Origin of the sequence: Blochmannia endosymbiont of Camponotus sp. C-003 (assembly GCF_023585685.1) — a bacterium.
Classification (GTDB): domain Bacteria; phylum Pseudomonadota; class Gammaproteobacteria; order Enterobacterales; family Enterobacteriaceae; genus Blochmanniella.
Window position 1 is genome coordinate 519,042 of record NZ_CP097764.1, and the last position, 57,671, is coordinate 576,712.

A 57,671-nucleotide genomic window follows, 5' to 3' on the forward strand; every position below is an offset into this window, starting at 1 on the left:
AGAAATTTAATTTCCTGATCAATAATACGAGCAGTTTCATCAGACATATGCTTTGCTTTAGCCACTGAACGCCCAAGAAATATTTCTCCTTCTTCTTCCGCATATAATAACGGACCAAGTTTTTCAGAGAAACCCCATTGAGTTACCATATTCCGAGCGATAGAAGTAGCTACTTTAATGTCATTAGAAGCGCCAGTAGATACTCTATGAGGACCATAAATTATTTCTTCGGCAAGTCTACCCCCGTACAATGTAGAAATTTGACTTTCTAATTTCTGTCGACTTGTACTAATTGCATCGCCTTCTGGTAAAAAAAACGTTACGCCTAAAGCGCGGCCCCTAGGAATTATAGTGACTTTATGAACTGGATCATGTTCCGGAACTAATCTACCAATTATAGCATGACCAGCTTCATGATAAGCTGTAGATTCTTTTTGAGCTTCTGTCATCACCATGGAACGACGCTCCGCTCCCATCACAATTTTATCTTTAGCTTTTTCAAACTCCACCATCGATACCATATGTTTATTATCACGAGCAGCAAATAATGCCGCTTCATTCACAAGATTAGCTAAATCCGCTCCTGAGAATCCTGGTGTACCTCGAGCAATTACTAATATATCTACATCTGACGATAACGGTACATGAATGATGTGTACTTTTAATATTTGCTCTCGTCCCCTAATATCTGGTAATCCTACGACTACTTGACGATCGAATCGTCCTGGTCTCAATAAAGCTGGATCCAACACATCTGGACGATTAGTAGCAGCTATGACAATGATACCTTCTTTTCCTTCAAATCCATCCATTTCTACTAACATCTGATTTAAAGTTTGTTCACGTTCATCATGCCCCCCTCCTAATCCCGCTCCCCTTTGACGACCTACTGCATCAATTTCATCGATAAAAATAATACATGGAGCAGCTTTCTTAGCTTGTTCAAACATATCCCGAACGCGAGACGCTCCAACACCAACAAACATCTCTACAAAATCAGAACCCGAAATAGTAAAAAATGGAACTTTCGCCTCTCCCGCAATAGCTTTAGCTAATAATGTTTTCCCAGTGCCAGGCGGTCCTACCATTAATACTCCTTTTGGAATTTTTCCTCCTAGTTTTTGAAATCTTTCAGGCTCACGCAAATAATCTACCAATTCCTTTACTTCTTCTTTGGCTTCATCACATCCCGCCACATCTGCAAAAGTAGTTTTTATTTGATCTTCAGTTAACATACGTGCTTTACTTTTACCAAAAGACATAGCTCCCTTTCCGCCTCCTTGCATTTGCCGCATAAAGAAAACCCAAACCCCAATTAATAATAGCATCGGAAACCAGGATATAAAAATAGATGTAATTAAACTAGGTTCCTCTGGAGGCTCGCCAACAACTTTAACTTTTTTAGTTAAAAGAATGTCAAGTAATTTCGGATCATTTACTGGAATATAAGTGGTATAACGATTACTATCTTTTTTAATGACTACAATTTCACGACCATTAATGCGGGCTTCTTGCACTTGATCTTGGTTTAAATCATGCATAAAAGTGGAATAATCTAATTTGCGACTACTGGAGTCGCTAGGCCCAAAATTCTGGAATAAAGACATCAAGACTACTGCAATGACTAACCAGATACCCAGATTTTTCGCCATGTCACTCAAAAGATTAACCTCGCATTACAACAAAAATTAAATAATTTTAATATATCTACATATAAATTATGTTTACTTACGTTCTTTCGCTACAATATAAACCTCACGAGAATGAGATCTAGAGGAATCTGGTTTACGAATCCTTACTATGTTAAATAAGGAACGCACATCACACAAGTATTTATCTAAATCTTTTCCCTGAAAAACTTTCACTAAAAAAGTTCCTTTATACATTAAAGTGTTACGACATATATTTAATGCCAAATACCCAAGATATATGGACCGACTTACATCGATTGTTGATATACCAGTGGTATTAGGAGACATATCAGACAAAACCACATTAACCTTTTTTTGTCCTACCCATGTGCATAATATTTTGAAAACATTAGGATCAGAACAATCTCCTTTCAAAAAATCCACTCCAGAAATATTACGCATAGACAATCTGTCGCATGCTACAATACGTCCCGTCTTTCCTATTTTATTTTTTACATAAAGCGCCCAACCACCAGGCGCTGATCCCAAATCTATTACCGTCATACCAACATCAAACAATGCGTCCATGCGATTTATTGCATCAAGCTTAAACCAAGCCCGTGATCTCAATTTTTGTCTTTGTGCTTCTTTCGTATACTGATCTTTGAAATGTTTTTTTAACCATCCTGAAGAACGCATACAACGTTTACTATTTACCATATCAGGCGACTTCTCAAATACTTTCTGAATCAACAAACAATATTGATGAAATGGCGATAACTTATGTTTCTTTCAATCCTACTTAAACAAAAAATAAAAATCACACATGAATAAATAAATTTTTGTATGCATTCAATTTTTATATATTTTCCAATACAAAAAATAGCATATATACATAAAACATATTCAATTTTAAACAATAAAAATTTAAAACAAACGAAAATACAAATACAAATTCATTATTAATAACATTAATGGCATCACATATTTATTCTAAAATATTAATTAATATAACGATGCAAATAAAATTTTATTTTTTGGTTGCAAAATCATCATTTTATAAAATTTTATTTAATTACACTAAAACAAAAAATATGTTTAACAATATTTAACTTGAAATATTTTATATCTTACTTGCCCTTGTGGAGTATTAATTCGAACAATATCTCCTTCTTTATGTCCAATTAACCCTCTAGCAATGGGAGAATGGATAGAAATCATACGTTCTTTCAGATTCGCTTCATCATCCCCCACAATACTATACGTTTGTCTATATGTTGTCTCTAAATTTTCAACACCAACTGTCGCTCCAAAAACTACTCTGTCGCCAGTAGAGAGTTTAGCAACATCTATGATATGCGCAGAAGCAAGTTTAGACTCTATTTCTTGAATACGACCCTCACAAAATCCTTGTTGTTCTCTAGCAGCATGATACTCAGCATTTTCTTTTAAGTCTCCATGCTCCCGCGCTTGAGAAATATTTTGTATAATTTCTGGGCGACGAACATTTTTTAAATAATCCAGTTCTTCTCTCAACTTTTCAGATCCACGTAAAGTCATTGGTATACGCTTCATGTTGCACCTTTATCCATATTGCATATGTTTAAACAACCAAGTTACACAGAAAATCATGATCAATTTTAAACATTATATATTTGTATCTTTAAAAAATAAAAATTGTTATGTACTTAATTTCTTTGAAATTTAATTAACAACATCTCTCTTAATATACATCTACTATTTTCGAGGTGGTATATGTTTTATAAAACATCACAAATTACGATACCATGCATGATATTAAAATTTTTTTTAAACTTAGGTGGTACATTATGTATTTTGTTTTAAAATAAAATTAATTAATCTTAGTTCCTACTCATCGTCTTCTGTACGTATAAGAGTTGATTCTTGACTTTGAGTATGATGGACAATAAACCTCATAATATTATTGCATAACGATAATACATTTGTATTATACATAGAAGATATGGAGTAGTAGCGCTCTTTCCATTTTAAGGAACTAATAATATGATGAATCCTTCTTTCCGCCACGTACCGTTCCAACAAATCTATTTTATTAAATATCAACCAACAAGGTTTATTAATTAAACTTTTATTGTAATTGCTTAACTCATTCTTAATAGTAATAATATTTTCTAATGGATCGGAATCATCCGAAGGTGCAATATCAACAAAATGTAATAACATTTGACAGTGTTCTAGATGCTTCAAAAACCGCATTCCTAATCCTAATCCATGAGAAGCACCTTTAATAATACCAGGAATATCCGCAATAACAAATCTATTGTAGTTATTAATTTGTACCACACCTAAATAAGGTATTAATGTAGTAAATGGATAATTTGCCACTTTTGGTTTAGCTGATGATATTATACGAATAAAACTAGATTTTCCAGAATTGGGTAATCCAAACATCCCAACATTTGCTATTAGAAGCAGTTCTAATAGCAAATGTTGGGATTCTCCTGTTGACCCATATGTATTACAAATTTTCTTATGACTCACCACAGAAGATTTAATATGTCCATTTCCCACGCCACGGAGCCCTCCTTTAGCCACCATTAACTGTTTTTGGTGAATACCCATGTATCCCAACAATTTGTTTGTTTTTTTACAACTCACTCTAGTCCCCCACGGGACTTTTACAATAAAATCTTTACCTCTTTTACCAGTACAACCACGACTACGGCCACTTTGTCCATGTCCAGCTCTAAAAACACGATTATAATGAAAATAATTTAAAGTATTAATATTAGGATCTGCTAATAACCAAACATCTCCGCCACTTCCTCCATTACTACCATTAGGTTTCTTCAAAAACGAAGCTCTTCTTCCTGATTTTTGGAAACTAATACACCCATTTCCTCCATTACCAGCAATAACCGTAATATTTGTCATATCGACAAACTTCATACAATATATCCCTAACATATCGTCTATATTTGTGGTATACAAAAATTTTATCACTTAATAAGTGATGTAAATTCACAATAATAGAACCCATTAATGTTATTAAAATAACGTTTTCAGTATTTTTTACTTTTACCGCTATCAAAATGTATAATTATTTTACTCTGTAAATCTGTATAAACACATGAAATGTTTTCAAATGATTTGATGTCCCATTAAACAGCACATACTTCATGTTTACGATACTAGTATGATCATTACTGTAATTATATCAGTGCCGTCTCATCAGGATCTTACCTATATTTTTAAAAATAAGAATTTAATTGTTAAGTAACATTAACTACATTACGTTTTTAATAATGTAGGAACGATACTAATAAATTTTCGACGCAATGCTCCTTTTTGCTCGAATAAAACTTTCCCAGATTTTAAAGCAAAAAGAGTATAATCTCTCCCGCAACCTACATACTTTCCTGGATGAAACCTATTACCACGTTGGCGCACAATAATAGTACCTGACGATACAGATTCACCTCCAAAACATTTAACTCCTAAACGTTTACTACGTGAATCTCGACCATTACGAGTAGAACCTCCAGCTTTTTTATGTGCCATTTTTATTCCCTATTTCTTAATGATTTGGATTGCAATTGCTTATGCTTATTATTTTTATTGTTGTGAAACATTGACGATGTCCTTGAAATTTACGAAAATGTTTACGACGTCTAAATTTAATAATCTTTATCTTCTGATTAAGACTGTGAGCTACAATTTCTGCTATAATTTGTCCATTTTTTACAAAAGGACTCCCTATTTGCAGGTAATCATCACATTCAATAAGCAATATTTGATTAAATTCAACTTGATTACCAATGTCAATACCAATCTGTTCTATATGAATTAATTGGCCTTCAACAACACGATACTGTTTGCCGCCAGTTTGGAAGACTGCATACATAAATAATAATCCATCTCTTGTTTATAATCTGATATTATTCCCATACGTATTCTTATACATTAAAAAAAAATGTTTCTCAACACAATAATAAAATTTACTGCACACTCACAAATATAGTTTAACTTAATACAAATCGACTTGCATACATAAGTAACATATAGATACATCAACATTTTATAGTTATAATAATATTAATGAATATTGATCAAATTTCCAAGCTAACTGAACAAGATATGGAAGATGTGAATTCAGAAATTCACACACGATTAGCATCTGAAATTACTTTAATTAACAAACTTGTTCAATATATTATGAATAGCGGAGGAAAACGAATTAGACCTATGATCACCTTGCTGACTGCAAGGGCATTACATTATAAAAAAACACAGCATATTACTATTGCTACATTAATAGAGTTTATTCATACTGCTACTTTGCTGCATGATGACGTAGTAGATAAATCACACATGAGGCGCGGCAGAACAACTACTAATATAATTTTCGGTAATGCTGCTAGTGTATTAGTAGGGGATTTTATATATACACGAGCCTTTCAAATGATGATTGAACTAGAATCTCTGAAGATACTATCTTTGATGGCAAATGCTGTTAATATAATTGCAGAAGGTGAAATATTACAATTAACACATTGCAATGACCCAACTATTACCATCGATAGTTACATGAAAATTATTTATAGTAAAACTGCTCGTTTATTTGAAGTGGCTTCTCAGTCATCTGCTATTTTAGCAGATGCTAATGCTTGTCAAGAAGAAGCATTACGTAATTATGGACGATATATGGGCATTGCTTTTCAACTAGTTGATGATTTATTAGATTATTCTGGATCAGAAACAGTATTTGGAAAAAATATCGGAAATGATTTAAATGAAGGAAAACTGACTCTTCCTCTTCTACATGCTATTCATCATAGCACCTCAAAACAAGCATCAGTTATAGTTCAAGCTGTTAAACAAGGTAACACACGTCACTTATTAAATATAATTTTAGATACAATGCATCAACATGGATCATTAGAATACACTCGACAATGCGCTGAAACAGAGGTTAATAAAGCTATTTCTTGTCTTGATATTTTACCTCCTTCCCCTTATCGACAAGCATTAGCAAGTTTAGCAGCTTATATAATCCAAAGAATATATTAGATTTTTATCTGTAAAATCATAAATATATACAATACCCAAATTCTACATAAAATATAAAAAGCATAAATCACGACGTTTATACATATATAAATACTTATTTTTTACAAAACATGTAAATATTTTTATTGTTATTAATAATAAAATATAATAATTTCATGTCAATAAACATATTGATTATACAATATATATGACATATGATTTACTTTTAACCTTATTATTTACACAGATAGGAAATATAAATGTATTTCAATCAAGTACCAGCAGGAAAGAATATTCCAGAAGACATATATGTAATTATTGAAATTCCAGCGAATTCTGATCCAATTAAATATGAAATTAACAAAAAAACAGGAATAATATTTGTTGATCGTTTCTTACTAACGCCTATGTTTTATCCTTGTAATTATGGTTATATCAATAAAACTTTATCGCTAGACGGAGATCCAATAGATGTATTAGTACCTACTCCATATCCTTTACGATCAGGTTGTGTAATACATTGCCGTCCTATAGGTATGCTTAACATGATAGATGAATCTGGAGAAGATTCTAAAATCATTGCAGTTCCTCATGATAAAATATCAAAACGATATTCATTAGTTAAAAATATAAGTGATTTTTCAATGTTATTACGCAATCAAATCAGTCATTTTTTCAAAAATTACAAAGAACTAGATTCTGAAAAGTGGGTAAAAATAAAAGGTTGGAGCGATATTAACACTGCTAAAACGGAAATTTTAAACTCTTTTGAACGTTTTAAAAAAAATATGTAATTCTATTACACTTTATATTGGATCTCGCACATTTTATAAAATATTGGTTGCATGTAAATATAAAGTATAAAAAACTAAAAATCAAATTTATATAATAAGTCGATCGCTTGTTGATTACTACCAGACGTAACTTCTAAATACAGTTGCGAACATAGATGATAACGCGCCGTTATCGTTGTCAATAAATCAAAAATACCAATTCCATAGTTAATTTGAAAACCAGGAGCAATATATCCACTTAACGCAACCAACGGTGCAGTACCAATATCTTGAGTATTTAATGTTAAACCTTGAACACCAAATACCTTTCCTATTTTGTTAATAAACTTTTCACTATTCCTGACACTTGCACCAATTAATAACGATGTTACTATATTCGTATCCGTATTAAAAATAATTGCATTTTTACTGTCGCCCAATAAATAAGATGTTATCTCTTTCGAAGAAAGAGATAACGAATTAGATAAAATTTCTATTTTTGGTTGACTAAAAGTCCCGGTGATCCGTGTACCAACTATACTCCCTTCTTTAATACTAGAAGGATCACAAATCGCTTCAATATCAATATATGGTTGATTTATCGCCCCAGAAAATAGTAACTGTCCTTTTTGTATCATTAAATTTTGTCCATATGCTTGAAAGAAACCAGAAGGTATATCAATATGGCCTGTTAATGCTAAGTGATTATTATTATATTCAATTTCTAAATTACCCCTTAATTTCGCACGAAGACCCAATCCGTTAAAATTAACATCGTTACCAAGACACACATTAATATTAGAAGAAAAAGAAATAAATAAATTTTTATCATTATTTAAAATAGGTTGGAAATTATCATCTAGCAAAATTTCTTCTGAAGAAATATTTATTATATTTTTTGAATATTCCTTTACTGCAATATGCGCCCAAGGAATCTCGATATTTCCTGCTATATGAATTTTTTCTGAAGTAATTATACAAGTAATATCAGGAGATATTTTCATTCTTATTTCTGAAGAAATACAAAAATTAATTTGGTGACCTCGTATTTTAAAAAATGCTCGTATATTACTAATAGAATCAAAATTAGTAATGTTCCCATTGACATGCAACCTACATCCGTAATCTGTATCTATTATTCCATTTAATAGAGCATGATCTCCAAAAAATTTTATAAATAGTTGACTATTTTTTACAAAAAATGGTGTATCAGGTTTATTGATATTAAAATTGTGTAATTGAGCTGTACCATAAATTTTTAGGTGATTTTGATATCCGTAAAAATAAATATTTAAGTTTAATAAACCATTAATAGGTTCTTTTAATGAAATCAATGAATTACAGAAAGGTAGTAACGAAGTATTTTCCATATATATATTACCTACTACTTTAGATGTAGTATCTGATTTAGTTATTTTAAATGACCCATGATTTTGATCATCGTGTCCAATATTCATGAACCACTTGCAATACAAAGTAGTTTGTGTTAACACGATTTTCGTGGTTATGTTGTTTATTGTAATCGGAAAATTTGACGGGTCTTCAATAGTACACTTAAAGTTACATTTCTTTACTGACAATGAAATGATACCATTAGGCAATGGTGTTCCTAATATCCAATCACAACACGTACAACATATACGAACGGTGTCCACGTTTATTAATTCTGGTAATAAAATTTTTAAAGAAACTGCATTAAAATCTTTAAATATATCATTCATCTTATTCAATATCTTCGTTTTTAAAACACTGGAAATAGGCATTGTGCAATTAATAATTTCCCAGTCATGCGAATTCAAGATAACTTTTCGAGTCAAATGTTGATAAGTAAGAACCATGTCTTGCATTAGTTTCCATGTTCCTGTTGGAGTAACAATGCTTGTTTTATTAATTTTACTACGCCAAATTTTATGAAAAAGATCTAAATTTCCACAAAGTTTTACTTGACCAGATAACATGTCTCCGTGAGCAATTAAATTCAAATAATGTTCTTTAACATTACCTTGTCCTTGCATAATTAATTGATGTAACGATAAAATTCCACATTTTATCTGATCTGCTTGAAAAAAAATTTTGCTTTGTGTGACAGTATCACAACAAATATCACCATGTACCATTATTTTGTCAACATTAAGGTTCTTATCGCTCCAATACAAAGAACACGCATCAATGCTCAACAATAATCTAGGGGAGTATTTAACAGGACTATATAATTTAAATTTTCCAAATACACTGCCATTTAGACCAGGTACAATCACGTTGCAATCTGGAGCTGAAAACACAATGTTAAAAGTAGAATCTTTTTTTAAGTCTTCTTGTATTTCTAACACGTTAGGGCCCCATTTAATCAATAATGTGGGTATTTTCCATACACCAATTGAATTATTGTATAATACACCTACGCATGAAATACTATTATTTTCCATGCTCCCACTAATATTTAAATCAGATATCATTATATCCCAAGCATTAGGACATACATGTCCTTGCATACTGATATTACCTGACAAATTGACAGGATATTTTAACCACTTTTGAGAAATATTTATTTTGTTTAATACACATACACTATTCCAACTAATCGTATCGTCCCAATTAACGACTCCTTGTATATCCAGATATTCTTCTGATATAGTTATTCTTAGTTTAGAAATAGAACAACTATTAACATCTCCTTGAGCATTCACAACCATATTCACTAATGATGAAAATTTAGAATTACTTAATTGCGATATTATTTGAATACAATAATTTCTTATTTCACCACTTACAGATACATCAATCTCTTCTATTAAATAATCATTCAATCCTAAAAAAGAAAGTGGTATTTTCCTACCTACTACAGATACATTGATAGGTGTACCACATTGCATTATTTTAGTTTTTAATAAAACATGAGCTGTAGAAACAAAACCTAAAAAATCGCAATAAAAACATATTTCATTGTATAATTCTCCTGCTATAACTAATTTTATTTTGCTCACCCCTTTTTTTGCCATATTCATAGACTGATTACTGATCTTAGAATCATACCTCATATAATTGACAGTTATATTTATTGGGTAATGATCTTTGAATATTATGTTACCTATTGCATTAATATATCCATGCGGCAATTCAATGTTCAATTTTATATTTATAGTTTGGTTACATAAATATGTTTGTAAACAAAAATTATTAATAATATAGGAATTATGATTATTAAAAATGTAAAAGTTCTCTCCTGTTATATCCTTCACAATTATATTGACAGGAAGATTAAAAGAAGGTAATTTCATTAATAATTTACTAGACAATGATTTTAATAAATACCTTATATTCCATTGATTGCTATACTTGTATATATCTATCGCATTGGTTGTTATGTTGAATGTCTTGACATTAGAAATATTTAGAACTGCTCCTTTAATATTGATAGGTAAAACTGTCAACAAATTCTTTTGAAATATTAGTCCACCAGTATCTAATTTTATTAGCTCCAATGTAATATTATTTAAATGAACACGAGTATTATTCAATACTATATTCTTCAGTATTATGGGAAACGGGATAGAAAGAATATTATCTAGTTTTATACTTTCATATTTTTTATATAATTTATTTGTTGTGTCATTTTTTTTTATTTTTATGCAAACATCTTCCAAAAAAAGATGATTAATGTATATTTGTTTATTCCATATATATTTTAGATTTAAAATAACATCACATGCATCAACTTTGATTATACCTATCGAGTTTTCATATACTACATGAGTAACATTAAATTTACCCCAGCCACCAGAAACAGAATCAAATTTTAGACCAGGAATACAATATGTAATTCCTGTAAGAGTCAAATATGTTCCTATATTAGTACCTAATAAAAACACAAAAACCCCACATACTATTGACATCCATGCTAAAAAAATAACACAGATTTTTTTTATACAAATCATAAATCCGGCCCCAAACCGACATATAAATATAAAAACTGACGATTTATCTTACCTTTATGCATTAATGGGGTTGCGACATCCAATTTTACAGGACCTATTGGTAATTGCCAACGCGCCCCGATACCTATACCAGATCTAAGATTATCCCATTTGATATTATTAGTAATCTCCCCTGCATCTATAAACATAGCTCCCCACCACTTATTAATCACATTATACTGATATTCAAACGTAGTAGTAATGAGCTTAGCAACGACACTCTTAAAACATTTAGTATTATCATAAGGATATAAAGATTTATATTTATATCCACGAATACCATTGTCTATGTTAGAAAAAAATCGAAACATTAAACCAATAGATGAAAAATTGTTGGTATCTATCCAACTTAAATTGCCACGAGCCAAAATACGATGTTTTTTTAAAAATGTCCGCACCCAAATATTTTGAACTTGCACAGCAACAAAATTAATATCTGATTTCCAACAATTATTAGATATATTTATTGAGTAACGCTGGCTATCTCCCCAATATGGGATTATTTCACCTCTCTTCCGAACACGGGATATGCTTATCCCTGGATAAATGAATATTATATTTTTAGTGATATAACGATTAGAACAATAATTAAAGTGCCAATGCACATTAATTGAACGTTGCCATTTGTGAGAACAATTCCAATAACGAGCCATATTTACAGTCACAGCACTGGATTGAATGTTATCTGTATCTTCGTGTATCAAACCTCCTTGTAATAAATAATATTGTTCTAATGGATTGGAAAATAATGGAATTTTGTAACTTAAATCAAGAACTTGTTCTGGAGTAGATAAACTAAAATTAGTTTCTAAACTATGCCCATATGCATTAATCCATGGTTTTTTCCAAATAATTTTAGTTCTAGGACCCACGTCAATAGTATAACCAGACCCGATTGCAAAATTATTTTTTGCACAAGGATCAAGAAAAATATCTAATATTATTTTTTTTTTTTGTTGAAGATGCATATAATCTGAAGAAATTGATACTGATTCAAACCAATTAGTGTAAGAAAATCGACGATTTAATTCCATAACGGATGCAGCACTGTAATGTTCTCCCAAGCGTATATTAGATATGTTTTTTAAATAATCCTCCTTAATTTGATTACCATGGAATTTAATTCTTTCAAAAACATAACGCTGACCACTATAAAAATCTATATTCCAAACACTTTGATAACGAGAAGGTATAACAATAAGTTGACTATTTTGGAACTTAGCATCAAAATATCCTTTGAATAAAGCTAAATTATACAGTTTATTTTTAAACTGTTCATAATCTTTGTGACTTAATCTTTTTCCAATAAAAGATTTGCTATCTTTTATTATTTTTTGATAATCAACATCCTGTGCACCATCTCCTTGTATAACGACATTTACTTCAGTTACTATAACTGGAATCCCAGGCTCAACTTTAATAACTAATAAACCAGAATTTTCATTCAAAGACTTAAGTGGGGAAAAAATCAATGTGGGCGCATAATAGCCTAATGGGCGCAGTCCAGTTCTAATTGCATTATCTATTTTTTTTTTAAATCTAAATCTACATATTTTACATTAGTATGTATACTCAATAATTTCTGACGCACATTATAATCTAATTCACTATCTAATCCTTCTACTCTTAAACTGATACTGCTATCACATATTAGTGGTATAAAAAAATATATTATTAAATACAACCTTATTATCATATATTTTTTAAAATCCCGAAAAATATATCGAATCATTAACTATATTATATATATATATATATATTAATGTATGAACTCAATCATAATATGATTGTGTCTTTTTTATGTATATTACTAGTATCTTACTGACAATGCTGACAAAATAATACTATAAATTGAAAAATTTAAATACCGACAATAGTTATTGATATTAATTATTTAATTAATATACATACAATCAACAAACCAATTAATACGATGAAACTTGAAAACCAGGATTTAAAAAAGACCGATCAATATTTTTATAGTGCAAAGGCTTGCCGTTCCAATCATTAACTGCAGCGCCAGCGGTTCTAGCTATTACATGTCCAGCAGCTGTATCCCAAATTTTAGTACAAGAAAATCTTGGATAAAATTGAGCGCTACCTTCTGCTATTAAACAAAATTTAAATGAAGATCCAATGTTAACAATTTTATAGTTTTTCAATTTTTTTAAATAATTATATAATTTATATCGATCGCAAGAAAAATCACTACTACGACGACTCATCACTATAATTGGATCACGAACCATACGTACTGTAATGTTTATATATTCTCCTCGATCATTAATCTTCCATACTTGTCCATTGTCTGCAGCATATAATACATTGTACACTGGAACATATACTACTCCCATAATAGGTTGACCATACTCAATGAAAGCAATATTAACAGTGAACTCACCATTGCGTAATAAAAACTCTTGAGTTCCATCTAAAGGATCTATTAACCAAAAACAATTTTTATCTCTACATTCTCTCCATCTAGTAATATCTTCTTCAGATAAAATTGGAATTTTAGGCGTCAAATTTTTCAAATAATACACAATAACCTTATGAGAAAATAAATCAGCATTAGTGATAGGAGATGTATCTAACTTCTTGCACGCATTTAATTTTAAACCTCCGTTATAAATCCTCATAATTTCTATTCCAGCTGTACGAGCAATATAACTTACTTTTTCCACCATTTTATGATAAAAAACCATAACATATATCCTTATTAACTTTTTGAGCGAGCATAAGATAAGCTCAAAACACAACATATTAATCATGTATTTATAAAAATCAACACTTAACTTTAAGTAATCATATAATAATGATTATTAGTTGAAATAAAAGATATACATCTTCATGTTTATATTTTCTTAAAAAAGATGTATCCCTTACTTACATTTCTATTTTGCAATAATTGAAAAGGGTTTATAGAATTTTCTTATACGACTTAAATAATAATAATGAAAATTATTGTATTATTTATGGATTATTTAATTTTCATTATTTAACCAAGAATAATAACGTTTATTTTGGCAAAAATATCGTTATAAATATGAATATTTATATTATATGTACCAATAGTTTTTAATACATCATGGTTAGGTAATCTAATCTGAGATTTAGAAATATTAAAACCAGAAGCGGCTGTGATCGCAGTAGCTATATCACGAGAACCGATAGAACCAAATAATTTCCCTTCAACACCTGATTTAGCTTTAATAGTAATACTACCTAATTTGTTGATAGTTTCTGCGCAAAATTCAGCTTGAGTTTGCGCTGCTATAGTTTTAGATTGTAACTCAAGTTGTTGTGCTTTAAATATTTCAATATTTTTTTTTGTAGATGGTATTGCTTTAGATTTGGGTATTAAAAAATTACGAGCATAACCTGAACGTACGATAACTTCTGATCCTATACTTCCAAGTTTATCGATATTACTTAATAAAATAATCTTCATTGTTATTTCCGTTTATAATATATAAACATTATACTAATTCTCAAGAAACTACAATTACTGATGATGATCAGTATACGGTAGTAAAGAAAGATAACGTGCTCTTTTAATGGCACGTGCTAGCTGTCGTTGATATCTTGCTCGCGTTCCAGTAATTCTGCTTGGAATGATTTTTCCACTGTCTATAATAGAATGCTGTATTGTAATAAGATCTTTATAATCAACATAAATACATTTTTCTGCCGTAAACCTACAAAATTTTCGATGACGTATAAAACGTGCCATAATTAATTAACTCCATACTCTATCATAAAATTCGTACAAATTTAATGAACTTATTTTATAATTAAAAATTATTACTTTTTTAAAATAAAAAGTAATCGAAATATTTCTAGATTTTCAATTATCATTTTCATTGTTAAAATCCACAAACATTTCATTAAAACTAACACAATACTAATAAATATTTATTTAAATAAAACTAATAACTTCCTCCGTACTTGATGTGCATAATATATTTTATTGTACTATGTACTATTTATGTAATACTCTTGATTTTCTTCTCTTTTTTTCATCATAGGAGATGGTTCAACGACCGCATATTTAGTTCGTATTATCATACTACGTATGATTTTTTTGTTAAAATGACAATCATCATTTAATTCTTTAACAATATCTTGAGATACTTCTATGTTCAATAACACATAATAAGCTTTATGCAACTTTTTAACTGGGTACGCTAATTGGCGACGTCCCCAATTTTCTATGCGATGAATTTTTCCTTGACCATTAGTAATAATGGTGGTGTAGTGACCAATTATATTAGATATTTCTTCTTTAAAATCAGGATGTATCATAAAAACTATTTCATAATAACGCATATATTATTTTCCCTTCATTATAATTTTTCCACTTTTATTGAAAGAATAACATTCTTAAAAAAAAATATAAATGTTTATATTTCTTGCGTATTTTATTCTTAAACGATCGTTTATATAAATTTTAAAACTTTATTTTCTTGAAGAAACTATACCCACATAATGACAAGAAGCATTATTTATATTGATTACGTTGTCTCAATGCTTCAAATAAACATATTCCTGTAGCTACTGAAACATTAAGAGATGTTGCAACCCCTAACATTGGAATAGTAATTAGTTCATCGCAATTTTTTTGGGTTAGGTAACGAATACCATCGCCCTCGGAACCCATTACAAAAGCTAATGGCCTAATTAATTTACTGTTAAAAATTAGATGTTGAGATTTTATTACAGTGCCAATAATCCAAATATTATATTTTTGAAGTAATCGTAACGTCCTAATTAAATTAGTTACTTGCATAAAAGGTACATTATCTACAGATCCACTAGCCACTTTTCTAACTGTTCCATTTAAACGCGCTGAACGATTACGTGGTGCAATAACTATATGCGCCCCGGCTGCATCTGCGGATCTTAAACATGCACCCAAATTATGTGGATCAGTCACTCCATCTAATACCACTAATAATGGTGTGGTTTTACATTTCATTAAAAAATTCGGCAAATCATTTTCTTGCATACAACAATTTGTAACTATTTTGGCAATGATACCTTGATGCAACGCACCTCGCGCTTGAATATCTAACTGTCGGCGACTACATTCTTGAATACTAATTTTACATTGTTTTATTTGATCAATTAACAATTTCAAACGCAAATCTTTAGATTTATGCATAATACACACAGACAAAATTCGCTGGGAATAATTGTCTAAAACCGATTTTACAGAATGTATACCATATACTAATTCGCTCATTTCACTTATGAAAATAATTAGTTCCACATAATATTCGAAATAAACTTTGTAAAATACATTGTATACCATGTTATTACTAATGACATGGTATACAATGTATTTAGATATATACCATTATCATGAATTTATTAATTCTAAATATAGTGATATATAATATGTTGAGATATTTTATTTATCGTAACCGTATATTTAATATAAATAAAAATAAATTTAATATTTATTGACCAAATAAATAGTCTTTTATTCAAAATAAGATATCAATTCCCTCATATTGCATTAAGAATCAAACGGATTACGCAATATTATTATTGCAGAACGGTCTAAACCAGTAGAAATAATACTTATAGGAACTCCGATAAGTTTTTCTATGCGTTTTACATATAATTGTGACTCTTTAGGAAGATGATGGAACACCGTGATGCCTACAGTGCTTGTCATCCACCCGGGTAATGTTTCATATATAGGTTCTAAAGCTTCCCATTCTTCCAAAGAAGATGGACATTTATGTATTATTTGTCCATTTTTATTGCGATATGCAATACAAATTTTTAGCTCTTTTAAGCCATCCAAAACATCCAGTTTTGTTAAACAACACGAAGAAAAAGAATTAATTTTTACGGAATACCGTACTGATACCGCATCAAACCACCCAGTACGACGACGGCGTCCAGTAGTAGAACCAAATTCATTCCCATTCATACATAACCAATTACCTATATCATTTGACAATTCCGTAGGAAAAGGACCAAATCCAACACGAGTAGAATACGCTTTTACAATACCTAAAACATAATCAATATAACTAAGCCCAACTCCTGCACCAACGCTTACACTTCCAGAGATAGTATGAGCAGAAGTAACATAAGGATATGTTCCATGATCTACATCTAATAAACTACCCTGAGCTCCTTCAAATATAACTGAATCACCTCGTTTTGCAGCATCATCTAATAACTCGGTTACATCAACAACCATATCTATCAACATGTCAGATACTGACATAACTTCATCTAAAACAATCTGATAATTAATAGGATGTGTTTTATAATAATTAACTAATTGAAAATTATAATAATCTATCACATTTTTCAATTTTTTTTTAAAACTCTTTATGTTATATAAATCGCTTATTCGTAAAGCGCGTCGCGCAACTTTATCTTCGTGTGCTGGCCCAATACCACACCCTGTCGTGCCAATGGTTTTAGAGATGCGATCATTTTCTCTAGCCAAATCCATTGCTACATGATAAGGCAGCAACATAGGGCAAGACGCAGAAACAAATATGCGTTTACATGTTGAAAGACCTGATTTTAATAAGATTTTTATTTCTTTTATTAAAGAAACTGGCGATAATACAACTCCATTAGTAATAACAGTAGTAACATGATTATGTAAAATTCCAGAAGGAATTAAATGCAAAGTTATTTTTTTACGGTCTACCACAATAGTATGACCAGCGTTATCTCCTCCTTGATAACGCACTACATATTGAGCTCGTGAAGCTAACCAATCAACTATTTTGCCTTTACCTTCATCACCCCATTGAGCTCCTATTACAACAATGCTTCTAGCCATTTCTTAAAGTCACCTATTAATTCAAATAACTATTTTATTAATAATACATTGTGGGTACATGATGCTTTCTATTCCATCAGGTCATATATAATCTATTTAATCGAACAGCATAAATAATGATTATCCAAGAATCTACAAATATCTTGAATTATATAATTAATTATTAAGCCCAGTAGTACTTTTTGGTGATTTCATAAAACGTAAAAAATCAGTTTCCGCGCTTAATACCATAAGATCATTGTTATTTTTCTTAAAACTATTTTCATACGCACGTAAAGTGCGTACTAACGCATAAAATGAAGGATCTTCATTGAAAGTAGTAGCATATAGTTTAGCAGTTTCTGCATCAGCTTCACCCCGAATAATTAACGACTGACGTTTAGCCTCAGCTAAAGTACGTGTTACTTCATAATCTGCTGTAGCACGTAATTTTTCCGCTTCTTCTCGTCCCTGTGATCTATGCCGCCTAGCAACAGCATCACGTTCTGCGCGCATACGCTGATAAATTGCATCAGATACCTCTGTCGGTAAATTTATTTGCTTAATTCGTACATCCACAATCTCAATACCCAATGCAGCCATACTGTTTGGATGAACCAAATCAGAAACACGATATTGTTCTTGTTTTGAAATATCATAATTTTTCAAATAGAAATTAGATTTTTTAATATTATTAAAATGAAACTCTGGCTCTTCTTCTCCTGAAGTACCATTATTTAACGACGCACGTACATCTGTCATTAATTTATTGCGAGAATCTGTCACAATGCCTTGAACATTTAATCTCCCTAATTCTGAACGTAAACGATCGGAAAATTTTCGTTTTATTAACACTTCCGCTTGAGAAATATCACCCCCTCCTGTTGCTAAATAATATCGACTCAAATCACTAATACGCCATTTTATATAAGAATCAATAATCAAATCCTTTTTTTCCATAGTAACAAACCGATCTGCTTGGTTATCCATGGTTTGAATACGTGAATCTAAAATTTTAATTGTCTCAATAAATGGAATTTTTATATGCAATCCAGGATTGTAGATCAATGGATTATTATTTGTATCACGTAATACTTTACCAAAACGCAATATAATACCTTTATGCCCCTCTTCTATTGTAAACAAAGAAAAAAATAATATTATTATTATACACATAACAAATGAAAAAAAATTTCGTATCATCTACGACTCTCTCCCTTTACGTGCAATATCAATACGTTGTATATTAGCCTGTCTTTGATCTAATACTTTTTCTTTAGGTATAGAACTCGTATGATGAGACAGCTGAGTACTTTTTGATATTAACTGTGAATCATTCATGTCAGTATCACTAGTGGCGCATATTTGATTTAAATTAAGCGCATCATCAGTGTTATCAATACTATCAGAATACGCGATTTTATTATTATTTTTAATTTTATCTACTTGACCTGAAGGTAGTAATAATACGTTCTGTGTATTTTTTGAATTTACAAATATTTTTCTAGTATTGCTTAACACACGTTCCATGGAATTAATATATAATCGCTCACGAGTAATTTCAGGAGCTGCTCTATACTCCGGTAAAATTTTAGAAAATCTTTGTACTTCTCCTTGTGCTTCCAAGATAGTGCGTGCTTTATATGCACGACCTTCTTCTAAAATACGTTGCGCGTGTCCATTAGCACGTGGCTGCACTTCATTGGCATAAGCTTCAGCTTCACGAATGTATTGCTGTTCATTTTCTCGAGCGGCAATAGCATCATCAAATGCTGCTTTTACCTCTTCTGGAGGACGTGCTGTTTGAAAGTTTACGTCTAATAAAGTAATACCCATGTTATAAGGACGTATTGTTTGCTCTAAAACTCTTCGCGTATCACTACGTACTACCGTGCGTCCTTCTGTTAAAATACGATCCATATTATATTTTCCAATAACTCCACGCAAAGCGCTATCAGTGGCTTGACGCAAGCTATCATCAGCATCAATAACGTTAAATAAATAGTTTTTTGGATTAGTTACACGATACTGTACATTCATCTCTACTCGAACTACATTTTCATCTGAAGTTAACATCATACCAGAGGCTGCTAGTTCACGTACTGATTCTACATTTACTGGAATTACAATATCAAAAAAAGTAGGTTTCCAATTTAGCCCTGGTTGTACTAAATGATGATATTTTCCAAATCTTAAAACTACTCCACGTTCCGCTTCTTTAATCGTATATAAACCGCTCATAATCCACACAAAAGCAACAATAATCAATATTAATATGATAAAAAAATTTTTATTTCTAGGAAATTTTTCTGAATCTTTATTGTGATTGCTAAATATATTTAATTTATCGGTTATTTTATCTAAATACTTATCTGTATCTAATATATTAAATTCAGATTTATTATTATCTTCAAGAAAAGCATGATCTACATCATTTCTAGAATGATGTATCCATGGATCATAAATATACCTATAGTTATTAAGATGATTACAAACCATATTTTTCCTCACACACTATATGAGTGATCTAACTATTTCTATTGTTTTAAAAATATTAAACAATATAATTTATCAATAATTTATTATTTTTTAACAAACGACCCCAATTTACAGCAGATAAATATATTTTTAACCTAACATAATTATCATCTTCAACCCAATATTGTTTAACAACTTGTAGTCTATACAACTTCTCGCATAAATCATTATTCATAGGTATTCTCAATTCATAAGAAATCATATTGTTTGATAGTAACTCATTAACAGCTTGTAGCACCAAAGAAATACCTAAATTATTTTGAGCTGATATCCAAACTTGACTTGGATAACCATGATTATCGCGGTCAATATGTGGCACTATTTCTTTTAATCGATCTATCTTGTTCATCACTAACAGCATTGGAATATTATGAACGTTCAAATTACTCAACATACAATGTACCGTGTTAATATTTTGTTCAAACTTTTCGTCAGAAACATCTACAACATGTAATAATAGCGTTGCTTCTACCGTTTCTTGTAAGGTTGCTTTAAAAGAAGATACTAAATCATTTGGTAAATTCTGAATAAAACCCACCGTATCTGTTAATATAATGTCATGTATTCCCTTATATACAATACGTCTACTTGTAGGATCAAGAGTAGCAAAAAGTTTTGATGACGTATATGCATGTGATGCAGTCATTACGTTAAATAAAGTAGATTTTCCAGCATTTGTATATCCTACTAAAGAAACAGTAGGTACCCCAATTCTAACACGATGTCGTCTGCCCTGTTCTCGTTGATTTTCTATTTTTTTTAAACGCAATAAAATCTGGGTCATTTCCTTACGCAATAAACGACGATCACTTTCTAATTGCATTTCTCCTGACCCTCCTCGTAAACCAATACCTCCTTTTTGACGCTCAAGATGACTCCATTCATGCACTAAACGAGAGTTCAAATGCTTCAGTTGAGCTAATCTTACTTGCAACTTACCTTCGTACGTACGTGCACGTTGCGCAAAGATATTAAGAATGAGTTGATTTCTGTCAATTATCTTACATTTTAATAGACACATAAGATTTCGTTCTTGATGAGGAGATAAAATACAATTAAACAACACAATAGATACAGAATTATTTTGAATCATGCGTTCAAGCTCTAATACTTTTCCGATTCCAATAAAATATTTAGCATTACAAGTTTTTCCATTACTCGTAAGAATTTCCAATATCTCCATGCCTGCTGTGGATGCCAAAGACAAACATTCCTGTAAATTGAAACTTTTATTTTGTTTTTTTTTATCAAAAAAAGTAATATTAACTAAAATAGATTGATTATTCAAATAACCTAAATCATACAATAAAATCTACTCCACAAATAAATTATATATATTCAATCGTATACAATGAAAGTTATCAATATATTCATTATACTATATTTAATAATATTTGGTAATACCACATATTAATATATAATTATACTTAAAAAAAGATCACACAGCCTCTTAAATACACGATCAGAATGCAGTTTGATTGATAGCATGACTAGCATAGTATGAAACAAAACGGGAAGGAACAATAGTAGATATAGCATGCTTATAAATCATTTGATTCACTGTATTTCTTAACAAAATCACAAATTTATCAAACGACTCGATTTCTCCTTGCAATTTAATGCCGTTTACCAAATAAATAAAAACCGGAACGCGTTCCCGTCGCAACACGTTTAAAAATGGATCTTGTAATAATTGAACTTTATGCATTTTCAATATCCTTAAAATTAATTTTATATTATTTTAAACGGTCTAAATAAATCAAAAAAATAATTCCAAATTTTAATTTTTTAAAATTTTTATATGTCAGATGAATTTTTGATTAATATCTTCGATATATTATCAGTTGCTTCAGATAAATTATCACTATTTAACCAACATAAATTCGGCCATCTACGTAGCCAGGTTAATTGTCGTTTCGCAAGTTGCCGAGTAGCACAAATTCCTTTGACTACCATCTGACTATAATTAATTTCACCAGATAAATATTCCCACATTTGACGATAACCTACACAAGAAATGGACGGCTTGACTTCTTTTGTATGCAAATCAGATCGATCAAACAATCTGATAACCTCATTTTCAAATCCGATCTCTAACATTCTATGAAACCGTTCTTCAATTCGTTTATATAATATATCACGACTTGATGGAACAATGGCAAATTGGTAAAATCGATATTTCAATCGTTGATTGGTCATCAATTTTAATTCTGTCCACGTTTTACCAGAAATAAAGAAGATTTCTAATGCTCGAATTATTCTCTTGTGATCATTTAAATGAATTTTTGAAGCTGAAATCGGATCAATATGTTTTAATAAACCGTGTATATTTATCCATCCTGTTCTCTGCGCTTCATATTCCAGATCATCACGAATTTTTTGATTACTTGATGGTAAAAAAAACAACCCCTCTAACAGAGTTTTAAAATACAACATCGTTCCACCAACCAAAAAGGGTGTGTATTCAGATCGTATGATGTTTTGTATTTCATTATCTGCATCATGACAAAAATCTCCTGCTGAATAGCATTCAACTGGATCACGGATATCTATCAATTTATGGGGGGCTATTTTTAATTCTTCAGCAACAGGCTTAGCTGTACCGATATTCATATCGCGATATATCAAAGCTGAATCAACACTGATGATATCTATTTTTTCTTTTCTTTTTTTTAAAGCAATAGATAAACTTGTTTTCCCAGAAGCTGTAGGACCCATTAAAAATATGACTAACGGTTTATGTTTAATAAAATTCTCCTTTGATGCATATATAGTCAAAAATGTTAATTACCTGAAATTATTTCTATAATTTATCAAAAAAATTCAATTATTTAGGGACACATACTAACTCTTATATGTATAAGTATATGCAATAAATATCAATAATTATTGCTGAAAAACAGACCAAATTTATAATAACTTATTTAATATAATAATTGTTGCTTTTTTATTTATTAATTTATAGTAAATATATATTTTTGAGCTTATGAATGATCTAATAATTTTTGCTGTGGCATTATGAAATAAGAACGTAAACCTTTATGCAAAGCATTAGCTATTTTGTCTTGATATCCACTGCTAGCCAGAAGACATTCTTCTTTTACATTACTAATAAATCCAGTCTCTACTAAAATCGATGGAATATCAGGGGATCGTAATATCCCAAAACTAGAGTACTCAGGTATATCCTTATGCAAAGGAGTAATATTTTTTAATTGATGTAACACATGTGCTGCAATATCATACCCTGCTCTTTGGGCGTAACCAAATTGTAAATCTAAAACTAAATGATTAAAATACGGATCATTATGATAACTGGTTAATATATCTCCCAACCCTCCCAATAATTCTGAATGTTTTTCACTACGTTGTAACCAATGTATCATTTCACTTTTAGCTCGACGATTAGACAAAACCCAAACAGACGCTCCTCTAACTTTAGTGTTTAAGGCAGAATCTGCATGAATAGACACCAATACATTGGCTTCTCTTTTCCGAGCCAAATTAGAGCGTTCCATGACCGATAGAAAATAGTCTCCATCGCGAATCATAACGGCTTTAAAATTAGGATCTAAATCCAATAATTTTTTTAGTTTCTTAGCTATATTAATAGTAATATTTTTTTCATATATTCCACAGCGACCTGTAGCTCCTGGGTCCTGTCCTCCATGTCCAGCATCAATAGCTACAACAACAGGAGCAAATGTATTGGTGTGATTTTGATTTTTTATAAATTGCGTATCTATTATTTTCTTTTGATTATTTATCGATTGACCTGAATTAACATAAATTTTACGATTTATAATAGGGGGTGTTTTTCGAGTACTTATATCAGGGACAGTAAATGCTGTTTTTTTTAAAATTGTTAACATAATACGATAATTTTCTTTGATTTGTTGTTGCGTTATTGTTCCTATAATTGAAGGAGAAGTGAGATCTAATACTATACGTATACTTTGGTAACTAAGAGATGTATTTGTTCGAACACGTTTAACTAAATTAATGCCATTAAAATTTATTGGAAATATATTTTTTTGAACTTTAGATGTTTTTAAAAGATCTATTACAATTCTTTCCGGGTTATGCAAAGAAAATATCATATATACGGGAACAACAGCGCTCTCTAATGTTACTGTAGCTTGATCAACATTATTGGTAACAGAGATTGAGTTAAGGGTTGATGCTATAACTGATTCAACACATAAATATTTTGAAAATATTGTCATTACGAAAATTATTTCGTATTTCAACTTCATATATCTAGTTTCCAACATGCTAACAAATCATCGCACATTTTGTGACCCACATTACTAGAAGATTCTATAATGACTTGCCTAAAATTTTTTCGATCATGATAATTTATTGTTATCGAAATATCTTCTTTTGGTAAAATTCCCATTCCTTGTTTTGGCCACTCTACTAAACATATAGTATGATCATCAAAATAATCTCTAATTCCCATACACTCCAATTCTTCCGAAGAAATTAACCTATAAAAATCAAAATGATACACACGCCAATGTGTCAACATATAAGATTCAACTAAAGTATAGGTAGGACTATTAATATGCCCAATATGTCCTAATGCATGCAAAAATCCCTTACAAAAAACAGATTTTCCTGACCCTATATAGCCATTTAAATAAATTAAACAACCTTGAACGCAAACAGAAGCTAAAGTAGCACCTAATGACAAGGTTTGTAATTCATCAGATAATACTAATACATATTTTTTCATCATTAATACAAATTTAATATCTTATACGCCACAATATTGTTATAAACAAAATAATATAAGCAATCCCTCGCATGATCACTTCTTATGCAGTCAATTTTGTAGATACATTTAGATACATTTAAATATATATAAAACTTATATAAAAATATAAAAAATATACCAACACTCATTACATTTCTCTACACTAAATAAAATTTCAAGTTAAAATTAAAAAATTATAATCTATATACATATTCAAAAATTGATTTGCATGATGTACTCTGTATATCAATATAAACATATTGATATACAGAGTACGAGTAATAAGCATCGAATCAATATATTGAAAAAGCAATTGTATATTACATACACTTATGAAAGAAAACTGAAAATATTTTATTATATTTAAACTTCTACTACTTATAGAGCTCACTACCATATTAATAAATACATATGTTTAATTTATCCGTCAGCTAAAAATAATTCAATGGTTTTATGCATAATTTAAGATTCTAAGATATATTAAAAATAATACACTTATTTCAAATGCAGTTTGGAATTAATATATAATGATATCAATCAATGATATAAAGTAAATACTAAAATGGAGCGGGAAACGAGACTTGAACTCGCGACCTCAACCTTGGCAAGGTTGCGCTCTCCCAAACTGAGCTATTCCCGCTTTTATTTGAAGTAAAAATTATAATTATTATTCAATGTATTTAGATCGTATACAAACAACAACCATACACTTAACTTATACATACCAACTAATTATTTTATTAAGTTAATAGCATTCATTCCTACTACTCTTAAATAAAACTATATTCATTATCAACTTTATTACGCACCTTTTAATCGTATAAAATGCTTACGATAATACATCAATTCTGCAACAGATTCACGAATATCATCTAATGCGCAATGGGTGTGCTGTAATTGTAATCCAGATATCAAATCTGGTCTCCATCGAATCATTAATTCTTTAATTGTACTCACATCTAAATAACGATGATTAAAATACGATTCTAATTCCGGCATATATCGAAATAAAAATAGACGATCTTGCGCTATGCTATTTCCGCATATCGGTGATTTTTTAAAATTGACCCAATTTCTCAAAAACTTTATTGTCAAATTAGATGCGCTAATCTCATCCAATGTACTACATCTTACCTTCTCTATTAATCCAGTAGCGCTATGTACACGCGTGTTCCAATCATCCATTGATAACAACTGAGATTCAGATTGATGTATTACTGCAACCGGACCTTCCGATAAAATATTCAATTTACTATCAGTAACTAGAGTGGCTAGTTCCAAAATACGATCTCGATCTGGATCCAATCCAGTCATCTCCAGATCAAGCCATATCAAATTATTATCACGCATATCATTCCACTTATGCTTATATATTAAGCGTTTACTACAATAAGTGACATTACCACAGTATCGAATTTTCTATTCATATTATTCATCACACAATTCTCATAATATATTAAATATTTATCAAACTCATCAAATATTGTTTATACACAAATTCATCAAATATCAGTTTATAATTTCAAATGACAAACCTGATACTAACATACTGTATAAGCATACATCAAATATTAAAAACAATAAATCATGGTATTATTGAAATAAAATTACAGATCTGTTACTTATAAATTTCATTTTTCTACAATATTTCAGAAATAATAATATTAATTACTAATAAATCCCCTCAAACAATTTTTCACTATAAATGTTAGTAATGCTTACAAGAATTAATAATTACTTCTTATTGTAAATTCAAAAAAGTTTATGATCTATAAAAATTGCAAATCACTACATTTATAAAATATATCACTGTATATATCCTAAAAATCAAAAGACTATATATTTAGTAATCACTATTACTTCAATGAATTTTTATCGCTAATAGAATTAGCTTTATTTCTTCAATGAAACTAAAACAACTTTTACATACTTTTGCGCGATTAATAATATATTATATGTTATAGTAATATTTAAGAGAATGTGTATTTCCAACGCAAACCAACAGCGAAATGTACATCTAATCGCTATCTCTCAATTAAGAATGAATAATCCAAATTAGGTACACATATTATGCCAAAAAAAATACAAATTTTACTGCAATATTTACTGCCAAAGTACTGGATTACTTACTTGGTAGGACTTGTAGCCTCATGGAAAGGTGGATGGATAACACATTACGCTATTCTTCTGTTTATTCGTATTTATAAAATAGACATGAAAGAATCTGACAAACCCAATTTAACCGATTATGCAACATTTAATGCATTTTTTACTCGAAAATTACATAAAAATGCTCGGCCTATCGATACCAATCCATCTACATTAATCATCCCAGCTGATGGAATCATCACTGAAATAGGAAAAATAAGCCAAAAAAATATTTTTCAAGTAAAAGGCTCCTCTTATCATTTGGATGGACTACTAGCAGGTCATGATAATATCATTGACTATTTCAGTGATGGAAGTTTCATTATTATTTATATACCTCCACAAAACTGCCATCGCATCTATATGCCTTGTACAGGCACACTTCGTGAAGTACTGTATATACCCGGTGATTTATTTTCAGTACATCCAAAAATTACTAAAAATATACCCAATATATTCTCTCGCAATGAAAGGGTAATCTGTTTATTCGAAACAGATTTTGGTTACATGGCTCAAATTTTAATTGGCGCTATAATAGTAGGAAGCATTGAAACTACATGGTTAGGCACAGTTACTCCGCCACGCGAAGGCGTTGTGAGACATTGGCGTTACCCACCAAATCATACAAACAATACTGATGATGCAATAATAATAAAAAAAGGACATGAAATGGGTTTATTCAAATTAGGATCTACTGTTATTAATTTGTTTGGAAATAAAAAAGTTATTTTTAATAATCTACTACGACCACATGATATTGCTCGTATTGGAATGCCGTTAGCACAAGGATATAATCAAAAAAACAATTATACATAATTCATATTATATATTTTATCAGATTCATGCAGCAATATTATGTATATGGTCATTATTCAAAAGAAAACTATATTTTTTAAATATTTCTTTTTATTGACATATATAGTAACGTGGTTATTCCCATTAATAACCTTTTCTTATAATTTTTCAAATAAACAAGAAATAAAAAAATACTTACAATATGTACAAAAAAAAGAGCATATAATAAATGCTCATCAGCAAACCATTATAAATAATCTACAATCTACATTGCGTTTTATTTTTGAACGAAATAATTCCAATATTAAAATTCAAGAATACCAAAAAATCATAAACGACTTGTCATATATCATTCTTCAATTAAATGAAGAATGCAATAATACACCCAACCTCATCGTTAATTTCGATGAAAATTTTTATGAACATGATCTCAAACAAAAATTATTTCGAATCAATAATCAATTAACAAATCTATCAAAACAACTAAAACAAGAATGTAATTCTATACATTCTATTAATAATTCATTAATATTATTACCACAACAAGAAGTCGCAACTAAAAATATATTAAATAATTTAGAACAACAAAAAATATTATATACAACAAATCTAAATATTCTAGTAAAACAAGCTAAATTTACTACGTTACAATCAGAACAAGCAGCTAAACAATTACAAACACACGAACTTGAGCTCAATAAATTAAACCTCAACAATCACAAAGAATTATCCCAATTACGTATAGAATTACTTAAAAAAAAATACAATTACATAAACCATGAAACACACACACCAAAACATCAGTTAAATTATTTATATCAAGAAGAAAAAAAACAGCCCATTAAATATACAAAAAAAATATTACCAGAAAATTGTAATACATTACCAAAATCTATCGAAAAACAATCACAAATCAATCATGATCTTTCAATTATCCTGAATCAACAAACACACCACATAAACAGCATTAAATCAAAAAATCAAGAAATTGCAGCATGTATATTACAAGCACACCAAACTGTCAAAAACTTAATTGAACAAACACAATGGTTAGATACATCTCCAGTTATTAAAGAAACACTACGCTCTCAGGTCTCTAAATTTCCAGAGATACCTAAATCTCGACAACTAGATCGTAATGTGGCGCAACTAAGAATTAAACGTCTACAATATGAAAATCAATTGAATAAAATAATACCATTATCATCTCAAATCAAACAAGATGACGGTACACCTCTAACAATACCTCAAAAACATATTCTGGAAACACAATACACCATACAATGCAACCTTATCACTTCATTGTTAAATAGTTTCGATACACAAATCTTGGAATTGACAAAATTAAAAGCTGCATATCAACAACTTCAAGCAGCACTACAAGATATACAAAAAGCTATGCATCGCTATTTATTCTGGACCGCTGATTTTTACCCAATTCCTATATCTTATCCTTTAAACATTTATCAAGATTTGCGCAAACTGTTAACTTCAGATGAATTTAATGAGCAAATAATATCTTCGTTAAATAGAATCTTCACTGCTCGAAAACCATTAATAATACTGATAATATTGTGTATGCCAATATCAATTGGATTGTATTTCGCCGTACATCATCATTATCAAACATTTTTAGAACAATCTAGCAAAAAAATAGGAAAAGTAAATCAAGATCATTTCTTGCTCACTTTTTACAATATATGGTACTCAATGTTAATTGCTTTACCAGTTCCGACATTATGGGCAGTCATAGGATATAGTTTTAGTCATAATTGGTTATATCCTATTTCTGTTGCAATTCAGGATGGAATTAATGCTACAACTTTCATATTATGGATATCTATAGTAAGTGTTTATTTCGCATCTTCAAAGGGATTATTTATTGCTCATTTTGGTTGGTCTAAAAAAAGAGTTCAACACGTATTTTCACATCATTATACCTGGGCTGTTGGGACAATTGTTTTTTTAATAATGATGATAACTATATTTAATAATTATAACAACAGAGAATTTTCCAGTACTTTAGGTCGTTTATGTTTTATTTTATTATGCGTTTATTTAACTTTTATTACTAATAAATTAAAACGCTCTGGATTGCCTTTATATTTAAACAAATATGATTCTTCTGACAATATCATAAATCATTGTTTATGGAATATAATAATATGCGCACCATTAATAGCAGCAGTTTCTTGCATATTAGGTTATTTATTTGTTGCTCAGGAATTATTAGGACGATTAGAAGAATCATTATTCATTTGGATTATATCATTAATCATATACCATGTCATTCGTAGATGGACGTTGATCCAACAACGTCATATTGCTTACGAACGCGCCAAACAAAAACGAACTTTACAATTAACTCTAAGAACACATAATGAATCTAATTTTTCTCAACTACTACAAATTAACAAATTAACATCTAAAGATGAAAAAAATAGAAAAATTTTAGATTTAGACACTATCAGCACGCAATCATTACAACTAATACGATCTATTATTACTATAATTGCTCTATTATTGATGACTGTATTGTGGTCTGAATTGCGTTCTGCATTTTCTTTTTTAGAAAATATTACATTATGGGACGTCACATCTACTATAAAAGGAGTAGACAATATTCAACCTATAACATTAAATTCATTTCTTATTGCTGTTTTAGTAATTGTTATCACTACAAAAACAGTGAAAAATTTACCAGCATTTTTAGAGCTTATTGTGTTACAACATTTAGATCTCACTCCAGGCACAGGATATACTATTACCACATTAACTAAATATATATTGATGTTTCTTGGTGGAATAATAGGATGTTCTTTAATAGGCATAGAATGGACTAAGATACAATGGTTAATAGCAGCATTAGGTGTTGGATTAGGCTTTGGATTACAAGAAATATTTGCTAATCTTATCTCTGGTTTAATGATACTTGTTGAAAAACCAATTCGTATCGGCGACACTGTAACTATTAACAAACTTACTGGTAATATTACTCGAATTAACACTCGTGCAACTATTATTACTGATTGGAATCATAAAGAAATCATTATTCCAAATAAAGAATTTATCACAAAACAATTTATTAATTGGTCTTTATCGGACACTTTAACACGAGTAGTATTACGTATACCTGCTCCCTTACAAACAGATATGAAAGAAATAGTTAAATTTTTATTACAAATAGCAAAAAATTCTTCTTTTTCCTTAAATACCCCACCTCCAGAAGTATATTTAGTAGATTTACAACAAGGATTACCTATGTTCGAAATACGAATACATATATCAGATATAAAACTAAGAATGCCTTTATGTCATCAAATGCATATGTTGATTATAGAATATTATCAAAATAATGGAATAAAATTACCATATACACCAATTTATCTGCATCATGATCAATTATTTAATAATTTTTATTCAAATTATTCGAATAAAAATTATTAAATAACAACATAAATATTTATTACATTTTATTTTGATCGAGATATATATGTACCTAAACGAGTATTAATTTTAATCAATTCCCCTAATTGAATAAAAAAAGGGACTTTAATTACAGCACCAGTACTGACAGTAGCTAGTTTAACTCCAGAAGAGCCAGTGCTACTCTTTTTTAACGGAGTAACCTTTATAATTTTTAATTCTATACAATCAGGCGGAGTGACAAGAATTGGTACTTTATTCCATAAAGTTACTATATAATTTAATTGATTTGTAATCCATTTTCTGTTCTCTCCTATTATTGCTTCAGAAACTGCAATTTCTTCAAAATTCCTTTCATTCATGAAATACCAAAATTCATTATCGTGATAAACATAAATTAGTCTGATTTCTATAACATTAGCTGATTCTAAAAAATCTCCAGACTTAAAAGTCTTTTCTAATATTTTACCAGAAATTATTTGTCTAAATCTTACACGGCTAAAAGCTTGTCCTTTTCCAGGTTTTGTAAATTCGTGGCTAATAATAACACATGGTACTCCATTTTGAATAACCTTGAGTCCAGTTCTAAATTCATTAATATTATAAAATACCATAAAAATATTTTAAATAATAAAATTTACAAAAATCTATTCATTATTTTCTAATATAATCCTGAAAAAAACAACCCTAATCTAAATAGAGATTAGGGTTGTTTTTTTCAGGATTATATTAGAAAATAATGAATCCCAATTACATCATGCCACCCATGTTACCACCAGCTCCTGCATTACCTAAATCCGGCTTATCTTCTTTAGGTAATTCAGTAACCATGCATTCAGTAGTAATCATTAAACCCGCAATAGATGCTGCATATTGTAGGGCAGAACGAGTCACTTTAGTAGGATCTAGAATTCCTAATTCAATCATATTGCCATACTTTTCAGTAGCGGCATTATAACCAGTATTGCCCTCTCCCGATCTGACATTATTAGCAATTACTGACGGCTCTTCTCCAGCATTTGCCATAATTTGACGCAAAGGAGCTTCCATTGCACGGCGAGCTACCTTAATACCAACATTTTGATCTTCATTGTCACCGCACACATTCCTAATAGCATTAGCTACACGAATTAAAGCAACACCACCACCTGCAACTACACCTTCTTCAACAGCGGCGCGAGTTGCATGCAATGCATCCTCTACACGTGCTTTCTTTTCTTTCATTTCTACTTCAGTAGCTGCTCCAACTTTAATTACTGCAACTCCTCCGGCTAATTTAGCAACACGTTCTTGCAGTTTCTCACGATCATAATCAGAAGTAGCTTCGTCACGCTGTTGATTAATTTGTGCCACACGACTATTTATAGCAGATTTATTACCTACTCCGTCAATAATAGTAGTAGCATCTTTAGTAATAACTACTCGTTTAGCTTGCCCCATATCTTCTAATGTCGCTTTTTCCAATTCTAATCCAATTTCCTCAGAAATCACAGTTCCTGCAGTCAACACAGCTATATCTTGCAACATAGCTTTACGTCTATCACCAAAACCTGGTGCCTTTACAGCAGTTACTTTGACTATACCACGCATGTTATTCACAACCAAAGTGGCTAAAGCCTCACCTTCTACATCCTCAGCGATGATAAGTAACGGTTTCCCTGCTTTTGCAACAGATTCTAATATAGGTAACATTTCCCTAATGTTAGAGATCTTCTTATCTGCTAATAAAATGAAAGGATGCTCTAGTTCCACTGTGCCGCTTTCAGGTTTATTAACAAAATAAGGGGAAAGATAACCGCGGTCAAATTGCATACCTTCAACTACATCTAGTTCATCCTGTAAACCAGACCCTTCTTCTACAGTAATAACTCCTTCTTTCCCCACCTTATCCATTGCCTGCGCAATAAGTTTACCAACAGTTTCATCAGAATTTGCAGAAATAGTACCCACTTGAGCAATAGCCTTAGGATCTGAACAAGGGACGGATAGCTTTTTCAATTCTTCTACTGCTGCAACTACTGCCTTATCTATGCCACGTTTTAAATCCATGGGGTTCATTCCAGCAGCGACAGCTTTTAGTCCTTCATTAACTATAGATTGAGCTAACACAGTAGCAGTAGTGGTTCCATCACCCGCAGAATCATTTGCTTTAGAAGCAACCTCCTTCACCATTTGAGCGCCCATATTTTCAAATTTATCTTCTAATTCAATTTCTCGTGCCACAGATACCCCATCTTTAGTTATAACTGGAGCCCCAAAAGATTTATCTAACACCACATTCCTACCTTTAGGACCGAGAGTAACTTTTACTGCGTCAGCCAACACATTCACTCCGCGCAGCATCTTGACACGCGCATCATTACCAAACTTCACATCTTTAGCTGCCATTTCATTTTCCTTAAAAATTTTCAAGTTCAATTAATAAGTTAGTCGCGAATTATTTCTCAACGATAGCAAGGATATCACTTTCTGACATAATTAATACTTCTTCATTATCAATTTTCTCCACTTTTACACCATACCCATCATTGAAAATAATGGTATCACCAACACGCACATCTAAAGCTTTTACTCCCCCATTTTCCAAAACGCGGCCATGACCAACAGCCAATACTTCTCCACGCGTAGATTTTCCTGCTGCAGATCCAGTCAGCACAATACCTCCCGCAGACTTTGATTCAACCTCTTTACGTTTAACAATTACACGATCATGCAATGGACGAATTTTCATTTAATGCTCCCTAATTATATTATCTAACTATTTGCATCGTACAGCAATAAATTCTGATATTAGAAATCAGATGCAAATTTTTTAGTATTCACCACTTCAAGACAATACCTAAAATGGGGACGTTCAAGACCGCTTCAAGGGGGTAAGAAAAAATTTTTTACATATACGCGTGTTCACACCTTCATAAGTACATTTTCTTATAATCAATAAAAATTATTTTTTATTTACTTAGTACTTCACACACAACTATTATTAAGTATAATAATCAAAGATAGTACGAACATACTGCCCATTTAAAATGGGCACACAATTAAAATAAACGATGAAACCATCGTTTTTGTTTTGAAAGAACATTTTTCCGTAGCAATGTAATTAACGATATTTACCCTAATTGATCATTTACAGAAAAAAATGATAATAATTTTATGTACCATACCTAACGATATGTCCATCGTTTCAAATTTAACGAAAACTTTATTACATCATAAACTAGCAGCATGTATAACTGTACTACACGAAGTGCGCTCGTTTTATTATTGGGACAATGTCTTAAAAGATCAGTCTGAATTACAATTATTAATTAAAACACACAGTTCCTTACAAGAAGAAACATTAAATACAATCAAGCAATTACATCCCTATAAAGTTCCAGAATTGTTAGTGCTTCCTATCATAGATGGTGATCCAAATTATTTGTCATGGATGCGATCTATATTACACAAACACTAATACTCTATAAATAGAAAACACAACACGATTAGGAATAACACGCGCAAATAATATAATTTATACTTAATTATTCCGTCATAAGATCACAATTTTATGATTACAGTTAATTGCCATCATTATATTTAAAATGATAAACAAAAAACACTGTCTCCACTAAAATTTATCTAACTGTTCCTATGCAAATAAACAACGTATAACTGTCGCTTCACACACAGTGTCCATCTAAACTATTTTTTGAAGTAGAAACATAGTTTCTAGATAAAATGTAATTATCAACAAACAAAATATATTGACGAATTCAAAAGAATAAAGATAATACAATATAGTTAAGTTGTCTGCGCATACATATATAACAATGTACACAAAACTATAATAAGCCCGGATAGCTCAGTCGGTAGAGCAGAGGACTGAAGATCCTCGTGTCCTTGGTTCAATTCCAAGTCCGGGCACACCTTAAAACACCGTCCAATTGATTTGAAACCTCGATTAATTAATAATACTTTTTCATAATTAAATAAGATTTGTCTACAGTTATTTTCAATCCCAGGCCATCAGTTATTGTTTATTACAATACACCTCTATAGTGAAAAGATAAATAAAGACTTAATGATTATGAAGCGCTAATAAAACACCGTCATTTATGTAAACAAACACAAATTAAAATCAATAAAAACCATAAAAGATTCCAATAAAGACTATTAACTGTATGATGAATCTCAAAATAGATGACACATTTAGTGCAGCTATCTAAACATACAAAAATACAAATTTTAAATTACTCAATAATCTTAGACGCATAACACTACAGTAAACAATATAGATTTATGTGTTAACCTAGTTATTAAAGCTATTAGGAAACTTAAATTAAATTAATGATATTTTAATATAATAGTTTTATATGAATTAATTAAAATTATTCAAAATATGCATACTTAATGAATATAACAATATATTTGTATGGCTACATCTTTTGACTAAAGATTACTAAAATTATTTCTACTTCATAAGTACGTAATAAAAAAATTAATAATTATATTTAGATAGTAACAGTATATAAAAAATTAAATTTTCAGTTATACTCAATAACAATTAAGTAAAAAATTCTAGATTAATCTCTGAATCCATTAAGGAAAACTAATATTTATTTAATACCCAATAATTACAGTAATCATTGCAAAAAAAATACTATTTTTGTAAATAAAATTTTTTCCGTAAAGCTTAAATTATATCATCATCATTATTTTTTTAATGCCGCTAATTATTTAAAATCCAATAACGATCATATTCAATCGCAATCATTGAAAGTATAATGACCTGTAGTTATTAAACCAATAACCAAATACCTCACTAGTTTATTTATTACATTTCGTATGTTATGTAACTATATGAATGATTTCGATTTCAATACACACTTACTTATAATCACTTTCATTGCTTACAGAGACGAACATGGCAAGGATATTAAATCTATTAGTACATACAGGACTAGTAAATAAACATGATATGACGACTACCTAAGTAAATGTATGCATGATGCACATGATATGTCATATCATTTAAACACCCGATGATGTTAAAAAATATTTTTTTTTTAAGACTCAAACCTATTCACCTGATATATTTAAATATCTTTAGATATAAATCCTATTTATGATGATTCTTATAAAAATAAAAATTTACATACACGTAATACATAAATACTAGACATCGCCATATATATCCATTAAGATCGGTAAAATATAACATTATCATTATGTTATATTTTAATCTAAAAAATCATATGAATATATTAAAATAATATAAGGAATATAAATTTATATTTAACATAATTAAATAGATTTAATTTTTATCATTAGTCCATACAACATAATAATCATGAAAAAACTTGAAACTGCATTAATTACTTCTGGCAGGGATAAAAAATACACATACGGCGCAATTAATCCTATTATCCAACGGACATCTTCAGTAGTATTCGATTCTATTCAACAAAAACAACAAGCCACAAAAAATCACAACACGACGGATAAATTATTCTACGGTCGATATGGAACTATTACTCATTTTTCCTTACGCCAATCAATGGCTGAATTAGAAAACGGAGTTGGTTGTGTACTGTATCCATGTGGTACAGCAGCAATTACTCATACAATCCTTTCTTTTGTTCAACCAGGAGACCATATATTAATGACAGGCTCTGCATATGAACCAACTCAAAAATTCTGTCGATATGTTTTAAAAAGAATGAATATAGACACCACCTGGTTTAATCCGTTAATTGGAAATGATATTGCCAATTTAATTCAGCACAACACTTGTTTAGTTGTATTAGAATCACCAGGATCAATAACGATGGAGGTACAAAATGTTCCTAGCATCGTTAAAACAGTGCGTAAAAAAAAATCAGATATTGTCATATTATTAGATAATACTTGGTCGGCAGGAGTTTTTTTTAAAGCATTAGATATAGGCGTAGATATCTCCCTACAATCAGGCACTAAATATATCATAGGCCATTCTGATGGAATGATAGGAACTGCAGTGTCCAATGCACGCTGTTGGGATCAATTGCAAAAACAATCGTATTTAATGGGACAAATGGTTGATGCTGACACCGCTTACATGGCATCACGTGGATTACGTACTTTATATGTTAGACTAAAACAACATGAAGAAAATGGGCTGCACATTGCCCATTGGTTAGCTCAACATCCAGCAATAGAACGAGTAAATCACCCCGCCTTAGCTACATGCAAGGGACATAAATATTTTATAAGAGATTTTAGTGGATCTAGCGGATTATTTTCGTTTATTCTAAAAAAACGTTTAAACAATTCGCAATTGTCTCATTTTATTAATCATTTTAAATACTTTAAAATTGCATACTCTTGGGGTGGATTTGAATCTTTGATTTTAGTGAATCAAGTAGAGGAACTACGCCCAATACGTCCCTCGGGTACATTAGATTTTACAGGAACATTAGTTAGAATTCATGTGGGATTAGAACATCCTAACGATTTGATTCGTGACTTATCAGGTGCTCTTTACCGTATAAATGCATCATGATATAAATAACATTAACATGCAAAGATATTTTTATTTTTAATTTCATCATCACAACAAATTTGTTATTGTAATTTATTTTTATACATTAGCTACAACAGTTATCCCAACAAATAGTGTTTGTTGCATCGTATACCGTGATTTTATAATTTAAACTAGCGAGCAATAACAATCGCCCATTCCCAAAAAAACAATTAAATTGCAAATTATTTTATGCAATGTGTTTTTAATACTCGAGATATCTGTGTTTCGTGTTCAATTACTTCTTTGTTTAATGAATCAATTTTCATCTTCATAACTTCATAACAATACTTACTCATATCGCGCACCTTATTAGGTTCATATTTTTGAGTTTCTATAGGAGGCATAATCTCAATAATTACTAAACCGTTGGACCAACGATTTAATTTTATTTTTTTATTAGAAATATTAGAAACACAAATAGGCACGATTGGTATTTGAGCTGAAATTGCAGCATGAAACGCACCAATTTTAAACGGCAACAAACCCCTTCCAGCACTGCGTGTGCCTTCTGGAAATACCCAAATAGAAATATCGTTCTTTTTCATGGATTTAGCTTTTTGTATTAAAACGTTATGAGACCTAGTATTTTGACTACGATTAATCAATATATTTCCACATAACCAATACAGTTGTCCAAATAATGGAATCCACAGTAAATTTTTTTTACCTACTATTATTGTACGTGGCTGCACAACACAAGATACTGTGATCATATCATAATTATTTTGATGGTTAGCGATATATATACAATGTTTTGGTAATTTATTACGTAACAAATTGCGTATTTTAACTTGAATACCAAAAATAGGGGCCATACTTCCAAACAATCGACTAAAAAAAGCAGTGTGATATGATTGACGAGGACTTAATAAACAATAAATAATACCAAACATACAAATGCTAATTGACAATATCAAGATCAAAATAATACGTATAATGGCAAGCATATGTTCTCCTTGAACAAATTCTCTATGAACCTTTTTTAAAAAATTATATAGCCACGTATTTTATCTAATTAAGCCACATCATTTATTATAGTTAATGTTCTTAACACAATTATTCAATTATAATCATTTCAGTCAAAAACACTACCTTGGTTAGATGATATAAATTCTATTTATACAAAATATTGCAATAAATATGCTCATTAAAATACATCAAAAATACATAATCAAACACATTATTATTGATGATAATTGATAATTATAATTCTCTACACAATATATTTTTTAAATATTATTAAAAAATTTATCATTTAATAAACAATGATTGTCATTAAGTCATATGAATACGATAAGTGATCAAATCTGAAATAGTTAAAACTGGCATTCTATGTCTTCGTGCAAACGTGATTATTTCTAATATACGCGCCATGCTTCCATCTTTATTTGTTACCTCGCACAACACTCCAAAAGGTCCTAATCCAGCTAATGAAGTTAAATCAATAGCTGCTTCTGTATGGCCGCAACGAACTAATACTCCACCATCTTGAGCTCGTAATGGAAAAACATGACCGGGACGATTTAAATCAGAAGGTTTTGCGTTATCTTCTATAGAAACTCTAATAGTAGTTAGTCGATCTGCGGCCGACACCCCAGTCGTTATACCTTTTGCTGCTTCTATAGTAACAGTAAAAGCGGTTCTATGACGATTGCTATTATTTTCTACCATCATTGTTAAATTTAATTGTTTACATCGATCTTCTGTTAAGGATAAACAAACTATTCCACTGCCATAACGAATGGCCAATGCCATTTGTTCAATTGTCATATTTTCTGCAGCAAATATCATATCACCCTCATTCTCTCGGTCTTCATCATCCATCACTAAAATACCCTGGCCATTGCGTAATGCTTTTAATGCATTTTGGACACGTTCTATAGGTGATCCAAATTCAGACAAACAATTCCTCCGATACATAATAATTAAATCCTCACTAAATACAATAATTCATCCAATAACAATAAACCAAACTACAAACAAAAGTATAATTTTAAATAACATAATACATGTCGATCCAAAACTATACCATCATCTTACGTTAACCATGGCTACTAACATTCAAATTATATCAAACCATCGTCATAAAGCCGTACCAATAAATGCTATTGAATTTTTTTATATTTTTATATAATTCAATATAGATTATCTTATATATACACTGAAACAACCTTAATCTACATGCATTAAACACTATATTGATACAACACATATCAGAAAATTAAAAATTTATATAAAAACACTGTTCATTATATGCAATATATATATATAAATTAAAAAAATAACTAACAACATTAATATATTAAATATTTTAAAATTAAAACATTTAATATTATTCGTATAAATTTATTCCAAATACCAGTAAAAATCTCACATATAATTTACAATAAAAATATTGAATTTTACGATGACATAAATAATATAAATGTGAATTATAGAGAATTAAAAGAATTTATATATACACATATACAATATAACTTAACATCACAATAAAAACGAAACAATCATAACAATTCAACAACCAATATAAACACAAATTCAAAATCACCAGTCATTTATGAATAACAAATAAATAACAAAAATAACCCTCTCTGTATAACTAAATTTTTTATAAAGATTAGAACAACATGATTGATTTTCACATCAATACATTTATTTATTATTTATACCCTCACATGATTATACTTGTACTCACATTCCAGGACAGAAATATTCCATATACTTTAATATCATACTACAATATATATATTGTATTAATATACCTTACATGTTTTCAATTTTTACGTTTAATAGCATTGATAATATTACTGCTCGAGCAACCGGTTTGAAAATTTAACACACGCACTGTTCCTCCACTACTCAATACCTCTTGACTTCCTTCAATATCACATACATGATAATCACCACCTTTTACTAAAAAATCTGGAGACAAGTATGTAACTAACCTTGCGGGTGTATCCTCATAAAAAGGCACCACCCAATCTACTACTGTTAAAGCAGATAATATGAACATACGTTGTTCTAAAGTATTTATAGGTCTTGTTTTACCTTTTAAACGTCTTGTTGAACCGTCACTGTTCACAGCCACAATTAATCTATCTCCAAGTTTTTTAGCATTAGTCAAATAACTTACATGACCAGCATGCAAAATATCAAATACGCCATTAGTCATGACTATTTTTTCGCCTCTATTACGAACTAAAGCTATCATCTCTTTTAATGTTTTCTCATCTAATATACCACCCGGCAAAGTAGTAGATATATGATTATTCATGATTTCTCTCATGTCAGTTACATTGCTAGTAGAAGTTCCCGATTTTTTTATTACTACACCGGCAGCTAAATTAGCCAAAAAACATGCTTTTTCCAAACTTTTACCAACAGATAATGCTGCTGACAGTACACCAACTACTGTATCCCCAGCACCAATTACATCGTGTACTTCTTTTGTTTGAGTTGAAAAATATAATGGGGCCGCATCTCGTGTACATAAAGTCATACCCCTTTCAGAACGTGTGATCAACAAAGCTGATAAATTATAATCAATTATAATTTCTTGAGCTCGATTTATCAAAATTTTTTCATTGCGACAAAATCCTACTACCGATTCAAATTCTGATATATTAGGAGTTAATAAAGTAGCGCCTTTATAACGAGAAAATTGTATACCTTTAGGGTCTACGATAACTGGTACATTCATATAATGTGCCAATTTAATAATTTCTTCTATGCAATTTAAAGAACCCTTAGCATAATCAGACAATACTAACACCTTATATTTTGGTAAATACAATTCAATTTTTTTAAATAATTTCGTAGTATCAATATTATTAAAACATTGTTCGAAATCTAATCTAATAAGTTGTTGGTTACGCGACATTACTCGCAATTTAATTATAGTAGGACATGTATTAACCGGGATCAAATTCCATTTGATATTCGATTCATTGAGTTGTTTTTTTAAAATTTTAGCTGCTTCATCAACTCCAGTTAATCCTAATAATCTTGATTGAGCGCCTAAAGAAGCAATATTCATCGCAACATTAGCAGCTCCACCTGGTCGATCTATAATTTTATTGATCTTAACAATTGGAACAGGTGCTTCTGGTGAAATTTTATCAGTAGACCCATACCAATATCGGTCTAACATAACATCTCCTACGATTAATACACGCGAATTGGAAAAATTTGGAAAAATAACAGTCATAATTTACCTAGTACACATCTTGAACGAATAAAAACGTAGTTGATTATACATGAAAGTATCATTTTTCATTAATAACACATTAAATTATTTGGTAAGTAATCAAAATTATAATATATACAGTTTTGGTGCATTTATATAATTCTACTTTAAATACAACTTAATCATTATATCTTTAAAAAATTGAAAACAATATTTTTACTACACTACACACTTGTAATTAATATTTTTATCTAAACATCATCTGACCATATAAAACTTTATGCATCTTAATAAATTGATTTAATTCATTACTATTAAAACAATTGTTAAACGATTTTTATTTAATATAATTAATAAAAACAAAAAAATCACTATATTTTCTTTTTAAAATTTTTTCTATATAAAATATTTTTAATTTTTAATTAATCGGTAGCATTTTAATATTACAATCATTTGATCGAGAATTACACAATGGAAAAATATTTAGTAGGCGGTGCTGTACGAGACACACTGTTAAAACTACCAGTTCAAGAAAAAGATTGGGTGATAGTAGGATCTACTCCTCAAGAAATGTTGAATATAGGTTATGAACAAGTTGGAAAAGATTTTCCAGTATTTTTACACCCAGAAAATCATGAAGAATATGCATTAGCGCGTACTGAACGCAAATCTGGTCAAGGATATACTGGATTTACTTGTCATACAGCTCCTTCAATTACTATTGAAGAAGATTTGTATCGTAGAGATTTAACTATTAATGCTATGGCTTATGATGCACATGGCAATCTTGTAGATCCATACCACGGACAACGAGATATAGAGTTACGATTGTTACGGCATGTTTCTCATACATTTAATGAAGATCCCCTACGAGTATTAAGAGTCGCTCGATTTGCTGCACGATTCGCGCACATGCATTTTACTATAGCTTCAGAAACGCTAATATTAATGACACAAATGGTTCGTGAATTACTATCACTATCTCCAGAACGTATATGGGCGGAAACAAAAAAAGCTTTGATCACAGACAACCCACAAGTATATTTTACAGTTTTACGTCATTGTGGAGCTTTAAAAATCTTATTCCCTGAATTAGATGCATTATTTGATATACCTACTCCGAATCAATATTACTCAAAAATTAATACTGGTTATTATACTATGACAACACTTTCTAAAGCGGCTCATTTAACAGATGATATCAATGTACGGTTTTCTGTTTTATGTCGTAATTTAAGCAAGGGGATATCTTTTAACAAAAAAAACAAAAACACCAAACATTATGATCACAGAAAATTAGGGGTTACTTTGATCCACAATTTATGCAATAGATTAAAAATACCACATGAAATTCGTAATTTTTCAAAAATTATTTCAGAATATCATAACTATTTACATGACTTGAACATGTTGACGCCTAAAATGCTAATGACCTTATTCCATGATTTTGATTGTTGGCGGCGCCCGAACAGAATAAATCAAATTATTTTAGTTATTCAATCCGATACAATAAGACATGAAAGTCATAACAGTTATGTGTTAAATCAAGAAAATTTTCTACGAACAGCCTTTGCAATAGCAAAAAAAATTTCTACCTCAGACATTATTAAAGAGGGATTTACCGGATCAAATATAACTAAAGAATTATATGTTAGACGTTTACATGCTTTAAATTCATGGAAAAATAAATAAATATAAAATATTTATAAACAAAATTTTAAAACACTATAAATAATCAAATAAACTATAGCAAATACATATTACTAGAGAAAAATTACAATAAAGATATGATGAACTATCATTAATAATATTAATAAATCTACATACAAAAAAATAACATGTGTATTATGAATCACAATCAGTGACTATAATTGTTGTAGTAATAATTCTGTTGTTTAATACTCAGCGCACAACATGCTTAATCAATACAAATATTTAATAATATAAATTATTATCAAATACATTATAACATTAATGTGAATTATGTTATTAATCCCCAATAGATACCTCCTGCTAATAAAAATCGATATATAGCAAAAGGAATTAAAGAAACATTTTGAACTATTTTCAAGAAATATCTTACAGTAAATAATGCCACAATAAATGCTATGACACTGCCTCCTAGTAATAGCAAAGCATCTACGAGATCAATAAACGATCTATAATGATAAAAAGTTAAGACTGCAGAACCAAATATAATAGGAACTGCTAAAAAAAATGAAAACTCTGACGATATACGTCGATTAAGACCAACTAATAATCCGCCTCCAATAGTAGCTCCAGCGCGAGAAAATCCCGGCCAAAAAGCTAAACATTGAAAACATCCAATTAAAAAAGCTTGCAAATAAGTTATATTATTAATATCTGATACGCGTGGTTTTTTAGATATATATAATTCCCCAATTAATAAAAAAACTCCTCCAATTATTAACCCATACATAATATATATTAATTCAAAAACCAATTTAATTTTTTCATAAAAAATCATTCCTAATATTGTCCCAGGCAACGTTCCTAACAATATATGTCGAATACATAAATAATTTTTATTATCGTGTTGTTTAACAAATATTTTTTTTATAGAAATCATACTCATACAATATAATCGATTCCAAAAGATTTTTGTTATAGACAAAATAGCACCTAATTGAATAATCACAGTAAAAGCTATAACTGAATCATCCATACAATTTAAAATATTTTCTACCAATATCATATGCCCTGTTGAAGAGATAGGAAGAAATTCTGTTAAACCTTCTACTATCCCCAAAATCAATGAAATAACTAATCTACGTACATCTAATATTAACGACCCAAAATCAATAATATAAAATATAATATTTAACATAAAGTAATCATAACACATGCATTACCACATTTTCATGGTATGTAGAAATAATTTGATTATTTAATAATTTTCATTATTTTACAGACATATTCATATGTTCTTCAACAAACTAATCTTTTTTTAAAGATTTGATAAACATTTTGTTCTGTCGCTCAATACATACACCAACATTAAAAGCATTGTGAATTGCTCCAGGTTTACTTACTTTTACACGAATCCATTCAATACAAAATTTTTCCATCAACGTATTTGCTATTAAATTAGCAACATCTTCTATTAAATAAAAATGTTTTTGGCCCACTAAATTAAGTATAACTTGATTTACATGAGTATAATCGACATAAGATATTATGTTTCGATTATCTAAAAAAAAATCAGTATTACATGATAATTGCAAATCAAAAATTAATTTTTGTAAACATTTTTTTTCCCAATCATTTATACCGATATACGCCATTACTGTTAGTTGTTCAATAAATAAGATATCCATCATACATTGTATTTACTACATAAAAAATCATTTATTTAAATGATATTGACCGTTTAATTGTTTAATATACACACTATATAAAAAATGTATGCAATAAATTGGTTTAAATCTTAATAAAATGAATTTTTATGATTTTTCTCCCATTATCATAGTGATACTTGCTTATTTTTTAGGATCAATATCCAGCGCTATTTTAATATGCAAAATATTACATTTTCCAGACCCAAGAAATTTTGGCTCTAAAAATCCTGGTGCTACTAATATTTTACGCATCGCAGGGATTAAAATTGCAATTAGTGTGATTTTATTTGATATACTAAAAGGAGCAATACCGGTTTGGTTGGGATTACATTTTGAAATTTCTCCTATTTTCTTAGGAGCTACAGCTGTTTTTGCTTGTTTGGGGCATATGTATCCCATATTTTTTAAATTTTATGGAGGAAAAGGCGTAGCTACCGCATTTGGAACTCTCATAACCATAGATCCTAACTCCTCCATAGTAATGATGAGTATTTGGACATTGATTGTGTTATCTTTTGGATATTCCTCACTGGGAGCCATCGTTACTGCACTTATCATACCTTGTTATGCTTGGTACTTTCAATCTCAATATTTACTTCCAATAATCATAATATCTTCTTTAGTTATAATAAAACATATTACTAATATTAGACGTTTGTTTAATCATAAAGAAGAACGTATTTGGCGTGATTAACATACTATATTAACCCGACTCATAAATCACAATGATTGTTGTTTTTGATTGATTCGGGGAAGATCTTCTAATGACCAGCGTGGTCTCACTACAATTGGTAAATCACTAAATAATCCAGCCTTTAGTCTAATTAATCCAGTATAAGCCACCATTGCACCGTTATCTGTACAGAACTCCGATCTAGGATAAAACAATTTTCCTTTTAATATATACATCAGCTTCAAAAGACATGACCGCAACTCATGGTTAGCGCTAACACCTCCAGATATTACTAAACACTTCAATCCAGTTTGATTTAATGCACGACGACATTTAATTGCCAGTGTTTCAACGACTGAATCTTCCAATGCGCGTGCAATATCAGCATAAGTTTGAGCGTCATGAGAACCTGACATAATAGTATTTACCGCAAAAGTTTTTAATCCAGAAAAACTAAAATTCAAACCAGGTCGATCAGTCATGGGACGAGGAAATACATAACGCCCCGGAATACCCTTTCGAGCCATTTGGGATAATAAAGCCCCCCCAGGATATTTTAATCCTAATAATACAGCAATTTTATCAAACACTTCTCCAACAGCATCATCAATAGATTCTCCTAATATTTTATATTCCCCTATATTATTTGCAGACACAAGCAGAGTGTGTCCACCAGATACCAATAATGCCACGAATGGAAAAGTAGGAATCTTTTTTTCTAACATTGGCGCTAATAAATGAGCTTCCATATGATGAATATCGACAGCGGGTATTTTCCAAGCATACGCAAGTGTTCTAGCAACAGTTGCTCCAACCAATAAAGCGCCCATCAAGCCAGGTCCAGCAGTATATGCTATTCCGTCGATATTCTTAGGTTCCAAACCAGCTCGATCTAATGTAGATAAAATTAAAGGAACTATTTTTCGTATATGATCACGAGCAGCCAATTCAGGAACAACGCCACCATAAGCAGCATGCAATTCATTTTGACTATGTACTGCATTCACTAATAATCCTTTATATTGATCATAAATTGCTACACCTGTTTCATCACACGAAGTTTCAATACCTAAAACACGCATATAATATTCTATATCCAACTGATAATTACACAGTACTCACACTATTTATATTTCATGTCATAATATTTAATGTTATATTACAAAATAATAAAAATACAGTTATTTATATAAAATATATAATAACAATCCTCAATCAAAAATATTAAATAATAGAGATAGATATATGCCAATAATTAAAGTACGTGAAAACGAATCATTCGATGTAGCGTTACGTCGTTTCAAAAGATCTTGTGAAAAATCAGGAATTTTATCTGAAGTACGTCGTAGAGAATTTTATGAAAAACCAACCACAGAACGTAAACGAGCCAAAGCATCAGCTATTAAACGTCATATCAAAAAACTAGCTCGAGAAAATTTAAGACGTATTCGCTTATATTAAATGATCTTACAATTTTTATGTACAAAAACATAACAATCAACAATTTACTTTAAACAATTATAAGAACCAAATGACATGTAGTTACATACATGATGTTCAATCATTGATGATTGACAATAGTTTGTGTTATCTGTGCTCAATAACATGAGCTAAGGAAATGCAATTACCCGAATCCCAAATACAGTAATTAATGAATTAATATCACGTACTAATATTGTTGATTTAATTGGTCAACGTGTGTCTTTAAAAAGACAGGGGAAGAATTTTTTGGCCTCCTGTCCGTTTCATACTGAAAAAAACCCATCATTTACTGTCAATATCGAAAAGCAATTTTATTATTGCTTCAGCTGTGGATCACATGGAAATGCAATAGATTTTTTGATGCATTATGACCGACTTACATTCATTGAAGCTATTAAAGAACTATCAATCATGCACGGAATACCAATAGAAAAAGATTCAACATCCTATACAAACAATAATGATCTAAAAAATAATTTATATCAATTAATGAATAAATTATGTGCATACTATAAAAATATATTAACCCAACAAAAATATTTATACGCCTACAAATATTTGAAAAATCGTGGATTAAATACCAAAATTATCGATTACTTCAATATTGGATTTGCTCCATCCAGATGGAGCAACATAATACAAAAATTTAGTCTGACATTATATGATCAAAAGCTACTTGATCAATCAGGCATGTTAATTAGCAATAATACAAAAAAACATAAATACGATCGCTTTCGTGGCCGCATTATGTTTCCTATACGAGATATAGCGGGAAGAATTGTAGCATTCGGAGGTCGTGTTATTACCCAAAAAAAAATACCCAAGTACTTGAATTCACCAGATACCAAAATTTTTAAAAAAAGTCAACATTTATATGGCTTGTACGAAGCACGCATGAAACAAAAAAATCTCTCTTGCATACTTTTAGTAGAAGGTTATATTGATGTTATCACCTTAACACAATTTGGGATTAACTATGCAGTTGCTGCTTTAGGAACTTCTACTACTGATAATCATATTCGATTATTATATAGTATTACTGATCAAATTATTTGTTGTTATGATGGTGATTATGCTGGTAAAAAAGCTGCTTGGCGTACACTAAATACCGCTCTACCATATCTTACTGATGAACGTCAAATACATTTCTCATTCTTGCCTCATGGAGAAGATCCAGATACATTGATACGTAAAATAGGAAAAAACAATTTTTTAAAAAAGTTAACCCAAACACAAGATTTATCAAATTTTTTATTTGAAACATTATTACAAAAAACAAATTTACAAACATTATCAGGTCGGGTTAAATTAAGTAGCCTGATGTTACCTATACTTAAAAAAATTCCAGGACAAACTTTAAAATTGTGTTTACTGCAACAATTAGGCAACAAAATAGGGATTCTAGATGATAATAAATTGAGCCAATTGCTCATAAAAAAACCTATTATATGCAATAATAAAATAAACAGATGTTATACAAATAACAGCATAGAACGCATATTGATAGTATTACTCATACAAAATCCGCGACTTGCTAAATTAGTCCCAAGTGTGCAAGGATTGGAACAATTTGAACAAGATGATATTGTGATGTTTATTGATTTAGTTCAAATATGCAAAACATATCCAATATCAACTTCTGCTCAATTATTAGAGCATTATCGTGGGAATAAATTTTTTTCAAAACTTGAATTACTAGCATATTGGAATCACATAATTACAAATGATATGATAGAAACTACTTTTATTGATGCTTTGACCAAATTATATAATTTAACTCTTGAAAAACGCCAAGAGATACTGATTGCACGTGATCGTACATCTGGTTTAACAATGCAAGAACGTCAAGAATTATGGTTATTAAATAAAACATTATCGAAACATTAATATAAAAATATAAACTCTTGGACTTAATGTTACTAATGAAAACAATCATAAAAATACCTCCTGAATGAATTATTTTAATAATTCACTTACATTTCATCAATAGATGGGAAATTACACTACTATTAAACTTTTAAATATAAATATTATTTTGAAACGTGGGAGTCTTTATGGAACATAACCCACAATCACAACTTAAGTTACTCGTCACACTCGGAAAAGAACAAGGATACTTAACTTTTTCTGAAGTCAATGATCATTTGCCAGAAGATATTGTGGATCCTGGTCAAATCGAAAATATAATACAAATGATGAATGATATGGGTATTCAAGTTATGGAAGAAGCTCCTAATTCTGATGAGTTTTTATTAATTGGACACACTCATTCTACTAATGACGAAGAAGATGCGACAGAAGCTGCCGTTCAAGCATTAACTAGCGTTGACTCAGAATTAGGGAGAACAACTGATCCAGTACGAATGTATATGCGGGAAATGGGTACTGTGGAATTATTAACACGAGAAGGTGAAATAGATATTGCTAAAAGAATTGAAGACGGAATAAATCAAGTACAATGTTCAGTTGCGGAATATCCAGAAGCAATTACTTATCTTTTAGATCAGTATAAACGTGTAGAAACAGGTGAAACGCGTCTTTCAGATTTAATTACAGGTTTTGTTGATCCTAATATAAATGAAAATATATCAATACACACCAACATAACCCACATAACTTCTGAAATAATAACTGAATCAATATCTGATGACGATGAAGAAGAAAATAATGATGAAAATAACATTGATCCAGAAATAGCCTGTAAAAAATTTACAGCACTACGAGACCAGTATGAAATAACACGCAAAACGATTAAATATAATGGACGCAATCATATTAAATCATCAAAAGAAATTTTAAAGCTCTCTGAAATATTCAAACAATTTAGATTAGTTCCAAAACAATTTGATTATTTGGTTAATAATATGCGATCTATGATGCAACGAGTACGTAAGCAAGAACGCTTAATTATGAAATTATGTGTCGAAATTAGTAAAATGCCAAAAAAAAACTTCATAGAGTTATTTTCAGGCAACGAAACCAATAAAACATGGTTTAATACAGCTTTATCTATGCACACATCATGGTCAGAAAGATTATATAAAGTTGATGAAGATGTAGAAAATAGTTTGTCAAAACTACATCAAATTGAACAAGAAACAGGATTAACAATAGAGCAAGTAAAAGATATTAATCGTCGTATGTCTATTGGAGAAGCTAAAGCTCGAAGAGCTAAAAAAGAAATGGTTGAAGCTAATCTTCGTTTAGTTATATCTATTGCCAAAAAATATACAAATAGAGGGTTGCAGTTTCTAGATTTAATACAAGAGGGCAATATTGGATTGATGAAAGCTGTGGATAAATTTGAGTATCGTCGAGGTTATAAATTTTCCACTTACGCTACTTGGTGGATTCGTCAAGCAATTACTAGATCGATAGCCGATCAAGCGCGTACCATCCGAATCCCAGTTCATATGATAGAAACTATTAATAAACTTAATCGAGTTTCTCGACAAATGTTGCAAGAGATAGGGCATGAACCAACACCAGAAGAACTAGCTGAGCGTATGCTTATGTCAGAAGATAAAATTAGAAAAGTATTAAAAATTGCTAAAGAACCTATTTCTATGGAAACTCCTATAGGAGATGACGAAGATTCTCACCTTGGAGATTTTATTGAAGATACCAATCATGATTTACCTTTAGATTCAGCAACTTCAGATAATTTGCGCACTGCTACTCATGATGTACTCGCTGGACTGACCCCAAGAGAAGCAAAAGTATTACGTATGCGATTTGGTATTGATATGAATACTGATCATACTCTAGAAGAAGTGGGCAAACAATTTGATGTAACTCGCGAACGTATTCGCCAAATAGAGGCAAAAGCTTTAAGAAAATTACGTCATCCTAGTCGATCTGAAATTTTGAGAAGCTTTTTGGATGATTAAGTAAAAATTTCAGAAGCATGATTCATCATTTTTTATAATCATGATATTATATAATTTTATGGATACGTTATTCGATACACAACATCAGAATGTTAGTTATTTTAATTGTAAAATATGATATACATGATAGTAATCAGATATACTAGTAAATAAAAAATACAAATATAGTAACAATTAAAATTAATAACAACTCTATTATTACATACTATAATAGTACATGCGTGATATTGTGTGTTTAATAAAACAAGTTGTTATGCGCATAGACAAGATGATGATGAACACAAACTCAATTGTTATCATTACAAACAAACCAAGGCCCCTTAGCTCAGATCGGTTAGAGCAGGCGACTCATAATCGCTTGGTCGCTGGTTCAAATCCAGCAGGGGTCATTACTTTTCAATAAAAAGTAATTTCATCAAATCAATCTTCATGCTTTATTGAAAAATGAAGATCTTATTCTTACAAGATCAACACCATACCAAAATGGTCGTATATCGATGATTTTCAAATAAAATAATAAATCTATATTTTTATCTTCTTATTTAATAAGAATAAGTAATTTTTCATTACATATCATAACATATATAAAAACATTCTAATCGTTCTAAAAAAAAACCTAAAACAATAAATATAAATACCCACACAAATGAACTGATCCAATTAAATAATTGAAAACGAAAAGAACTTAATCCAGATATTCCTGCAATAATAGGTAATACTGTTCGCACAAATGCTATAAAGCGACCAATAAAAAGCGCAGACAATCCATACCTATTCATTATATAATTCGCTCTTTGATAAAATTTATTAGGTAACAAAGATAACCAGCGTTTAAAAATTTTATTATTCTCCAAAAATTTACCTTGTAAATAACTAATCCAACTACCCAAGCTGACAGCTATTGTTAAAATTCCTAAAGTAACGGTAAAATTCAAAATACCTTTTGCGATCAATACTCCTAATATCACTAACAAACTATCCCCAGGCAAAAAAACAGCCGGAATAATAGCATTTTCTAAAAAAAGAATAAGAAATGCTAATGAATAAATAGCTAATACCAACCTCACATTAGGAAATAATACAAGATTATTTTGCCATACTACATGTATCAATTCTTTTAAAATATTCATTACTTATTGAATTCCATTCACAAATTTTCAAAGTCAATTATATTGAATTTAACATATTTAACCTAATTAAATGAATTTTTACATAACAGTTTGAACATACCATTCTATTAAAAATAAAAATAACACTTTCATTCCATTTGAGAATCAATAATTCTCAATTAATTACTATAACTCTCAATTTTTTAGAAAATCATTATACAAATAACCAATTTATAATTTTTTATAACATATAACAACATGTACTGTTTATATCTATTTACATTTTTCATGTAATAAATTACTACTTATAAATATTACTATTATTTTACTCTTACCACATGTAGCATTAAATACATCATGTATTTTAATAATTAATTAAATCTTCAAAACTTAACTTAAAATATGCAAAAAATATCTATTCTAACAAATCAAAACTATTTCTTTATCAGATATACCATTCTTATAATAACTCATCATGATTACAAATCATTGTAATCGCCATCTAAATATTATTGTCGATCAATCTTTCTCTGAAAAACATTATCTTAACATTTAGTGTTACTACACATATCTTTATCATGAAAACAACGATCACACACGATGATTATATTTGACTTTTAACAAGGAGTTAACCGATAAGCCGGGTTCTGTCTTGGACAATCATTCATCTAAACTAATGTTCACACGATAGTTTCAGCAGCCTACCCAAGTTCAGTACGGACCATACTGTAGAACTTCTATTTAGCCTTGCTCCGAGTGGAGTTTACATAACACGAATTGTTACCAATTCGAATGGTGTGCTCTTACCACCCCTTTTCACCCTTACCTATAATTTCTATAATTTATTATAAAATAATTATAGGCGGTTTTCTTTCTGTTGCACTTGTCGTAGATTCACATCTCCCAGGCGTTACCTGGCACCCTGTCCTATGGAGCCCGGACTTTCCTCCCCCTCATTTGTAATCACACCGACTATCTTTAAGTACTATAAATACAAAGAAGCAGCGATTGTCTAGTCAACTCCTCAAAATATTATAACCATGCCTTCTTTGCTAAGTCATCAATCAAATCACATCGCATGTTTAATTTTATTTAATTTTTTCATCTAGATACTTCTTATAAAGCGTATTCTTTTTTACACCATATATATATCCCGCCAAAGTTGCGGCTCTTTTCAAAGGTAACTCGGATGCTAATAATCGCATGACATGAAGTATTTTTGGGGATAATTCATTCTTTTTCAAATCATTTCCTGCTACAACTAAAACTATTTCTCCTTGAATTCGAGAATTATCTTTTTGAACCCAAGATAATAATTGACCAATAGGAGCACCATAAATAGATTCCCATATTTTAGTTAATTCTCGAGCTATCACAACATAACGCTCTAACCCGAAAACACTAGCCATATCTTTTAAAGTATCTATTATACGATGTTTTACATCGTAAAAAATTAATGTACGTGATTCTTCTGATAAATCTCGCAAACGTCCTATACGTAAATTATGTTTATGCGGTAGAAATCCTTCAAAACAAAAACGATCCGGTGGTAAACCAGATCCACACAATGCAGTAATAGCAGCACATGGGCCAGGTAATGGAATAATTCTAATTTTTAATTTCTGACAAGATTGTACCAAACAATATCCTGGATCATTAATCAATGGAGTACCTGCATCAGACACTAAAGCGATACTTAATCCTTCCTGTAGTTTCGATATTAGCATTGGTATTTTTTTGAATTCATTGTACTGATGTAATGTACATAAGGATGTATGAATAGAAAAACAATCTAATAATATACGAGTACGACGTGTATCCTCCACAGCAATACAGTCTACTTGACGTAATACTGACAAAGCCCGACACGTAATGTCTTGCAAATTTCCAATAGGAGTTGGTACTATATACAATGCAGATGCAAAACTGGGTATCGATGGCAACATATTCTTCACATATCAACATCTACTACGATAGACATTATATTTATAAAATAAACAACAACATCTATGGATTATTTATAAAAGATTCAATATCAATTTATCAGTCTAATATGTAATTTTTATAAAAAACAAACAAATCGATCTCATTATCTGTAGTAACTAAATCACACTATTAATAAATAAATGATATTACATCTAATTAATTAATTAATATTAATTTAAAAAATTTAATACATTTCTGGCTTGAAATTATCAAATGATATTTTTAATGTATTTGATAATATTAAATAATAATAATTCCTTAATTATCATATAATTTATCAAATAAACTTCATCAATATTATACATTCTAAAAACAAATTGTAAACATAATTAAATACTAAAAATAATCTTATAGATATATTTTACTTTTGTACATAAACCTTGATGCATGTATCATACCGTATCTATTAACATAATTACTATCATTAGCCCTATCTTTTAAAACAATGTATTTACAAATAAGTCTATTTATAAACTTGATAATAAAAATTAATACTGGTATTATATTTACTGATCCGAGCACATGAATGCGTGTAAATGAACATTAAATATTATATATCACAGATATTATTAATTTTATTTGCAACATTAATGTTGCAAGCTTGTTGCTCAAGTATGTTGGCTATTGGAACTGCTGCATTCATAACCACTGCATGGAATGATCCTCGTACTATAGGTACTCAGTTGGATGATAAGATTTTAGAAGCTCACATTGCTCATGCTCTTAATCAAAACAAACATATTACAAAATCATCAAGAATAAAAAATACCGTATATCAAGGTAATGTGCTATTGACCGGACAAACTCCTGCCATTTCTTTCGCTGAAGAAACAATAAAAATAGTAAAAAAAATCAATGGAACAAAAAATGTTTATAATGCAATTCGTCAAGATAAACCAATATCTGTACAATCCATTTGCACAGATGCTTGGATCAGCACTCAAATACGCTTAAATTTGTTTATAAAAAAGAATATACATGTTTCCAACGTTAAAATAATTACAGAAAATAAAGAAGTATTTCTTTTAGGACAAGTTACTCAAGAAGAAGGTAGATACGCTGAAAAAATTGCAAGCTCAATAAACGGCATAAAAAATGTGTTTACTGCTTTTTCTTATATTTCCTAAATATAGTACCACACATAAATTATGTATAGCCCACCATCATCACTATTTCCTATATTTTTTATACTTTTTATGTGCCTGAAATGTAAACAGAGCCTGCTAATATCACACAAAAACATTTAATAATCATAACGAATATTATCATTAGTATCTATACACAAACTATATAACGATTTTCATTGTAAAACATATTACACATATTTACTTTATTCAAAGTACCACCGAAAAGAGCGAAAATTAGTAATACTTTTATCGATCAGCTTTCAAACATTTTTAATTCTATACTGTACTCTTTGTTTAAAGATATAATCAAATTTAAAAAATATATTTCGAATCCTTTAATAAAATATCTAGTTTTCAAAACTAATAATATATTGATAGAATATAAGATGCGATTCATACAACTTATTTTGAAATAATAACAATCATTAAAATAAACAATCCCTCTTATAAACACATCTCTTCTGATACATTACCGCTATCTTCACATCAATTAAACTATTACCAGTCAAATAAATGAGGATAAATACATAAAATTCATATTAAATGAATTTACATTGTCATCGAACTAATTAAATAAATATAAGTAATATTATTAATACTTCTTTGCAAATTAGTATAATATTGTTCTTACCAAAAATGTTTTCACTTACATTAAAATTAAACTAATTTATATTTCTGTTAAGAATACGCAATGTATTGTTATAGTAAAATGATTTCATCCATATGAAATAAAAAACAAAAAATAACTATTGGTATCAAAAAAAAATTAATCATTACGATATAACTACTATTAAAACAAAACCATTTGGAAGATACCTGATATACCCAAATAAACAATTTATATAAAATAACGAAGAGATATCTACTATCATAGATAGTAAAGGATTATATCCTTCTACAATGAACAGATACTAATTAGTAATCGTTTTAAAATCATTCTCAAATAAACATGAAAAACTATAATAGTACCTATAGTTTTTTACAACTATTCGTTCAGTTAAGATTGTTATCTTTTCGACATTTCAACATAAAATAGTTAGTTAAGTCAGTTTTAAACATTATGCCATCTCTAGATTTAAATTAAAATCTACAACAGTAAATAAAAAAAATAAAAACATCAATCCTCATTCTATTTAAAGGTACACATTCACCCATTGTAATCAATGTTTGTTTAAGATTCTTAAAATTTTTATAACACAACAAACATAATGTCACTAACGTCATCATCGACCACATCTGTAAGGTTATAGAAAATACTTATTACATTTGTTATGTTTTATAAAAATTTTATACATAATTGTGGAGAAACATTCTAAAATACATTTTTATCATTATTAAAATATTTAACGCTTTGAAAACTGAGGACGCCTTCGTGCTTTGCGTAAACCCACCTTCTTTCTTTCTACTTCTCTAGAATCTCTAGTAACTAATCCAACTG

47 protein-coding genes, 3 tRNA genes and 1 other RNA gene (2 of these 51 cut by a window edge) are annotated in these 57,671 nt (G+C 29.8%); 14 read left to right on the forward strand and 37 right to left on the reverse strand.

Features of this window, described 5'->3' with window-relative positions; all coding sequences use genetic code 11:
- The 6 genes from ftsH to rplU form a co-directional block, all read right to left on the reverse strand.
- Positions 1-1,661, reverse strand: the 5' portion of a protein-coding gene (gene ftsH / locus M9397_RS02180) for an ATP-dependent zinc metalloprotease FtsH (protein WP_250226760.1). Its footprint begins 274 nt before the window's first position; the window shows 1,661 of its 1,935 coding nt (coding positions 1-1,661); it begins with the start codon at positions 1,659-1,661; its stop codon lies off the left edge, out of view.
- A 63-nt stretch (positions 1,662-1,724) separates the two neighbouring features.
- Positions 1,725-2,351, reverse strand: a complete 627-nt coding sequence (rlmE, locus tag M9397_RS02185; protein ID WP_250226761.1) for a 23S rRNA (uridine(2552)-2'-O)-methyltransferase RlmE — start codon at positions 2,349-2,351, stop codon at positions 1,725-1,727.
- 378 nt (positions 2,352-2,729) lie between these two features.
- Entirely contained in the window at positions 2,730-3,206 is a 477-nt protein-coding gene (gene greA / locus M9397_RS02190; protein WP_250226762.1) for a transcription elongation factor GreA, read from the reverse strand.
- 294 nt (positions 3,207-3,500) lie between these two features.
- Positions 3,501-4,562: a GTPase ObgE gene (gene obgE / locus M9397_RS02195; RefSeq protein WP_250226763.1), complete on the reverse strand. Its 1,062-nt coding sequence runs from the start codon at positions 4,560-4,562 to the stop codon at positions 3,501-3,503.
- Between the two features lie 342 nt (positions 4,563-4,904).
- Positions 4,905-5,174: a 50S ribosomal protein L27 gene (gene rpmA, locus M9397_RS02200; RefSeq protein ID WP_250226764.1), complete on the reverse strand. Its 270-nt coding sequence runs from the start codon at positions 5,172-5,174 to the stop codon at positions 4,905-4,907.
- Positions 5,175-5,190: 16 nt separating this feature from the next.
- A complete protein-coding gene (rplU, locus tag M9397_RS02205) occupies positions 5,191-5,517 on the reverse strand; it encodes a 50S ribosomal protein L21 (RefSeq protein WP_250226765.1) in 327 nt (108 codons plus the stop codon).
- Between the two features lie 194 nt (positions 5,518-5,711).
- On the opposite strand from rplU, the gene ispB reads away from it, so the two are divergent.
- The gene (gene ispB / locus M9397_RS02210; RefSeq protein WP_250226766.1) at positions 5,712-6,683 is read left to right on the forward strand and encodes an octaprenyl diphosphate synthase; all 972 of its coding nucleotides are present in this window, start codon (positions 5,712-5,714) and stop codon (positions 6,681-6,683) included.
- Positions 6,684-6,922: 239 nt separating this feature from the next.
- Positions 6,923-7,456, forward strand: coding sequence for an inorganic diphosphatase (gene ppa, locus M9397_RS02215; protein ID WP_250226767.1), 534 nt, complete (start codon positions 6,923-6,925; stop codon positions 7,454-7,456).
- 74 nt (positions 7,457-7,530) lie between these two features.
- Here the strand turns inward: ppa and tamB are convergent, their stop codons facing one another.
- The 18 genes from tamB to orn form a co-directional block, all read right to left on the reverse strand.
- Positions 7,531-11,370: an autotransporter assembly complex protein TamB gene (gene tamB, locus M9397_RS02220; RefSeq protein WP_474198193.1), complete on the reverse strand. Its 3,840-nt coding sequence runs from the start codon at positions 11,368-11,370 to the stop codon at positions 7,531-7,533.
- Positions 11,367-12,857: an autotransporter assembly complex protein TamA gene (locus M9397_RS02225; RefSeq protein WP_250226769.1), complete on the reverse strand. Its 1,491-nt coding sequence runs from the start codon at positions 12,855-12,857 to the stop codon at positions 11,367-11,369. Before M9397_RS02225 ends, tamB begins: the two co-directional genes overlap by 4 nt.
- Positions 12,858-12,931: 74 nt before the next feature.
- Complete coding sequence (locus tag M9397_RS02230) at positions 12,932-13,105, reverse strand: hypothetical protein (protein WP_250259624.1); 174 nt, start codon at positions 13,103-13,105, stop codon at positions 12,932-12,934.
- A gap of 229 nt (positions 13,106-13,334) precedes the next feature.
- Positions 13,335-14,096, reverse strand: coding sequence for a 3'(2'),5'-bisphosphate nucleotidase CysQ (cysQ, locus tag M9397_RS02235; RefSeq protein ID WP_250227204.1), 762 nt, complete (start codon positions 14,094-14,096; stop codon positions 13,335-13,337).
- 311 nt (positions 14,097-14,407) lie between these two features.
- Positions 14,408-14,860 carry a 50S ribosomal protein L9 gene (gene rplI / locus M9397_RS02240; protein WP_250226771.1) on the reverse strand — a complete coding sequence of 151 codons (453 nt, stop codon included), beginning with the start codon at positions 14,858-14,860 and terminating at the stop codon, positions 14,408-14,410.
- Between the two features lie 54 nt (positions 14,861-14,914).
- Positions 14,915-15,142, reverse strand: a complete 228-nt coding sequence (rpsR, locus tag M9397_RS02245; RefSeq protein WP_250226772.1) for a 30S ribosomal protein S18 — start codon at positions 15,140-15,142, stop codon at positions 14,915-14,917.
- A gap of 242 nt (positions 15,143-15,384) precedes the next feature.
- Positions 15,385-15,738 (reverse strand): 30S ribosomal protein S6, encoded by a 354-nt coding sequence (gene rpsF, locus M9397_RS02250; RefSeq protein ID WP_250226773.1) that lies wholly within the window; start codon positions 15,736-15,738, stop codon positions 15,385-15,387.
- A gap of 172 nt (positions 15,739-15,910) precedes the next feature.
- Positions 15,911-16,654, reverse strand: a complete 744-nt coding sequence (gene rlmB / locus M9397_RS02255) for a 23S rRNA (guanosine(2251)-2'-O)-methyltransferase RlmB (RefSeq protein ID WP_250226774.1) — start codon at positions 16,652-16,654, stop codon at positions 15,911-15,913.
- 276 nt (positions 16,655-16,930) lie between these two features.
- A complete protein-coding gene (locus M9397_RS02260; protein ID WP_250259626.1) occupies positions 16,931-18,229 on the reverse strand; it encodes an adenylosuccinate synthase in 1,299 nt (432 codons plus the stop codon).
- Between the two features lie 156 nt (positions 18,230-18,385).
- Entirely contained in the window at positions 18,386-19,411 is a 1,026-nt protein-coding gene (gene hflC / locus M9397_RS02265) for a protease modulator HflC (RefSeq protein ID WP_250226776.1), read from the reverse strand.
- On the reverse strand, positions 19,412-20,707 hold the full coding sequence (hflK, locus tag M9397_RS02270) for an FtsH protease activity modulator HflK (RefSeq protein ID WP_250226777.1): 1,296 nt from the start codon (positions 20,705-20,707) through the stop codon (positions 19,412-19,414).
- A 55-nt stretch (positions 20,708-20,762) separates the two neighbouring features.
- Positions 20,763-22,052, reverse strand: a complete 1,290-nt coding sequence (gene hflX, locus M9397_RS02275; protein ID WP_250226778.1) for a ribosome rescue GTPase HflX — start codon at positions 22,050-22,052, stop codon at positions 20,763-20,765.
- A 156-nt stretch (positions 22,053-22,208) separates the two neighbouring features.
- Positions 22,209-22,454, reverse strand: coding sequence for an RNA chaperone Hfq (gene hfq, locus M9397_RS02280; protein WP_250226779.1), 246 nt, complete (start codon positions 22,452-22,454; stop codon positions 22,209-22,211).
- Between the two features lie 89 nt (positions 22,455-22,543).
- On the reverse strand, positions 22,544-23,464 hold the full coding sequence (gene miaA / locus M9397_RS02285) for a tRNA (adenosine(37)-N6)-dimethylallyltransferase MiaA (protein WP_250259880.1): 921 nt from the start codon (positions 23,462-23,464) through the stop codon (positions 22,544-22,546).
- A 266-nt stretch (positions 23,465-23,730) separates the two neighbouring features.
- Positions 23,731-25,002 (reverse strand): N-acetylmuramoyl-L-alanine amidase, encoded by a 1,272-nt coding sequence (locus M9397_RS02290; RefSeq protein WP_250226780.1) that lies wholly within the window; start codon positions 25,000-25,002, stop codon positions 23,731-23,733.
- Complete coding sequence (tsaE, locus tag M9397_RS02295; protein ID WP_250227206.1) at positions 24,999-25,484, reverse strand: tRNA (adenosine(37)-N6)-threonylcarbamoyltransferase complex ATPase subunit type 1 TsaE; 486 nt, start codon at positions 25,482-25,484, stop codon at positions 24,999-25,001. The genes M9397_RS02290 and tsaE overlap by 4 nt, the downstream gene beginning before the upstream one ends.
- Positions 25,485-26,068: 584 nt before the next feature.
- Positions 26,069-26,145, reverse strand: a tRNA-Gly gene (locus M9397_RS02300).
- Positions 26,146-26,306: 161 nt separating this feature from the next.
- Positions 26,307-26,855: an oligoribonuclease gene (orn, locus tag M9397_RS02305; protein WP_250226781.1), complete on the reverse strand. Its 549-nt coding sequence runs from the start codon at positions 26,853-26,855 to the stop codon at positions 26,307-26,309.
- A gap of 720 nt (positions 26,856-27,575) precedes the next feature.
- Between orn and asd the strand changes: the two genes are divergently transcribed.
- Together asd and mscM are read left to right on the forward strand one after the other, a co-directional pair.
- A complete protein-coding gene (gene asd / locus M9397_RS02310; protein WP_250226782.1) occupies positions 27,576-28,469 on the forward strand; it encodes an archaetidylserine decarboxylase in 894 nt (297 codons plus the stop codon).
- A gap of 45 nt (positions 28,470-28,514) precedes the next feature.
- The gene (mscM, locus tag M9397_RS02315) at positions 28,515-31,895 is read left to right on the forward strand and encodes a miniconductance mechanosensitive channel MscM (protein WP_474198195.1); all 3,381 of its coding nucleotides are present in this window, start codon (positions 28,515-28,517) and stop codon (positions 31,893-31,895) included.
- A 26-nt stretch (positions 31,896-31,921) separates the two neighbouring features.
- Here mscM and efp read toward each other — a convergent pair whose 3' ends face one another.
- The 3 genes from efp to M9397_RS02330 all read right to left on the reverse strand — a co-directional run bounded on the left by efp (position 31,922) and on the right by M9397_RS02330 (position 34,605).
- The gene (gene efp / locus M9397_RS02320; protein ID WP_250226784.1) at positions 31,922-32,488 is read right to left on the reverse strand and encodes an elongation factor P; all 567 of its coding nucleotides are present in this window, start codon (positions 32,486-32,488) and stop codon (positions 31,922-31,924) included.
- A 136-nt stretch (positions 32,489-32,624) separates the two neighbouring features.
- Positions 32,625-34,262: a chaperonin GroEL gene (gene groL / locus M9397_RS02325; protein ID WP_250226785.1), complete on the reverse strand. Its 1,638-nt coding sequence runs from the start codon at positions 34,260-34,262 to the stop codon at positions 32,625-32,627.
- A 49-nt stretch (positions 34,263-34,311) separates the two neighbouring features.
- Positions 34,312-34,605 carry a co-chaperone GroES gene (locus tag M9397_RS02330; protein WP_250226786.1) on the reverse strand — a complete coding sequence of 98 codons (294 nt, stop codon included), beginning with the start codon at positions 34,603-34,605 and terminating at the stop codon, positions 34,312-34,314.
- Between the two features lie 411 nt (positions 34,606-35,016).
- On the opposite strand from M9397_RS02330, the gene cutA reads away from it, so the two are divergent.
- The 3 genes from cutA (at position 35,017) to metC (ending at position 38,400) form a co-directional block, all read left to right on the forward strand.
- A complete protein-coding gene (cutA, locus tag M9397_RS02335; RefSeq protein WP_284150751.1) occupies positions 35,017-35,334 on the forward strand; it encodes a divalent-cation tolerance protein CutA in 318 nt (105 codons plus the stop codon).
- Between the two features lie 376 nt (positions 35,335-35,710).
- A tRNA-Phe gene (locus tag M9397_RS02340) sits at positions 35,711-35,783 on the forward strand.
- Positions 35,784-37,209: 1,426 nt separating this feature from the next.
- On the forward strand, positions 37,210-38,400 hold the full coding sequence (gene metC / locus M9397_RS02345) for a cystathionine beta-lyase (protein WP_250226788.1): 1,191 nt from the start codon (positions 37,210-37,212) through the stop codon (positions 38,398-38,400).
- A gap of 203 nt (positions 38,401-38,603) precedes the next feature.
- Here metC and M9397_RS02350 read toward each other — a convergent pair whose 3' ends face one another.
- The 3 genes from M9397_RS02350 to hldE all read right to left on the reverse strand — a co-directional run bounded on the left by M9397_RS02350 (position 38,604) and on the right by hldE (position 42,628).
- Positions 38,604-39,368 carry a 1-acylglycerol-3-phosphate O-acyltransferase gene (locus tag M9397_RS02350; RefSeq protein ID WP_250259628.1) on the reverse strand — a complete coding sequence of 255 codons (765 nt, stop codon included), beginning with the start codon at positions 39,366-39,368 and terminating at the stop codon, positions 38,604-38,606.
- 328 nt (positions 39,369-39,696) lie between these two features.
- Positions 39,697-40,341: a 3,4-dihydroxy-2-butanone-4-phosphate synthase gene (gene ribB / locus M9397_RS02355; RefSeq protein WP_250226790.1), complete on the reverse strand. Its 645-nt coding sequence runs from the start codon at positions 40,339-40,341 to the stop codon at positions 39,697-39,699.
- An 853-nt stretch (positions 40,342-41,194) separates the two neighbouring features.
- Positions 41,195-42,628, reverse strand: a complete 1,434-nt coding sequence (gene hldE / locus M9397_RS02360; RefSeq protein WP_250226791.1) for a bifunctional D-glycero-beta-D-manno-heptose-7-phosphate kinase/D-glycero-beta-D-manno-heptose 1-phosphate adenylyltransferase HldE — start codon at positions 42,626-42,628, stop codon at positions 41,195-41,197.
- A gap of 450 nt (positions 42,629-43,078) precedes the next feature.
- Here hldE and M9397_RS02365 point away from each other — a divergent pair, with 450 nt between their 5' ends.
- On the forward strand, positions 43,079-44,299 hold the full coding sequence (locus M9397_RS02365; protein ID WP_250226792.1) for a tRNA CCA-pyrophosphorylase: 1,221 nt from the start codon (positions 43,079-43,081) through the stop codon (positions 44,297-44,299).
- A 289-nt stretch (positions 44,300-44,588) separates the two neighbouring features.
- Here M9397_RS02365 and M9397_RS02370 read toward each other — a convergent pair whose 3' ends face one another.
- On the reverse strand, positions 44,589-45,455 hold the full coding sequence (locus M9397_RS02370) for an undecaprenyl-diphosphate phosphatase (RefSeq protein ID WP_250259631.1): 867 nt from the start codon (positions 45,453-45,455) through the stop codon (positions 44,589-44,591).
- A gap of 109 nt (positions 45,456-45,564) precedes the next feature.
- Entirely contained in the window at positions 45,565-45,948 is a 384-nt protein-coding gene (gene folB / locus M9397_RS02375) for a dihydroneopterin aldolase (protein WP_250259633.1), read from the reverse strand.
- A 115-nt stretch (positions 45,949-46,063) separates the two neighbouring features.
- Between folB and plsY the strand changes: the two genes are divergently transcribed.
- The gene (plsY, locus tag M9397_RS02380; protein WP_250226795.1) at positions 46,064-46,660 is read left to right on the forward strand and encodes a glycerol-3-phosphate 1-O-acyltransferase PlsY; all 597 of its coding nucleotides are present in this window, start codon (positions 46,064-46,066) and stop codon (positions 46,658-46,660) included.
- A 26-nt stretch (positions 46,661-46,686) separates the two neighbouring features.
- Here the strand turns inward: plsY and tsaD are convergent, their stop codons facing one another.
- On the reverse strand, positions 46,687-47,721 hold the full coding sequence (gene tsaD / locus M9397_RS02385; protein ID WP_250226796.1) for a tRNA (adenosine(37)-N6)-threonylcarbamoyltransferase complex transferase subunit TsaD: 1,035 nt from the start codon (positions 47,719-47,721) through the stop codon (positions 46,687-46,689).
- 163 nt (positions 47,722-47,884) lie between these two features.
- Between tsaD and rpsU the strand changes: the two genes are divergently transcribed.
- The 4 genes from rpsU (at position 47,885) to M9397_RS02405 (ending at position 52,400) form a co-directional block, all read left to right on the forward strand.
- Entirely contained in the window at positions 47,885-48,100 is a 216-nt protein-coding gene (rpsU, locus tag M9397_RS02390; RefSeq protein ID WP_250226797.1) for a 30S ribosomal protein S21, read from the forward strand.
- 162 nt (positions 48,101-48,262) lie between these two features.
- On the forward strand, positions 48,263-50,008 hold the full coding sequence (gene dnaG / locus M9397_RS02395; RefSeq protein ID WP_250227207.1) for a DNA primase: 1,746 nt from the start codon (positions 48,263-48,265) through the stop codon (positions 50,006-50,008).
- Positions 50,009-50,175: 167 nt separating this feature from the next.
- The gene (gene rpoD, locus M9397_RS02400; RefSeq protein ID WP_250226798.1) at positions 50,176-52,011 is read left to right on the forward strand and encodes an RNA polymerase sigma factor RpoD; all 1,836 of its coding nucleotides are present in this window, start codon (positions 50,176-50,178) and stop codon (positions 52,009-52,011) included.
- A 314-nt stretch (positions 52,012-52,325) separates the two neighbouring features.
- A tRNA-Ile gene (locus M9397_RS02405) sits at positions 52,326-52,400 on the forward strand.
- A gap of 177 nt (positions 52,401-52,577) precedes the next feature.
- Here the strand turns inward: M9397_RS02405 and M9397_RS02410 are convergent.
- The 3 genes from M9397_RS02410 to rsmI form a co-directional block, all read right to left on the reverse strand.
- Positions 52,578-53,141 (reverse strand): DedA family protein, encoded by a 564-nt coding sequence (locus M9397_RS02410; RefSeq protein WP_250226799.1) that lies wholly within the window; start codon positions 53,139-53,141, stop codon positions 52,578-52,580.
- A gap of 599 nt (positions 53,142-53,740) precedes the next feature.
- An RNA gene (gene rnpB, locus M9397_RS02415) (RNase P RNA component class A) lies at positions 53,741-54,144 on the reverse strand.
- 64 nt (positions 54,145-54,208) lie between these two features.
- Positions 54,209-55,066 (reverse strand): 16S rRNA (cytidine(1402)-2'-O)-methyltransferase, encoded by an 858-nt coding sequence (gene rsmI / locus M9397_RS02420; protein ID WP_250226800.1) that lies wholly within the window; start codon positions 55,064-55,066, stop codon positions 54,209-54,211.
- A 576-nt stretch (positions 55,067-55,642) separates the two neighbouring features.
- Here rsmI and dolP point away from each other — a divergent pair.
- Positions 55,643-56,233: a division/outer membrane stress-associated lipid-binding lipoprotein gene (dolP, locus tag M9397_RS02425; protein ID WP_250226801.1), complete on the forward strand. Its 591-nt coding sequence runs from the start codon at positions 55,643-55,645 to the stop codon at positions 56,231-56,233.
- A gap of 1,343 nt (positions 56,234-57,576) precedes the next feature.
- On the opposite strand, the gene rpsI is transcribed toward dolP, so the two are convergent.
- Positions 57,577-57,671, reverse strand: the end of a protein-coding gene (rpsI, locus tag M9397_RS02430) for a 30S ribosomal protein S9 (RefSeq protein WP_250226802.1). Its footprint extends 304 nt past the window's final position; the window shows 95 of its 399 coding nt (coding positions 305-399); its start codon lies off the right edge, out of view; it ends in the stop codon at positions 57,577-57,579.

Bases quoted from the DNA above. Each gene is read 5' to 3' on its own strand.
- M9397_RS02230 (WP_250259624.1), bottom strand. From the start codon at position 13,105: ATGATAATAAGGTTGTATTTAATAATATATTTTTTTATACCACTAATA.
- M9397_RS02290 (WP_250226780.1), bottom strand. From the start codon at position 25,002: ATGAAGTTGAAATACGAAATAATTTTCGTAATGACAATATTTTCAAAA.
- rpoD (WP_250226798.1), top strand. From the start codon at position 50,176: ATGGAACATAACCCACAATCACAACTTAAGTTACTCGTCACACTCGGA.
- ispB (WP_250226766.1), top strand. From the start codon at position 5,712: ATGAATATTGATCAAATTTCCAAGCTAACTGAACAAGATATGGAAGAT.
- M9397_RS02365 (WP_250226792.1), top strand. From the start codon at position 43,079: ATGGAAAAATATTTAGTAGGCGGTGCTGTACGAGACACACTGTTAAAA.
- obgE (WP_250226763.1), bottom strand. From the start codon at position 4,562: ATGAAGTTTGTCGATATGACAAATATTACGGTTATTGCTGGTAATGGA.
- greA (WP_250226762.1), bottom strand. From the start codon at position 3,206: ATGAAGCGTATACCAATGACTTTACGTGGATCTGAAAAGTTGAGAGAA.
- miaA (WP_250259880.1), bottom strand. From the start codon at position 23,464: ATGGGTCCTACAGCTTCTGGGAAAACAAGTTTATCTATTGCTTTAAAA.
- orn (WP_250226781.1), bottom strand. From the start codon at position 26,855: ATGCGTGATAATAATTTGATATGGCTTGATCTGGAGATGACTGGATTG.
- tsaD (WP_250226796.1), bottom strand. From the start codon at position 47,721: ATGCGTGTTTTAGGTATTGAAACTTCGTGTGATGAAACAGGTGTAGCA.
- rpsR (WP_250226772.1), bottom strand. From the start codon at position 15,142: ATGGCACGTTTTATACGTCATCGAAAATTTTGTAGGTTTACGGCAGAA.
- rsmI (WP_250226800.1), bottom strand. From the start codon at position 55,066: ATGTTGCCATCGATACCCAGTTTTGCATCTGCATTGTATATAGTACCA.
- rlmE (WP_250226761.1), bottom strand. From the start codon at position 2,351: ATGGTAAATAGTAAACGTTGTATGCGTTCTTCAGGATGGTTAAAAAAA.
- rlmB (WP_250226774.1), bottom strand. From the start codon at position 16,654: ATGAGCGAATTAGTATATGGTATACATTCTGTAAAATCGGTTTTAGAC.
- groL (WP_250226785.1), bottom strand. From the start codon at position 34,262: ATGGCAGCTAAAGATGTGAAGTTTGGTAATGATGCGCGTGTCAAGATG.
- mscM (WP_474198195.1), top strand. From the start codon at position 28,515: ATGGTCATTATTCAAAAGAAAACTATATTTTTTAAATATTTCTTTTTA.
- cutA (WP_284150751.1), top strand. From the start codon at position 35,017: ATGATAATAATTTTATGTACCATACCTAACGATATGTCCATCGTTTCA.
- efp (WP_250226784.1), bottom strand. From the start codon at position 32,488: ATGGTATTTTATAATATTAATGAATTTAGAACTGGACTCAAGGTTATT.
- cysQ (WP_250227204.1), bottom strand. From the start codon at position 14,096: ATGGTGGAAAAAGTAAGTTATATTGCTCGTACAGCTGGAATAGAAATT.
- M9397_RS02410 (WP_250226799.1), bottom strand. From the start codon at position 53,141: ATGAATATTTTAAAAGAATTGATACATGTAGTATGGCAAAATAATCTT.
- tsaE (WP_250227206.1), bottom strand. From the start codon at position 25,484: ATGAAAAAATATGTATTAGTATTATCTGATGAATTACAAACCTTGTCA.
- hflC (WP_250226776.1), bottom strand. From the start codon at position 19,411: ATGATACGAAATTTTTTTTCATTTGTTATGTGTATAATAATAATATTA.
- dolP (WP_250226801.1), top strand. From the start codon at position 55,643: ATGAACATTAAATATTATATATCACAGATATTATTAATTTTATTTGCA.
- ribB (WP_250226790.1), bottom strand. From the start codon at position 40,341: ATGTATCGGAGGAATTGTTTGTCTGAATTTGGATCACCTATAGAACGT.
- M9397_RS02350 (WP_250259628.1), bottom strand. From the start codon at position 39,368: ATGCTTGCCATTATACGTATTATTTTGATCTTGATATTGTCAATTAGC.
- tamB (WP_474198193.1), bottom strand. From the start codon at position 11,370: ATGATTTGTATAAAAAAAATCTGTGTTATTTTTTTAGCATGGATGTCA.
- metC (WP_250226788.1), top strand. From the start codon at position 37,210: ATGAAAAAACTTGAAACTGCATTAATTACTTCTGGCAGGGATAAAAAA.
- hldE (WP_250226791.1), bottom strand. From the start codon at position 42,628: ATGACTGTTATTTTTCCAAATTTTTCCAATTCGCGTGTATTAATCGTA.
- plsY (WP_250226795.1), top strand. From the start codon at position 46,064: ATGAATTTTTATGATTTTTCTCCCATTATCATAGTGATACTTGCTTAT.
- asd (WP_250226782.1), top strand. From the start codon at position 27,576: ATGCCAAAAAAAATACAAATTTTACTGCAATATTTACTGCCAAAGTAC.
- rplI (WP_250226771.1), bottom strand. From the start codon at position 14,860: ATGAAGATTATTTTATTAAGTAATATCGATAAACTTGGAAGTATAGGA.
- rpmA (WP_250226764.1), bottom strand. From the start codon at position 5,174: ATGGCACATAAAAAAGCTGGAGGTTCTACTCGTAATGGTCGAGATTCA.
- rplU (WP_250226765.1), bottom strand. From the start codon at position 5,517: ATGTATGCAGTCTTCCAAACTGGCGGCAAACAGTATCGTGTTGTTGAA.
- rpsF (WP_250226773.1), bottom strand. From the start codon at position 15,738: ATGCGTTATTATGAAATAGTTTTTATGATACATCCTGATTTTAAAGAA.
- rpsU (WP_250226797.1), top strand. From the start codon at position 47,885: ATGCCAATAATTAAAGTACGTGAAAACGAATCATTCGATGTAGCGTTA.
- hflK (WP_250226777.1), bottom strand. From the start codon at position 20,707: ATGGTTTGTAATCATCTTAATAACTATAGGTATATTTATGATCCATGG.
- ppa (WP_250226767.1), top strand. From the start codon at position 6,923: ATGTATTTCAATCAAGTACCAGCAGGAAAGAATATTCCAGAAGACATA.
- M9397_RS02260 (WP_250259626.1), bottom strand. From the start codon at position 18,229: ATGGCTAGAAGCATTGTTGTAATAGGAGCTCAATGGGGTGATGAAGGT.
- M9397_RS02330 (WP_250226786.1), bottom strand. From the start codon at position 34,605: ATGAAAATTCGTCCATTGCATGATCGTGTAATTGTTAAACGTAAAGAG.
- folB (WP_250259633.1), bottom strand. From the start codon at position 45,948: ATGATGGATATCTTATTTATTGAACAACTAACAGTAATGGCGTATATC.
- M9397_RS02370 (WP_250259631.1), bottom strand. From the start codon at position 45,455: ATGTTAAATATTATATTTTATATTATTGATTTTGGGTCGTTAATATTA.
- hfq (WP_250226779.1), bottom strand. From the start codon at position 22,454: ATGCATAAAGTTCAATTATTACAAGATCCATTTTTAAACGTGTTGCGA.